Below are 56,213 nucleotides of genomic sequence, written 5' to 3'. Positions count from 1 at the left end.
GCCGACACCTGCGCGCACCTGCAGCAGGCGCCGCTGGTACGCGAGCCCACCGAGCCCGACGAATGCCGGGAATGCATCGCGGAGGGATACACCTGGGTGCATCTGCGCATGTGTCTGACCTGCGGGCATGTCGCCTGCTGTGATTCCTCGGTGGGCAATCACGCGACCAAACACTATGGCAGCACCGGACATCCGGTGATGCGCAGCGTGGAACCGGGCGAGGCGTGGCGGTGGTGCTATGTGGACGAGCTACTGGGCTGAACGGCGGGTGTGGGAGTAGATCAGCCGCGCATACTGGGCCAGCAGCTGGTCCAGGGAAATGTTCTCCCCGCCGTCGGCGATCTGCTGGTATCCGATCAGCATCGACATGCCGAGTGCGGTGACCACCGCGGTGGTCTCCTCATCGCCGACAACGCCTTTGATGGCCTTGTGCACGGTGCGGCGGCGCGATTCGTCGACCCGCTTGAGCGCCAGATTCACCGATTCGTCATTGGCGGCCCAGGCGCGGATCGCGGCCTCGGCGGCGTGGTGCAGGCCGGAGGCGAGATCGGACATGGCGCGGATGTCGTCGTCGGGATTGCCCTGGTTGAAGTTCAACGTGCGCAGAATGATGACCTGGCGGTTCTCCCAGTGCTCGAGCAGCGCGTCCACGAAGCCCTGCCAGCTGCCGAAATGGTGGTAGAACGAACCGCTGGTGACGCCGAGTCGGCGGCACAGCACGCCGATATTGAGGCCCTTGAAGCCGAGTTCGGCCAGCACCTCCAGAGCGGTGTCGAAGTACTGCTCCTTGGTGACCACTCGTGACATTCGCAGGCGCCGTTTCTGTTCGTGCGGGCAAGGCGGAGGACCAGACAGTACCTCATCGTATTGCCGTCGCGCTGAAACCTCGACGAAGTCCGTGCGGCGGCGTCGCGGTCCCGCGAAAGTACCCGTGACCGGGAGAAACATGCAGGGCCGGAACGGGAATGGGCTTGCGGGAGGGTGCCCTTTCATTACAGAGCGGTTGCTCTGTTATAGTCGTGGCATGCCCCGCCCGCGGACCCACGACCCCGACACCGTGCTCGATGCCGCGGAGTCGCTGGCGGTGCGCTCGGGTCCCGCCGCGGTCACCATCCGGGCCGTCGCGACGGCGACCGGGGTGTCCAACGGCGCGATCTACCACACCTTCGGCTCGCGGGCGGAACTGCTCGGACGCAGCTGGTTACGGGCGGCGGGGCGGTTTCTGCGGATGCAGACCGAGTCGGTCGAGGCGCATCTGGCCGCCCCCGACGCCACCCCGCACTCGTCGGAGGCCATCGAGGCGGTGGTGGCCGCGGCCGAGACACCGGTGGAGTTCGCGCGGCGCTACCCGGATTCCTCGAAACTGCTGCTGACCGTCTCGCGCGCGGAACTGCTCGGCGACGAACTGCCCGAACCGGTCGCCACCGAACTCGCCGGAACCGATGACGCGCTGGTGGGACTGATCATCCGCCTGTCGCGCGCCCTGTGGGGCCGCGGTGATGCCGCCGCGGTCGATGTGATCACCACCTGCATCGTCGATCTGCCGACCGGCATCCTGCTGCGTCGCGACCGGATCGCGAAACCCATTGCCCGCCAACATCTGCGTGCCGCCGTGCGCGCGGTACTCGCCGTCGGCCCACCCGATCGACACCCGGAGTAAGGAATATCATGAGCACACTGAGCTACCACGAAAAGATCGCCGTCCTGGACCTCGGCGATGACGAAAACCGTTTCACCCCAGAGTTTCTCGACGCCGTCAACGCCCACCTCGACACCGCGCTCGCCGAAGGCGCACACGGCTTGGTGACCACCGCGAGCGGCAAGTTCTACTCCAACGGCCTCGACCTGGACTGGCTGGTCGCCAACGGTGACCGCACCCAGTGGTACATCGGCCGGGTGCAGGCCCTGTTCGCCCGCGTGCTCACCCTGCCCATCCCCACCGCCGCGGCACTGCCCGGTCACGCCTTCGGCGCCGGCGCCATGCTCGCCCTCGCCCACGACTATCGGGTGATGCGCGCCGACCGCGGCTTCTTCTGCCTGCCCGAGGTCGATATCCGGATACCGTTCACCCCGGGCATGGCCGCGCTGATCCAGTCCAAGCTGACGCCCAAGGCCGCGGTGGCCGCGATGACCACCGGTCGCCGCTTCGGCGGCATCGATGCCTCGGGCCTCGATATCGTCGACGCCACCGCCGGCGAAGGCGCGGTCGCCACCACCGCCCTCGCGATGCTCGCCCCGATCGGCGGCAAGGACCCCGACACACTGGGAGCGATCAAGAACACCATGTTCGGCCCGGTCGTCGCCGAGCTGACCGAATCCGGTTCGTAAACGGTAGGGTTTCGCCGACAATTCGACAGAGGAGCCCGACATGACCGAGGCCGCCACCCTGCAACGCCAGGGCCATATCGCGATCATCACGCTCAACCGGCCCGAGGCGATGAACGCGGTGAACTCCGCGCTCTCGATCGCCGTCGGCGCGGCACTCGAGGAGTTGGCGGCCGACCGGGACCTGCGCGTCGGGGTGATCACCGGGGCGGGTCGCGCCTTCTGCGCGGGCGCGGACCTCAAGGAACTGGCTCGCGGCAACGGAATTCACGATCCGCGGCATCCGGAGTACGGATTCGCCGGGCTGGTCCAGCATTTCATCGACAAACCGCTCGTCGCGGCGGTCAACGGCTTCGCCCTCGGTGGTGGCACCGAGATCGTCTTGGCCTGTGACCTCGCGGTGATGAGCGCCGACGCCGAACTCGGACTGCCCGAGGTCACCCGTGGGCTGTTCGCCGCAGCGGGAGGTGTACTGCGGCTGCCGCGCCAGATCCCGCCCAAGATCGCCCACGAGATGGTGCTGACCGGAGCTCCGATCGATGCCGCGGCGGCCGCGCACTGGGGACTGGTCAACCGGGTCGTCCCGGCCGATCAGGTGCTGCCCACCGCGGTGGAACTCGCCGAAACGATCGCCGCCAACGCGCCGCTGTCGGTACGCGCCTCCAAGCGAATCATGCACCGCGGCAACGAATTCGGCTCCGACTGGGATTCCCCGATCTGGGAGATGAGCTTGCGGGAGGCGGCGCCGATCTTCGCCAGCACGGACGCGCTGGAAGGGCCGCGCGCCTTCGCGGAGAAGCGTGCGCCGCGCTGGCGCGGGGAATGAGCAAGCGCTACTCGTCGGATCCGGTCGTTTCCGTCAGGTGTTTGTCGAAGAACGCGAAGATGCGGTGCCAGGCGTCGCGGGTGGCCTCCGCGTCGTAGCCGAGACCGGCGACCCGCAGGATCGGGTCGATACCGAAGACGTTCGCGAACCCGTGCATGGTGCCCGGATAGGTTTTGATGTCGTGTTCGACGCCGAGGTCGGTCAGCGCGCGATCGAGCTTGCCGCCCGCGCCGACGAGTGAGGCGTCGAGCCGGGCGTAGCTGGCCACCACCGGACAGGCGCCATCGAGTTGGGCGCGGTAGTCGCCGTAGAGGCCCGGATAGAACGGTGCGGACGCGTCGAAACCCATTGGTGCGGTGAGCAATGCGAAGCCGCCGCCCATGCAGAAGCCGATGACCGCGGTCTTGCCGGTGCAGTCGGGATCGGCGACGAGCCGGTCGCGGGCGGCCAGGATCTCGCCGATCGTCGCGCTGGCGCCGGTGAAGACCAGCGACCGCATCACCGCACGGATACAGCGCACCCGGCCCTTGGCGAACAGGTTCGGGGCAATCGTGAGATAGCCGTAGTCGGCGAGCATTTCGACATTGCCGCGCAGATCCGCGCCGAAGCCGACGCCGTCGTGGAGCACCACGACTCCCGGCCACGGGCCGTCCCCGCTCGGCCGGGCCAGAATCGCCTCGACAGCGCCGTCCGGTGCGTCGAGCTCGATGGTGTTCATGCCAGCAATGTAGGCCACTGTCCCAGACGTGTACAGCCATCGGTGGCTATCGCGTGGCGAGCCCCGTGGCGCAATTCGGATTTCGGCGTTGATCGGGAATCGCCGCGCGTCGTGGCCGCCGTTGGTTTAACCTCTGCCGACGCGGTGTCCCCGGTCAGCGCGTGGTTCGAGCGAAAGGCGAGGTGTTCATGTTCCGGCTGCCGTGGCGCGTGCTCGCCGCCGCGACCACCCTGGCGCTCACCGTATTCGCGGCCTCGCCCCTCGTCGCGGCCGACAGCGGTGACTACGCCGAATTCGATCCCGATCCGACCGGCGACGCCTACCTCGATCAACATTTCCCCACCGACGGGCTGCCCAACGGCGCGATCCTGTCGTCGCGATCGGTGCAGATCCTGCCGCCGCTGGCCGCCACCTCCGACTTCGACGCCTGGCAGGTGTGGTTCAAATCCACTGCCGCCGACGGCACGTCGATCGCCGCGATCACCACGATCATGAAACCGAAGACCTGGAACGGGCGCGTCGTCGGCAACAACTACGCGATCGACAGCGTCGGGCTGCGATGCAACCCGTCCTACCAGCTGACCCATGAGGTCTCCATCGAGGCGCCCGATATCACCCGCCAATTGCTCGGGCGCGGTTACGCGGTCGTGATGACCGACTACCAAGGCCCCAAGATGGCCTACGCGCACGGGCCCACCCAGGCCCGCGAAGTGCTCGACGGAATCCGTGCCGCACAACAGTTTCCGGCGGCCGGACTCGCGGGCAGTCCCACCACGATGATCGGCTACAGCGGCGGTGCGATCGCCACCGTATGGGCGGCACAGCTGCAGCCCAGCTACGCCCCCGAGTTACGGATCCTCGGCGCCGCCGCCGGAGGCACACCCGCCGACCTGAGCCTGCTGCGCAAGACGATGGACGGAAAACCGCCCGCCGCGGCGCTGTATCTGATGGCGGCGCTCGGGGTCGCCCGAGCCACACCCGAGGCGTTCGATCTGCTCAACGACCTCGGAGTGCGCACCGCACAGGAGAACAAGAACCTCTGCTCCAACGCCGCCCTCCTCGGTGCCGCCCCGGTGGCGCTACGCACGCTGACCAGAGTCGACCCGTACCCGACCGAGGTCGTCCAGCGGATCTACCGCGAAACCAAGGCCGGCGGACCGACCCCGACGATGCCGATCTACTTGTGGCACGGCATCTTCGACGAATGGATTCCGGCCTCCGGTGCGCAGGCACTACAGCAGCAGTGGCAGAACGCCGGTGTGGACATATCACTCACCCTGCTCCCATGTGACCACCTCACCTGTGCCTTCACCCCCGGTGCGATCGATCGGATCGACACGTGGATGGGCGTTGCCTGAGCGCATCGGCCCTCATCGAAGAAGCGCTCGCGCGCCAGACCTCGAGTAGTATGCGCGGTGGTCGTGGACGCCTGTGCCGAATGCGAACATGTGAGCGCGCCAGGTTCACGCCATACCGACCGGGGCGCGGGCGGTGGGAGTGCCTATTTTCCGGGCCCGGTGCGCCGTGACGGCGGCCCGTATGCGAATCTCTAGGTGTCGACTCAGGGAAGGGGCTGCTCATGACGCTCGGTATGGTCCTCGGCGACTTCGGTGCTAGCGCTTCGACGCGGGACCGCTAGTCCGTCCTTCCAGCCACGGCTGACTCGGCCGTTCGCCCGCTCCTCGTCGAAGTGCTCTCCGTGCCAACGCACGTCCGATCACGAGGAGCACCCCATGTCGACCATTCGGTGGACCGAAGCAGACACCGACCACAGCGCGCGGTGGCATTCCGAAAGCGCGGCGGCCGCGCCCGAGCACATCATCGTTGCCGATGACCGCATGCGCGCCGAAACCGCCTATCGCCTGGCCTGCCAGGGCACGGCGCTGCTGTGGCGCGGAGATTTCCACAACGCGCGTCAGCTGCTGCGGGCATTGAGCCGCCGCATCGACCGCAAACCCGTACCGGCGAGCGCAGGACCGGCCGAATCCTTTCACCTGTATCGACGCGCGCGCGGGCAGCGCGCGCGGGTGTTGGGCCGACTGATCGTGCAGTTGGAGCCGGACCATTCACTGGCATTGCGGCGCGCACCCGATGTGCGGCAGGCGTGTACGCAGGCGTACGGGTCCGCGCGGGAGCCGATGGTGATCGCGTTGACCGAATTACTCGGCGCGATCGGGGCGCACCAGTGGCGCGAAAACGGTGTGCCGGTACCGGCTCTCGGCGCGCGGATCCACCCGCACTACGGGGTGTTCTCCCCGGTGCGCGGCGAATACGTCGATCTGGTCGCCCAGGCGCCATTGCCGGTCGAGCATCGTAGGGCATTCGACCTCGGAACCGGAACCGGTGTGCTCGCGGCCGTGCTGGCCCGGCGCGGCGTCGGCCACATCGTCGCCACCGACATCAATCCGCGTGCACTCGCCTGCGCCCGCGACAATGTCGACCGCCTCGGGCTCACCGATCGCGTCGATGTCCAGGGGCCGGGCCTGTACCCCGACGGCCGCGCACACCTGGTCGTCTGCAACCCGCCCTGGCTGCCGATCCGTCCCACCTCCGCCATCGACCAAGGGGTCTACGATCCGGACGGTGTCATGCTCCGCGCCTTCCTGAACGGCCTGCCCGCTCACCTCGCCCCCGGCGGTGAGGCGTGGCTGGTGCTGTCCGATCTGGCCGAACGCCTCGGCTTGCGCACCCGCACAGAACTTCTCACCGCCATCGACTCGGCAGGGCTGCACATCGTCGACCGAATCGACACCCGGCCCCACCACTGCAGACCCCGCGACCGCACGGACCCGCTGTACGCAGCCCGAGCCGCGGAAGTGACATCGCTGTGGCGCCTGGTCTCAGGGCACCGTCCCAGCACCGGGAACTCGTCAGGGCCACAAGCTGATCCGTGGGGAAATCGGGTGAAAACGACGCGCGCGGGCCATGCGGCAACTTACGGTCTGGAGAACGTGTGGCCGAAGTGATTGTGGTGTGTGATGACCGAACCGAATACCTCCTGTGCCGCCTTTCAACGGGTGGCGGCGATCGATCCCGACGCGATCGCGGTGCGCTCCATCGGTGGCGGGCAGGCGTTGACCTGGCGCGAGTACGCCGAGCAGGTCCGGCAAATCGCGGCGGGACTGCATGCGCTCGGGATCGGGCGCGGGGATACGGTCGCGCTGATGATGGCCAATCGGGTCGAGTTCTATCCGATCGAGGTGGGCGCGCAGCACACCGGCGCGACGTCGTTCTCGGTGTACAACACCCTCGCGCCGGAGCAGTTGAATTATGTGTTCGGCAATGCGGGCAATCGGGTGGTGATCTGCGAGCAGCAGTATGTCGAGCGGGTCCGCAACTGCGGTGCGCGGATCGAGACCATCGTGTGCATGGATGCCGAGCACGCGGGCACGATCAGCCTGGCCGAGCTGAAGGCCAAGGGCCGCAATGGTTTCGACTTCGAAGCGACGTGGCGTTCGGTGCGGCCCGACGATATCGCGACGCTGGTCTACACCTCCGGCACCACCGGAAATCCGAAGGGCGTCGAGATCACCCATGCCAACCTGACCGCCGAAGCGCACGCGTTCAACGCCGTACTGCCCGTGGAGTTCGGCGACCGGCAGATCTCCTACCTGCCGACCGCCCATATGGCCGACCGGTTCACCGCCTTGTATCTGCAGGAGTACTACGGCGCCCAGATCACCGTCGTACCCGACCGCAATCAACTGCCCGCGGCGTTAGTGGATGCGCGCCCGACGATTTGGGGCGCGGTGCCACGGGTGTGGGAGAAGTTCAAGGCCGCGGTCGAATTCTCGGTCGCCAATGAACCCGACGAAACCACAAGGGCCGCACTGCAGTGGGCGCTCGGCGTCGCCGCGCGCAAGGCCGCCGTACTGCTGGACGACGGCACCGCCGATGCGGAGCTGGCCGCCGAGTGGGCCGAGGCCGACAAGCTGGTGCTGTCGAAGCTGCGCGCCGAACTCGGCCTGGACCAGGTGAAGTGGGCGATGTCGGGTGCCGCGCCGATCCCGCCGGAAACCCTCGGTTTCTTCTGCGGCCTCGGCATCCCCATCTCCGAGATCTGGGGCATGTCCGAACTGACCTGTGTGGCCAGCGCCAGCCCACCCGCCGAGGCGCGTCTGGGCACCGTCGGACGCATGCTGCCCGGTTCGGAGGCCAAAATCGCCGACGACGGCGAATTCCTGGTCCGTGGACCGCTCGTCATGAAGCGCTACCGCAAGGAACCGGGCAAAACCGCCGATGCCGTCGACGCCGACGGCTGGCTACACACCGGCGATATCCTCACCCGCGACGCGGACGGCTACCTGCGAGTGGTCGACCGCAAGAAGGAACTCATCATCAACGCGGCCGGCAAGAACATGTCCCCGGCCAGTATCGAGAACACCATCAAGGCCGCCACCCCACTCGTCGGCTCGATCGTCACCATCGGCGATGCCCGCCCCTACAACACCGCACTGATCGTGCTCGATGCCGAATCCGCGACCCCGTACGCGGCCCAACGCGGCCTGCCCGACGCCTCCGCCGCCGCATTGGCCGCCGACCCCGGCGTCATCGCTGACATCGCCGAGGGCATCGCCGTGGGCAACGCGAAACTGTCCCGAGTGGAACAGATCAAACGCTTCACCATCCTGCCCACCTTCTGGGAACCCGGCGGCGACGAAATCACCCTCACCATGAAACTGCGCCGCAAACCCATCGCGACCAAATACGCCACCGAAATCGAGACCCTCTACGCCCCAACGCTGTCCGAGACAGCGCACGCACCCGCCGCCCAGGTCGCCTCCGAGGTCTGACCTGGACCGATCGGGGTAGGCAAGCGTCGAGAGCGCTGCCGCGAAGGCGATCTCACGCCTCCGCGCGCAGGGCTTCGACGGGGCAGGTGTCGACGGCGAGCCCGACATCGTCGAGGTCGGGGATGGGGACGGGGTCGGTCAGGACGCGGACCTTGCCGGCGTCGTCGACCTGGAAGATGTGCGGTAGGAGGGCTTCGCACATGCCGTGTCCCTGACAGCGGGTTCGGTCGGCGGTGATTCTCATGCGGGCCGCCGGGTTTCGACGCGGGCGGCCCGCAACCGGAGCGGGAGCCCGTCGAGCGGGACCGGGCCGGTCGCCCAGCCCATCGGCGGCGCATATCCGGCGGGCACCGACCACCGGTAGCGCAACAGCATTCGATGCATGATCGCCTTGACGGTCATACCGCCGAAGTACAGGCCGATGCATTTGTGCGCGCCGCCACCGAAGGGTGCCCAGACATAGCGGTGGGCTTTGTCCTCCTGGCGTTCGGCGGTGAACCGCTCCGGATCGAAGACATCCGGGTCGTGCCACCAGCGGTCGATACGCATCGCCGAATGCGAGCCGATGACGACCAGCGTGCCCGCCGGTACGAAGTGGCCTTGAATCGCGGTGTCGCGCACCGTCTCCCGGATCTGCTGGCCGACCGGTGAGTACATCCGCAGGATCTCCTTGAACACCAGATCCAGGGCGGGCAGCCGGTCGAGATCGTCGTAATCGAGCGAATCCTTGCCCAACGCTTGGGATTCGGCGCGTAGCCGGTCCTGCCACTGCGGATGCAGACCGAGTTGATAGCCCATCATCGCCAGCGCGATGGTGCTGGTGTCGTGCGCGGCCATCAGCACGAAGATCAGATGGTCGACGATGTCCTGGTCGGTGAAGGTATGCCCCTCATCGCTGGCGGTGTGGCACAGCACGCTGAACAGGTCGTCGCCGGTGCCCGCGCGTCGGGCGGGCATTTCCTGGCGGCAGTAGTCCTCGAGTACCTTGCGGCCGCGTAAGCCCTTCGCCCAGACTCCGCCGGGCAGATTGGTGCGCACCCAGGCTTGTCCGCCGCGCACCGCATCGATGAACGCGCGCTCGAGCTGTGCTGCCTCGGGGCCGAGGCGGGCGCCCATGAACACCTCCGACGCCGTGCGCAGCAGCAGATGTTTGGTGGCCGGGAAAAGCTGAAAGTCATCGGCGGGCAACCAGTCATCCATACCGCGGGCGATCGCCGGTGTGGTGATGTCGAGATAGCCGACCAACCGTGGCCGGGTGAAGGCCTGTTGCAGGATGCGCCGGTGGTAGCGGTGTTCGTCGAAATCGCGCAGCAGGATGCCGCCACGGAAGAACGGTCCGATGAAGAAGTCGTAGCCGCCCTTGGCCGAGTACACCTTGTCCCGGTCCGCGAGCACCTCCTCGATCCCCTCCGGGCTCACCACCGTCACGACCGGTCGCCCGAGTAGTCCCGACCACTGCACGGAACCGTATTTCTCGAAGCGCCGCCGGGCGAAATCGAGGTTGTCCGTCATGGCTGGGAGTGCGTGCCCGATCACGGGTAAGCCGTAATCGCCTAATATCGGCCGCAATTCGCTTCCGGCGGGTGGTTCGGCAAGGACTCGGGTCCGCGACGGATAGCGCTCGGCCAGCGCGGATGCGGCGTACTTTGCCCGTCGGCCCATCGTCGACATCATGGTCGTCCTCTCGCACCCTTGCGAAAATCATGTGATCCACACCATACAGGAATCGATGGTTTCCGTAAACGGTTGTTTCCTGATTTGCCTGCGGCATACTGAGCCTGTGACACGGGCAGCGACCGGGATCTACCGCGGCACCTCCGCCGAGCAGCGGCGCGAGGAACGTCGCCGTCGCCTGATGGATGCGGCCCTGGACATCATCGGCACCCAGGGGTGGGCGACCACCACGGTGCGCGGAGTCTGTGAACAGGCCAAGGTCGGCCCGCGCTTCTTCTACGAGAGCTTCCCGGACCTCGACGCCCTGGCCGCTGCCGTGCACGACGAGATCATCGACACCGCGATCCGCAGCTCGCTCGAGGCCCTCGCCGCGGCCCCCGAGGGCATTCCGGCCAAAATGCGCGCGGCCGTCACCGCCATCGTCACCTCCGTTATCGATGACCCGCGCCGTGCTCGCATCGCCTTCGCCGAGGCCCACGGCAGCGAAACCCTGATGCGCCGCCGTGCCGCCGCCATGCGCACCATCGCCGACGTCGTCGCCGATCAGGAACGCGCCCTGCTCGACCCACCACCGGGCAGCGACACCCTCGTCCGCGCGGTCTCGCTGATGATCACCGGCGGTGCCGCCGAATTGGTTCTCGCCTGGCTCGAGGGCGGCATCGATCTCACCCGCGACGAACTCATCGACCTCTGCGTCGAATTCGTCCTCACCTTCGCCGACAACCTGGCCACCATGGCCGCCCGCCTCCCACCCAGACCAGCTCCCTGAACCGCGTTGCCGTCCGGGTGCCTCGCCGAAGCAGAGGAGTCCGAGCAACCACGATCGCAGTGCAGTGGCGGTAGTCGGGAAGGTGGCATCGGCTGCCGCGACCGCCGATCGAGTGAGCGGTCGTAAGGCGTTGTGGGAGTGGCGGTCAGAGCGGGAAGGTAAGGCGCTGGGGGCTGATGTAGTCGACCGGGTCGTGCAGGGGGCGCAGGTCCGGGCGGTGGTCGGTGGGGATGCGGGCCAGTTCGCCGCGCAGTGGGATGTCGTAGGTGGCGGCGGAGGCGGTCAGGCCGGGGAACCAGTTGTCGTGGTGGGTGGGGACGAAGAGTTTGGGGCGGATGGCCTCGATGTAGCGGCGGGGGTCGCGCAGACCGTTGGTGATCTGGTTGAAGCCCTGGACCGCGCCGATCTGCAGGTCGGTGGCCGGGAGGTCGGCGAAGACGTCGAAGACCTGTGGGGCCTTCTCGGTCAGCGGGCCCGCGGAGTCATGCCAGACCAGCGAGAATCCGGGCACGCGGAACTGGTAGAGCAGAGTGCCGCCCTCCGGATCCCGCAGGCGCGGCACACTCTGCAATACACCGGCCAGTGTGGGTGGATGCCGCATCAACGCGCGCAGCTCCGGTAGCGGGAAGAACGGCGCGGACCCACCGGGCCGCTCAGGAGCGGTGGGTGCCGAGTGCACATGTCGGACCGCGGTGACCTCGACCGGTCCCACAGTGAACTCGTGCCGTTCCCCGGGCGGCGACACCCCGTCCCCGAGCGCGACCGTCCGGAATGTCGGATCCGCCACCTGCGCACGGATATTCACACCGTGATCGGCGGTTCCATAGACGACCGCCCCCGACGCCTGGGCGATCCGACCGGCATCAGCGGCATGATCGAAATGGCCGTGCCCGATGAAAATCGCCTCCGGCGCCAGATCCGCCAGATCCTGTGCCGTCGCGGGCACATAACCGGTGCTCGTCAGTCGCGGCACCCACGCATCCAGCAGAAACACCGATCCGGCCATGGCGAACGCGTAGGTGGTGCACCCGACCCAGGACAACACCACGCGATCCGCACGCACCGCACCGGTGTCCGGATCCACGACGTCGGCACCGAAGAACCGCACCCGCGCGGCCACGGTCCGCGGATCCGCAGGTGCCGCCGAGGCCTGCAACCGCCCTGCCGCCCCAGCGCCGAGCGCAGACCACCGCCCCACCAAGCCCCGGGGATGAATGCCGCACACCCGTGTACAACATCATGGATCCACTCCCCGAACAACCCACACCCCGATCCCGACGTGCCCCGCCGCCACCGTCGGACCCGGTATCGCTCATCACACAAGCGCTTTCGCCGCCACACGCCCGATCACCGATACCCGCGCAGTCGACCAGCTGTCACGCGTGGGATACGGCCGCCTGCACGCCGAACCCGATCAGTACGACCCCGGTCGCTCGATCCATCGTTCGGCGCACAGCAGGCCGTTCGAACAAGGCACGAGCTCTGGCCGGGAGTATCACATAGCCACGAGAGTGAGTATCGCGTGGACGAGCACCAGCAGCGTCATACCGACGCGCACGGCCAGACCCGCCACCGCGCGCTTCGCCGCAACAGCCATAGGACCGAGCACCATGGTCGACACGGCGAGCACACCGAGCATCTGAACAAGCGCCGACCGGGTATCGCACCAGCTCATAGCCCCGCTGCGCAACCGCGGGACTACAGCCGCACGCCCAGCAGACCGTCTACGGCGGTCGCGATCAAGGCCGGGGCCGCCGGGTCCTGGCCCCCGTAGTTCAGGGCCTGGTTGGCCCAGTTGTCCACGGCGGCCAGGGCTTTCGGGGTGTCGAGGTCGTCGGCGAGGTGCTGGCGAAGGCGGGCGACGGTGTCTTCGGCGGCGGGGCCCGACGAGCGGGCGGTGGCACGGCGCCACAGGTCCGAGCGGGCGGTGGCCTCGGCGAGGACGGTGTCGGTCCACATACGATCTTGCCGGTAGTGACCGGCCAGCAGGCCGAGGCGGATGGCGGCGGGATCGACACCCGCGGCGCGCAGCTTGGACACGAGCACCAGATTGCCGCGCGACTTCGACATCTTCTCGCCGTCCAGGCCGATGAGACCGGCGTGCACGTAGTGACGGGCGAAGCGGCGGCCCGCGATCAAGGACTCCGCGTGGGCCGCGGAATATTCGTGGTGCGGATAGATCAGGTCGCTGCCGCCGCCCTGGATATCGAATTCGGGGCCGACGCGGTTGAGCGCGATCGCCGCACACTCGATATGCCAGCCGGGGCGTCCCGCACCGAACGGCGCCGGCCAGGAGGGCTCGTCGGGACGTGCGGCGCGCCACAGCAGCGCGTCGATGGTGTCACGCTTGCCGGGACGGTCCGGATCGCCGCCGCGCTCGGCGAACAGCCGTTCCATGGTTGCGCGGTCGTAGCCGGACTCGTAACCGAACTGTTCGGTGGCATCGGCGCGGAAGTAGATGTCGGGATATTCGGCATCGTCGACCGTGTACGCCGCGCCCGATGCCAACAGCTTCTGCACGAACTCGACGACCTCGTCGACGGACTCCACGGCGCCGATGTAGTCGCGCGGCGGCACGATGCGCAGGGCGGACATATCCTCGCGGAACAGATCGATCTCGCGGCTGCCCAGCTCGCGCCAGTCCACACCGTCGCGGTCGGCGCGCTCGAAGAGCGGGTCGTCGACGTCGGTGACGTTCTGCACGTAGTGCACCTCGTGACCCGCATCGCGCCACAGCCGGTTGACCAGGTCGAAGGTCAGATAGGTGGCGGCATGCCCGAGATGGGTGGCGTCATAGGGGGTGATCCCGCAGACGTACATTGTGGCCGTAGGGCCCGGGGTCACCGGGCGAACCTGCCGGTCGGCGGTGTCGTACAACCGCAACGGTGGCCCTGCTCCGGGAATTGTCGGTAGGGCGGTATCGGACCAGGACTGCATGGTTCGAGGGTAAAGGTGTGGCGGCGGCCATTGCGCCGCACCCTGCTCCCAACGGTAGGTTGGGTGGTAACCGCGCCGGACCTGACCTGCCCCGATGTCGCCGAAGCCGGATGTCAATGTTTGTCGTCTGGTGGATCGAATTGCCGCGAGTGGCGCAGGTCACTGCCGCCGAGTTCGCTGTGCGAGCAGTGGTGCCCGAATTCGGCCGGGGCCGAGTGTGATCGCGCTAGGTTGGTCGGGTGACTGTGCTCGGTGCGGTGTCGATGCCCCAACTTTCCCCCGAACATTTGATCGCGGTGGCGGCCGCGGCCGATGACAGCGGTCTCGAAGAACTGTGGTTGTGGGAGGACTGCTTCTGGGGCGGTGGAATCGCCAGTGCCGCAACGGTATTGGCGCGGACCGAGCGGGTGCGCGTCGGGATCGGGGTCATGCCGGTGCCGCTGCGGAATGTCGCGCTCACCGCCATGGAGGTGGCGGCGCTGTTGCGGCTGCACCCAGGCCGGGTGATTCCGGGTTTCGGACACGGTGTGCAGGAGTGGATGGGACAGATCGGTGCGCGCGTCGAATCGCCGATGACGCTGCTGCGGGAAAACTTGGATGCGCTGCGCGGCCTGCTGAACGGTGAGAAGGTCAGTGCCGCAGGCCGATACGTGCGCCTCGACAATGTCGCCCTGGACTGGCCGCCCACCACACCGCCACCGATCACCGCCGCCGCGACCGGCCCGCAGACGCTGCGCCTGTCCGGCGAACTCGCCGACGCCACCATCCTCACCTCGCGAACCACCCCCGACGGCGTCCGCGCCGCGCGTGCGCGCATCGAGGAAGGCCGCGCGAAAGCCGCACGCACCGAACCACATCGGGTCATCGTCAACCTGCTCACGGCCACCGGCCCGGACGCGGCCGAACGTCTGACCGCCGCCCAGCAACGCAATTCCGGCGAGCACCCGCCCGAGGCGGGCGCCGCGGGTGACGCACACGCCATCGCCGACGCCGTTCGCCGCTACGTCGAGGCGGGCGCCGACACCGTCGTCCTCGAACCCACCGACGACGACCCCGACATGATCGACTTCGTCCGCTTCGCCGGAACCGAGGTGCGTCCGCTGGTGAGCTGAGCGGGGTACGAGGCGGTTCGGCATCGAGCTGCCCGTGCACTTCGGCATTCGATGCAACACGGCATCATCCGCTATCGCGGGCAACGCCCCAGGTCAGAACGCGGGCCACGGAATCGGCCGCGAGGTCCTCGGCATCGGCATCACCGGATTGTCCAGCAACTCCTGCGCGCGGTCGCCGAGCGCCTCGATCTCCGCATCGGTGATATGCGGTGCGAGATCATCGGCGAGCGCGCCGGGCAGCTCCTTGGCGAAGGCGGCGATATCGGCCATCAACCCGTCACAGATGGGATTGCCCGCCCACCCCCACAGCACCGTGCGCAACTTGTGCTCACTGTGCAGGCAGATGCCGTGGTCGACGCCGTAGACCTGCCCGTCGACACCTTCCAATGCGTGCCCGCCCTTGCGGTCGGCATTGTTGAGCAGCACATCGAGCACCGCCATCCGCTGCAGCCGCGGATCGTCGGCATGGATCAGCGACACTTCGTTACCCGCCGGATCCTGGGCACGCAGCACCTCGCAGAACCCGTCCGGCACCGCACCCAGCGGCACCAGATCGACCAGATCGAGCCGGTTGCCCTGATCGGTGTGGTTGTCCACCGACTCCACCCACCGCTGCACCATGCCCGGTCCATAGGGGCCATCACGCAGGATCGTCTCCGGAATCACACCCCAGCCGAGCGCATCCGACACCCGATACGAGGCGACCTCGCGCCCGGCCAGCGTGCCATCCGGGAAATCCCACAGCGGCCGCTCCCCGCGCACCGGTTTGTAGACCACGCGAACGCCGTCGGTATCGCAGACCAGGGTGACATTGCTCGCGGTCGTCACCCGCCCGATCACCGTCAACTCCGCGGTGTGCCACCGAGGCTCGGCCACGGACTACTCCTCGAGCTCGGCCGCGCCGAAGATATCCCCGCGCTTGTATCCGTTGGTTCGCACACACATATGCCCGCGCGCCGAAAGCGGTTCCCCGCACAGCGGGCACGGCGGCCGACCCGCCGCGATCACCCGGGTGGAACGCAACGCGAACTCCCGCGCCTGGATCGGGGTCAGGAACACCCGCACCGCGTCGGGCCCCTCCTCGGTGTCATCGAGCACCACCGATTCGTCGACCTCGGTTTCGGTGATCGCCAGCAGCTCCACCACCACCGCACCCGCGTCGGCGTCCCAGCCCAGGCCCATGGTGCCGACCCGGAACTCGGCGTCGATCGGGGTCACCAGCGGGTCGCTATCGGAGATGTCCTCGGCCTGCGGCGGCACCTCGGCGCCGAAGCGGCGCGCGACCTCGTCGAGCAGCAGACCCATCCGGTCGGCGAGCACCTTGACCTGTTGCTTCTCCAGCAACACGCTCACTACCCGGGGTTCCTGCACGGCCTGCAGGTAGAACGCGCGATCGCCCGGCTCACCGACGGTCCCGGCGACAAAACGATCGGGGGTGCGAAATACGTGGATTGCGCGAGACATCTGCACCTCCTGATACGTGACCCTGATCGACTACCCGCGGCGCTGGACTCCGCAACACGCCACCTACTCGTTTACAAGGAATTTCAAAGCTCCGCATTCCCATTATCCGCACTCGGGGTACCACCGAGCTCCCCACCGGGAACCGGACCGGCCTCGGGCGCTGCCGGAGTCCCGGAATCCGAGGCGGGCCGTTGCGGTTTGCTCGCCAAACCGGACAGATCCGCCCCTGTGTCGTTGAGTCGAACCACATACGGCGCGGTCGGGGTGTAGCGCACGATGCTGATCGAGGCCGGTTCCACCACGATGCGCTGGAAACCGTCGAGGTGCAGGCCGAGCGCGTCGGCGAGCACCGATTTGATCACGTCACCATGCGTGCACGCCACCCACAAGACGTCGTGACCGGCCCTTTCGGCGAACCGTCGATCGTGCTCGCGTACCGCGGCCACCGCACGGATCTGCACCTGTGCCAGCCCTTCGCCGCCGGGGAAGACCGCGCCGGAGGCGTGCCGCTGCACCACCTTCCACAGCGGCTCGTTCAGCAGATCCGCGATCGCCTTGCCGGTCCAGTCGCCATAGTCGACCTCGATCAAACGATCGTCGTATTCCGGTTCCAGACCGAGCTTTTCCGCAAGCGGTGCGATCGTGCGCTGACAGCGCAGCAGCGGCGAATGCACGATGTGCTCGATCGGCAGGGCGGCGAGCCGTTCGGCGACGGCGCGGGCCTGGGTGTTGCCGTGCTCGGTGAGATCGACGCTCGCACTGCGTCCGGCGAGGGTGCGGGCGGTGTTCGAGGTCGAAACACCGTGCCGCAACAGGATCACCGTCATGACACCAGCCTAACGATCATGTCGCCGACACCACTCCACCGGCGAGCAGGCCCATGACCGTCAGCCCGAGCACGATGCGGTAGCCGACGAACCAGTCCAACGAATGTTTGCCGACGAACTTCAACAGCCACGCCACCGAGGCATATCCCACGACGAATGCCAGAATCGTCGCGACCAGCAGTTGCGGACCGCTGGCATTGAGACCCTCACCGGCCGGTTCGAACGCGTCGGGCAGGCTGAACAGACCCGATGCCGTCACCGCGGGAATGGCCAGCAGGAAGGAGAACCGCACGGCCGCTTCACGCTCCAGTCCGAGGAACAGACCCGCCGTCGCGGTCGCACCGGAACGCGACACCCCAGGAACCAAGGCCAGACATTGTGCCAAGCCCATGATCAGACCGTCGCGGGTGGTCAGCTGCTCGATCGGGCGGATCTTGCGTCCGTAGTATTCACCGGCCGCGATGACCAGCGCGAACGCGACCAGCATGAACGACACCAGCCACAGATTACGGGCGCCGGTGCGGATCTGATCCTTGAACAGGAACCCCAGCACACCGATCGGGATCGTCGCGATGATCACATACCAGCCGATGCGGTAGTCGAGTTCGCGTTGGGCCCGCTCGTCCAGGACGCGCTTGTGATCGGCGGTGATGACCGGAAGTCGCATGGTTGGCTGATCGTGCAGCGCCAGCTCCGGCTGGCCACGTTTGGTCAGCTGATCGCGCAGCCCGGCGAACCACGCGACGATGATCCGCCAGATGTCCTTGGCGAAGAACACCAGCACCGCCGCCTCGGTGCCCAGCTGGGTGACCGCGGTGAACGAGGCGCCCGCGTCATCGCCGAAGAACACCGCCGACACGATGCGCAGATGCGCCGAAGAGGAGATCGGCAGAAATTCGGTGAGACCCTGCACCAGACCAAGAACCAAGGCCTGCACCCAGGTCATCGACTCACCGACCACGAACCAGCCTCCACTTCCGCCCGAAATATCCGTTCCTACTGGGCAATTGGTCCGGCGATCGATCACATCGCTGTGACCACCGCCGCAATCACGCAGCGACAGTACAGTGTCGAGTTCGCGGCGGCATGCCCGGCTCGACCGTGCGACCCACGGTGCTGGTGGGCGTCGAGTTGCGTATCCACACTCTAGGCTTGGCGCCGTGACGATTGCGCGGGCACGGTGATGGAACAGCGGACGGTCGGCCGCAGCGGCCTACGGGTGTCCCGGATAGGACTTGCGACCCACACCTGGGGTGCGCATACCGACACCGATGATGCGGCGGTGCAGTTGGTGGCGTTCGCCGAGGCGGGCGGCACCTTGGTCGATACCTCCCCCGCCTACGCCGGCGGTGCGGCACAACGGATTCTGGCCGAACTGCTCGGCGATCTGGTCTCCCGCGACGATCTGGTACTCAGCGGCTGCGCGGGTGTCGCCCCGTGGATCAGGCCCGCACCGATCGGACCGACCGTGCCCGAGCCGGAGCCGGTGCGTCCGTCCGTGGACACCTCGCGTCGCGCGCTGCTGCGCCAGCTCGATCGGACGCTGCTCGAATTGGGCACCGACTATCTCGATATCTGGCATGTCGCGGCGTGGGATCCGGCGACCCCGCTCGACGAGGTCGCCGCCACTCTCGAATTCGCGGTGCGCTCCGGGCGCGTGCGCTACGCGGGTGCGCGTGGGTTCAATGCCTGGCAGGTCGCCAGCCTCGCCGCGGTCGCGCCGATCACCGTCGCGCAGACCCCGTACTCGCTGCTGACCCGGGACACCGAAACCGATTTCATTCCGGCCGCCCGGCATCACGGTGTGGGACTGATCGCCACCGCGCCGCTGGCCGGGGGCATTCTCACCGGCAAATACCGTGACGGGGTGCCCGCCGATTCACGCGGCGCGGATGAGGCGACCGCCGCCGAGATCCGGCACCGGCTCGACGACCACGCGACCCGGGTGGTCGAGGCGCTGGTGACTGCCGCGGACGGACTGGCCACCTCACCATTGGCCGTCGCCCTGGCCTGGATCCGGGACCGTCCCGGCATCGCGAGCATGATCGTGGGTGCGCGCGATATCGGGCAGCTCACCGGAGTGCTGGCCGCCGAGACATTGGAACTGCCGCGTGCCATCGCGGCCGCGCTCGACGATGTCAGCGCACGCGTGGCGGGGTGAGTCGATGAGAGAGGCTAGCCTTACCTGCATGAGGTTTCTCGACCGTGTCCGATCCGGCGGGGTGCGTTCCCTCCTGGCCGTGCTGGCACTGACCCTGCTGCTCGGTTCGGCCTGCGGTACCGACAGCGACGCCACGGGCAGCAGCGGCCGCGGGCCGGTCACCGCGAAACTGGAAAACCTCGATCCGGTGCCGATCGGGCCCGAACCGACGCCGACGCTGCCCGCGACCGTCCGATCCTTCGACGGGGCCGAGGTCACGGTTACCGATGCCAGCCGCATCATCGCCGCAGACCGCTTCGGCACACTCGCACAGACGGTTTGGGCGTTGGGCATGGGGGCCAAACTGGTCGGCCGCAGCACCGCGGCCGGGTTTCCCGCGGTGGCGAATCTCCCCATCGTGACCGGTGGCAGCGGTTCATTGAACGTGGAATCCGTGCTGGCACTGCGTCCTTCGATCTTTCTCACCGACAGCACCAGCGCCGCCCCGCAGGTGCGCGAGCAGCTGCGCGCGGCCGGGGTGACGGTCGTCTACTTCGATCCGCAGCGCACCATGGACGGGGTGGTACCGCAGATCGAGGCGGTCGCCGCCGCGCTCGGCGTACCGGATCGCGGCCAGGCCCTGGCCCAGCGCACCCGCGACGAAATTGCCGCCGCCAGCGCCGCAGTGCCCCAACAGGACAAACCGCTCACCATCGCCTTCCTGTACCTGCGCAGCACCGCCATCACCATGCTCGCCGGACCCGGCTCCGGCGCCGACGCGCTCATCGCCGCGCTCGGCGCGCGCGATGCGGGCACCGCGGCCGGATTGACCGAGCCGTTCGTCGCGATCACCAGTGAGGCCATGATCGCGGCCGCACCCGACGTACTGCTGGTGATGTCGGACGGGCTGAAGTCGGTCGGTGGCGTCGACGGGTTGGAAAAGGTGCCCGGCATCGCGCAGACACCCGCCGGGCGCAACAAGCGCGTGGTCGATATGGCCGACTCGGTGGTGTTGAGCTTCGGCCCGAACACCGGCCGGGTGATCGCCGCTCTCAGCGCGGCCGTGTACGGCACCAAGCCCGCATGAGCGGCGCGGCACATCGCAGCATCGGGCAGGTGCCGGTGTGAACGAAAGGGCCGGTGACACATCAGCGACGGACTCGGTGATGCCGCACAGTCCGCATCCGGTCGTGCCCAAATCGCGGGGGCGGTCGCGGATCACGATCGTGTTCGGGGTCGCGGTGACCGTGCTGGTGGTTTTGGCGTTGGTGTCGTCGGCGATCGGGCAGGTGCCGACGACACCGGCCGAGGTGGCGGGCAGCGTGTTGCATCGGATCGGCTTGGACTGGGGGCCGATGCCCGCGCACCCGGCCGGTGAGGTGACGCTGTGGCAGGTGCGGTTCCCGCGCGTGGTGCTCGCGATCCTGGTCGGCGCGGCATTGGCGACAGCGGGTGCATTGTTGCAGGGCGTGTTCGCGAATCCGCTCGCCGAGCCGGGCGTGATCGGAGTGTCGGCGGGGGCGGCGGTCGGTGCTGGCACCGTGATCGTGATGGGTGGTGCGTTCGTGGCGGCGTGGTCGGTGGCGGCGGCCGCATTCGTGGCAGGGCTGTCGACCACAGTGCTGGTGTATCTGCTGTCGCGCTCGAATGGGCGGACCGAGGTGGTCACGCTGGTGCTGACCGGTGTCGCGATCAATGCGTTCGCGGGTGGTTTGATCGCGTTCCTGCTGTTCATCGCGACACCCGCGGCCCGCGATCAGATCGTGTTCTGGCAGTTGGGCAGTCTCAACGGAGCCACTTGGGATGCGGTGCGCGTCGTCGCTCCGCTGGCCGCTCTCGGCATTCTCGCCGCGGTGCTCATCGCGCCGCGTCTGGATCTGCTCGCCCTCGGCGAATCCGCCGCACGCCATCTGGGTGTCGACGTGGAGCGTTTGCGGCGCAACGTCATCGTGGTGGTCGCCGTCCTCGCCACCGCGGGCGTCGCCTTCACCGGCATCGTGCTGTTCGTCGGCCTGATCGTGCCGCATGTGGTCCGCATGCTCGTCGGACCGGCCCACCGCATCCTGATCCCGTTGAGCGCCATCGTCGGCGCGGTCGTACTCCTCGCCGCCGACGTCGCCGCCCGCTCCCTGGTCCACAATGCCGACCTCCCCCTCGGCATGCTCACCTCCCTCATCGGCGGCCCCTTCTTCTTCTGGCTCCTGCGCCGCACACGCGCTCGCGCGGGAGGTTGGGCATGAGCGCAGGTGTGAGCGGGGTGCTCGAGGGATTGAGTTCGGTGTTCGCGCGGACGCACGAGTTGCCGGTACCGCCGAAGCGAGGTGCGGTGACGCTTCGAGCCAACGGTGTAAGCGTCGACCGGCGTGGGGCTTCGGGGGCACATACCCGGCGGGTGCTCGAGGCGGTGGACTTCGACGTTGTCGCGGGTGAGATCGTGGCGCTGGTGGGGCCGAACGGGGCGGGCAAGTCGACATTGCTCGCGGCGCTCGCCGGTGAGCTGGAACTCAGCGCGGGCACGATCGAACTCGATGGGCGGGCGCTGGGTCACTGGTCGCCTCTGGATATGGCGCGACGCCGGGCGGTACTGCCGCAGAGCCACACGGTCGGATTTCCGTTCACCGCCCGCGAGGTGGTCGCCATGGGGCGTGCGCCGTGGGTGCGGACCGACCAGCGAAACCTCGACGACGAACGGATCGCCGCTGCCATGTCCGCCGCCGACGTGGAACACCTTGCCGTGCGTGCATTTCCGACGCTGTCCGGTGGTGAACGCGCCCGTGTGGCCCTGGCCCGCGTACTCGCCCAGGACACCGCAACCCTGTTACTGGACGAACCCACCGCCGCGCTCGACCTCGGCCACCAGGAAGCGGTGCTGCGCCTGGCCACCGACCGCGCCGCCGCGGGCGCCGCCGTCGTCGTCGTCCTGCACGACCTCGGCATCGCCGCCGCCTACGCCGACCGCGTCGCCGTCCTGGAATCGGGCCGCATCGCCGCCGACGGCCCACCCCGCAAGGTCCTCACCACCGAACTGCTCACCCGCGTCTACCAACACCCCGTCGAGGTCCTCGACCACCCGGTAACCGGTGCCCAACTGGTCCTCCCCGTCCGCCGCTGACCCGTCGACCCGCTGCGCTGCGGAGTCATCACAGGAGCGACAGCCGCACCCGCGAACAACGAGCGCCCAATCGGTCCTCCGGCTGACCCGGCGTTCGGATTCGGCTACCGATAGTCGGTCTCAGGCCTGGTGCCACAGCAGCCGCAGCGCGCCGTTGATCACCCACACCGCGAAGAACACGACTCCGCCGGTGCGGTGTCCGATCAGCACCGCCGAACCACGCGAACTCCAGAAGTCCGCGCCACGGGCCGGTGAGCGGGTACCGCGCGTTCTTGCCGCCGCCTGCGGCGAACAGTGCCCACACCACGATGAATACCGCGGGGGCGCCGATCCCGGCGATGACGCGCACAGCGGGGTTCGCGTCGCGGGTGCAGCCCCAGATGGCCGCTCCGGCAAGCACACCCAGCTCCAGCGGGAACATCAGGGCCGGATTGGCGCCTTTGAGCACAGTCATTCTCGATCCTCTCGCCCGCGCGCCGAGCAGCCGGTTCAGCGCCAGATCAGCTTCAACACCGCGGGCGTCAACAACATGCGGATCACGGACGCGTCCAGGACCAGCGCCGCGATCATGCCGTAGGCGATGTACTTCATCAACACCAGATCGGAGAAGCCGAACGCACCGGTCACCACAATGAGAATCGCTGCGGCGGAGGTGATTACGCCGCCGGTGTGGGCGATACCGTAGCGGATGGCCTCCGGTGGCGACGCGCCGTCCGCGCGCGCCTCGGCCATCCGCGACAGCAGAAATACCTCATAATCGGTGGACAGCCCGAACACGACCGTCACGATGAGCGCCAGCACCGCGAACATCAGCGGTCCGGGCGTGAAGTCGAAGATCCCGGCCCCGTGTCCCTCGACGAACACCCAGGTGAGCACGCCCAAGGTGGAGGCCAGACTCAATGCGCTCATCAAGACGGCCTTGAGCGCCAATACCATCGAACGGAATGCCAGATACAGCATCACCAACGCCGCGGCCGCCAGGAGCCCGACCAGCAGCGGTAGTCGCACGAGCAACCCGTTGATGCTGTCGCGCTCGAGCGCGGGCACCCCGGTGACCATGATGTCCACCCCGTCGGGTTCCGGAATCGCCCGCAGCGCATCGATTACCGCGTCCGCATTGCGCTTGTCGGCGAGACCGGCGTTGAGCACATTGATCCCGCCCTTGGTCGGCGCACCGGGTTCGAAGCGGCCCGTCAGACCAGGAATCCGGCTCGCCTCATAGCGAATATCGCTGAGCTGCTGCGGGTTCGCGCCCACGATCACCAGCTTGATCGGCTCGGTGCGGAAGCTCGGGAACAACGCGTCGAAGCGCTCTTGTGCGACCCGTGCCGGATTGTCCTCGGACAGATACCGTTCGCTGATCCCGCCGAACTCGATATTGTGAATCGGAATGATCAATGCGAGCAGTCCGAGCACGATCGGCACCACCACCGCCCACGGCCGCCGCATCGCCCGCGTCGCCAACCGCGAGAAGAATCCGGCATCGATCTGCGCCTCGGTCTTGGTGTGTGAGAAGCGATGCCAACCCCACAGGTCGATGCGCCGCCCGACAATGCTCAGCACCGCGGGCAGCGCTGTCACCGACAGCACCGCCGCGAGCAGCACCGAACTGATTCCGCCATAGGGCACTGACCGCAGCACACCGTTCGGGAAGATGAATAACGCCGCCAGGCTGATCGCGATGATCGCGGCCGAGAACATCACGGTGCGCCCGGCCGTGGCGACGGTGCGCGCCGTCGCATCCGCCACGCTGTGCCCGGCGGCCAACTCCTCCCGGAACCGGGTCACGGTGAACAGTCCGTAGTCGATCGCCAGCCCCAAACTCACCAGCGTGACCACGGCGCTGGCGAAGACGTTGACCTCGATGTGATCGGTGAGCAGCCGAATGGTGCCCTGGGTACCGAGCACCGTCATCCCGCCGATCAGCACCGGCAGCAGCGCCCCGACCACCCCGCCGAAAACGAAATACAGCAGGATCGCCACGATCGGCAGCGCGATGATCTCGGCCCGGCGAATATCGTCCTGCATGCCCTGATTGATGCCCTCGACAATCGGCTGCAGCCCGGCCAGCTGCACCGTGGTGCCGCCGGGGCCAGCGCCCGCGCGTCCGGCACCGAGCTCACCCTTGATCGCCGTGTAGTTCTCGACCGTCGCGGTGCCCTCCCCGCGCAGTCCGACGCTGGCGAAGGCATGGGTGTGCGAGGCGTCGGTGGCCTGCGCGGCGAAGGGGCTGTCCCAATAGCTGTCGATCTTCTGGATCCGGTCGGGGTGACCGACGAGCAGTTGTTTGAGCGAATTGGTCACTGCTGCACGCACGGTCGGGTCGTCGACGGTCGAGCCCTCGGGCGCCGTGTAGAGCAGGATGATGTCGCTGTCGGTATCGCGGCCGAAGGTGGCATCGGCGATCTTGGCGGCGGCGACCGATTCACTGCTCTCGTCGAACCAGCCCTCCTGGGTCAGCCGGCTCGCCAGATCCCGGCCGTACCAGCCCGAGAGCAACACCGCGACAATGGCTGCGCCCAGCACCAGATAGCGGTGGCGGTGGATGAGGCGTCCCCACCGCAGCGAACCGGATTCGATCATTCAGCCGCAGGCCGGGGTGCGGTAGTCGGCCGAGCGCAGGATGCCGCACAGGTCGGTGCGCGAGATCTTCCACTTGCCGTCGAGCAGCACGAAGTGCACGACGGTGGTGCGGACCGCGGTGCCGGTGCCGTCCTTGTCCAGCCGCATGGTCGCGGTCAGCGTGCCGTCACGGTTGTCGAAGACCGGATCGGTCACCCCGTAGATGGCGCGCGGATTGTCCTGCAGCGCCTTGTACATGTCCGGGATGGCGTCGCGGAACGCCGCACCGTCCTCGATGAGGTCGGTGCGTTCGGAGTCGGGCAGCGTGGGATCCAGGGCGCGTTTGATCTGTGCGTCCAATTCGGCTGCCGTCGGCAGCGGCCGGTGCGCCGCGCTCGAGGAGGCCGCGACCGAGGACGACAACGAGGCATTGGCCGAGGAACGCGCGGCATCGACCGAGGCCTCGTCGGGTCCTGTGCTGCATGCCGCGGCCACCGCGACGAGGGTGGCCGCGGTGAGTGCGCTACGGAGGAATCGTGGGGTTGGCATCACCATCTACATACCATCAATAACGGAACTGATCCGGCCCAGCAGGGCCCGCACGGTTGTCATATCACGTTCCGGGGCCGTGTCCACCGGCTCCGCATCCGGAATCATGTCGCGCACCAGCGCCACGATGCTGCGTTCGTCGTCGAGGTCGATATCGGTGGCGCGCGCCTGCGCGACGGCGACCACATCCTCCGGTCCGGGCACATCACTGTCGAGGTCGGCGCGGTAGATCTCCAGCTCCACGGTGGAACGGACCGTGCGGAAGGCGTAGGGCCTGCCGTCGGCCGTGGTGCCGAATCCGTGAGCAAACGGACCAACGGTTATGTCATCGATGGCAAATCCCGATGGATGGTCGGCTTTCAACCGGATCTCCCTGAATTGGACACTATTTCAGACCAACGGTAACCCCGATCACCGACATTCCCCGCCAGCGACTACCCCGGTAGGCCGGTCACGTGCGCCATCATGGTCAGATGGTGCGGTAGCAGATGATTCGTCCTAGTAAGGAGTTCGGTGCATGCGCCCGTATGGTTCACTGCCCGCAGCACTCGCGGGTGTGGCGGTGCTGGCGCTGATCGCCGGATGTTCCTCCGACTCCGATAGCGACAAACTCGAGACCCGACCGGCAGCTACTGCGGCGGTCGCGCCCGCGCAGAGCGCGCAACCTACCGGGGATGTGTGGGGGCTCGGCAACCCGATCGGCGCACTGTTCGCCGAGGCGGGCACCGGCCAACTCGTCGCACTCGACGCGAGCCGTGACGCCAGCAGGATGATGTTCGTCATCGACCCGGCGACATTCACCCGGCTCGACCGCACCGGCGGGGCGGATCCCGAGATGCGCACCCTCTTGCTGCCCGCCCCCGGCGCCGGTCTGGCGCAGGGCAAGCCGGGCGAACTGCTGATTCCCGCCGACCATCAGATCATGCGTGTCGACATAACCACCGGTGTCGTGACCGAGATGCCTGTCGACGGCGACGCCAAGTCGGTGCGGTATCGCGATGACGGCACGCTGTTCGTCGGCACCGCGGACGGCAAGGTGCGCGAATTCGCACCCGACGGCACGGTGCGGGAAACTATTTCCGGGCTCGCCTCCGCCGACGCCCTCGCCCTCACCGGCGACCGTGTCTCGGTCCTGGACCGCCGCCAGACCTCGCTCACCCAGCTCGACTTCGGCAAAGACCGCCTGGGCCTGGCACTGCGCGCGGGTGACGGCGCAACCAATCTGGTGACCGATCCGTTCGGCCGCATCACCGTCACCGACACCGCGGGTGGCGAACTGCTGGTCTACACCGCCGGACCGCTCGTACTGCGTCAGCGATTCCCGGTAGGATCGTCGCCTTACGCGCTTGCCTACGACCAACGGTCCGACACCGTGTGGGTGACGTGCACGCAGAGCAACGAAGTCGTCGGATTCGACCTGTCGACGGGTATACCGAAAGAGGTGGGCCGTTATCCGACGGTTCGCCAGCCGAACTCGGTGACCATCGACGAGCGCAGCGGTGACCTGTTCGTCGGTTCCGCGACCGGAGACGGTCTGCAACGGATCCGCGCGGACCAGCGGAAGAAAGGGCAGTGATGGCGCCACAATCTCGCGCAGCGCTACCAGCGAGCTGGGAAACCACCAGTGACGACTATGAATATGTGCCGCTGCGGCTCCCACCGGAGGTGACCCGGGTGACGGCGTCGATGCGGCTGGCCATCCAGGCCGAATTCGGCGGCTGGGAGCTGTCGCGGGTGCGGGCCTACACCGACGGCAGTCGGCGGGTGCTGCTGCGGCGTCGAAAAACCGCACTACTACCCCAGCCCGAACCGGGAATGTGAGGCCATGTATTCACTGCTGCTGCGCCTGATGTTCCTGCTGCCGCCGGAACGCATCCACCATCTGGCGTTCACGGCCATGCGGCTGGCCGCCCGGTTCGTGCCGTCGCGTTGGGCGATGGCCAAGGTGCTCACCACCGACGATCCGATCCTGCGCAACCATGCCTTCGGCATCGATTTCCCCGCGCCGCTCGGGCTGGCCGCCGGATTCGACAAGAACGCCGACGGCGTGAACGCCTGGGCGCCACTGGGATTCGGATTCGCCGAAATCGGCACCGTCACCGCACAGGCCCAACCGGGCAATCCCGCGCCGCGTCTGTTCCGGCTGCCCGCCGACCATGGCCTGATCAACCGGATGGGCTTCAACAACCACGGCGCTGCCGCCGCGGCCGAACATCTGCGCAACCGCCGTCGCGGGGTTCCGATCGGCGCGAATATCGGCAAAACGAAAATTGTCGAACCCGTCGACGCCGCCGCCGACTACGCGGTGAGCGCCTCCCTGCTCGGTCCGCTGGCCGATTTCGTCGTCGTCAATGTCAGCTCCCCCAACACCCCCGGCCTGCGGGATCTGCAGGCCGTGGCATCCCTGCGCCCGGTCCTGCAGGCCGTTCTCGACAGTGTCGAGGTCCCGGTGCTGGTGAAAATCGCCCCCGATCTGTCCGACGACGATGTCGATGCCGTCGCCGACCTCGCGGTCGAACTCGGTCTGGCCGGGATTGTCGCCACCAACACCACCATCCGCCGCGACGGCCTGCGCACCGCCGCCGCCGAGGTCACCGCCATGGGCGCTGGCGGCCTGTCCGGACCCCCTGTTGCCGAGCGGTCCCTGGAAGTGCTGCGTCGGCTCTACCGCCGCGTCGGTGATCGGCTGGTGCTGATCTCGGTCGGTGGTATCGAAACCGCCGACCAGGCCTGGGAGCGCATCCTGGCCGGTGCCACCCTGCTGCAGGGCTACACCGGTTTCATCTACGGCGGACCGTTCTGGATGCGCAACATCCATCGTGGGATCGCCCAGCGCCTGCGCGAAGGCGGTTACCACTCGATCGCCGAGGCGGTCGGTGCGGAGCATGTGACGCACACCTGATCCCGACCGGTCGTTTCGTGCGGTCGATGCATTGTTGCGGGACATGCCATTTCGCGTATGCGCGGCCTAAGCTGGTGTGCGGCAAGACATATCGAACGCAGCATTCAGAGGGGGCGGCGCATGGTCCCGCACGACCCGGGAACGGATGCCGAACCGGCTGGTCCACACGCGCCACGGGGCGTGGTCACCGTCGTCGGAGACGCGGTGATCGACCACATCTACCGCACCGAACAGATACCGTCCCCGGGTTCGTGGGTCAGCGGGCATTTCGATGCTCGCGTGGGCGGCAAGGGTCTCAATCGCGCCGTTGCGGCGGCGCGGCTCGGGCTGCAAGTCCGATTCGTCAGCATCGTCGGTGACGATGACGGCGGCCGCCGCATCCTCGAGTACCTCGATCGTGAAGGCGTGGACACCGAATTTGTCAAGGTCGGGCCGGGCGCGACGCCGGTAACCGCGGCATTGGTCGCCGAGAACGGCGACTCGGCCTTCATCGGAGGTCTGGTCGGCGCCGAATTGGATCGGCGCGACCTGCTGAGTGCCATCACATCCTCCGACGTGGTGCTGCTGACCTTCGGGCTGCCCGCCGCCGTGCTCGAGGCGGTGCTGTCGATCCTCCCGACAACCGCCGATCGGCCGCGTGTGCTCGTGCATCCCGCACCGCCGCTCGACCCGCCCGAGGGATCGAGGCGCCTGCGTGCCTACTTCGACAAGATCGACTATCTGATCGGAACCCCTTGGCACCTGGACAGATTGATGCTCGACGACCCGGCCGTCGCCGGGGAGTCCGGCGCGAATATCGCCCAGCGGGCGTGCGCGACCCTCGGTGTGCGGTGCGTCTGTGCGGTCGAACACTTCGCCTGCACCGTCCGATCGGATGACCTGCGACTGGATATCCCGGCAAGTCCGCTGGTCGTCCTCGACGACTCACCCGGTGCCGGTGCGGCATTCGCCGCGGCGTTGGCCTATCGGCTGGTGGCAACAGGGCAGCTCGCGGACCGTCGAGATTTCGAATGGGCGACCGCCGCGATGGCGGCAACGGAGTCCTACAGCGGGTTTCCCGACTCGATGCCGACCGTCGGCGATATCGACCGGATCATCGCCGGAGCTCGATGACGACCGTCGATCTCGATGACATCGGCCGCCTCCCCTCCGTGCGGCCGATGCATCGTGGCGCGGCACGCTACCGGAACACCCGCGGTGGCCGGTCGTGCCGCGACATCCGGTGTGAGGTGAAGCTACGCCCGGTGGCTTCACAGCTCGCCTCGTCGAGACCTTGATCCAGGCGGGCGATTATCCGCTTGGACAGCAGTATCACCGCCTGCTCCCAGATAATGCCGACGGTGCCGGCCAGGACGGCCGCATCGGCATGGGCGTGCCGGTCGTGCACGATGTCCGGATCGCTGAGGATCTCGTCGAGTTCCATACCGGCCATTGCCTGTTCGCGGTTGAGCCGCCGGTCGGGCAGCCAGCTCAACCGCCACACCGCGGCCTCGGAACCGGTCTCGCGGTAGGCGGACTCCGGTGATATGTCACTGATCATGGTCCATTCGGTGGCCTTGACGGTCATGGGTGCCTCCGGTGTAGCAATTCGAGCCCGATGAGCTCGAGGGGTATTCCGATCTGACCGGCGCAATAGAAGGCCCGTGCTTGAACCGTCGAGTCGTGCCGGGAATCCGGGGTGCTGAAGATCTCCGCGAGGTCCATCCCCGCCAGAGCCTGTTCCCGCGTCAGCAGCCGATCCGGCAGCCAGCTCAGCCGCCACGATTTGGCCCACTTGTCCGCCAGCCGGTAGGCCGACTCCGCGGTGAGATCGCTGGTCATCGACCAGTGAGTTACGTAGATGGTCACGAATGCCTCCTGTCGAGCATCCGCTGGTGCAGCGTGTGCAATGCCTGCTGCACGGTGATACCGAGTTGATCGGCCAAGGCCCGCGCGGGCGCGTCGTGGTCCGATGCCGGGGCCGGGTGGCTCAGCATCTCCTGCAATTGCATTCCGGCCCAGGCCTGTTCGCGGGTCAGCTGGTCGGGCAGCCAGCTCAATCGCCATGCGGGTTCCTCGCGGCCCGCCCGCCAAGCCCATTCTTCGGGTGTGACGCTGCTGGTCATCGACCGGCTGCATTCGTAGATCGTCACGGCGCTCTCCAGGGGTGCCAGAGCCGTCGCCGACCACATTTTGGGCGCGCTGAGCCCCGGTCGACCGCTGTCGCACGGTCAGCCGGGGCCCGCTGCTGTCGGATGGAGCAGGCGACGAAGTCGATTTGATCGGGTGGAATATCGTCCCGGCGAACTCGATACGTTCGCCTAGACGGTGGCGTGGTTCGCAACGAGTTCGGTTTCGGTACCGCCGGCCCTTGGCTCCCCGCGCCGCCGTGCGTGCCGTATCAGCAGAATCACTTTCATCACCAGGGCCCTCCCGAGTCATCTGGCGGACGACACTTGGTCGCCGTAACTCAGTGTGGCATTTGCCATTCACTACGGTCAATTGCCGTTGTAAGTTGGTAATTGCCGGTTCACTCAGCGGCTAAACCCCGGACGATTGGGCATATCGTGAGAGTGGCACAGGGAACGATCGCAGCGTCATGGAGGACAGGCCCGCCTATGGTCCAGCAGGACTCACGCACGGTTGCCATTCGCAACATTCTCACCAGGCTCAGCAAACGCTCGGGGCTGAGTGCGGATCGATTGCGCACCACGGAGATCGACGTCGCGCCCCTGCTGGATCTGTCGGTTGTCAAGGAGCGAGCGGACCGTGAGGGGATCTCGCTGGAGGAGGCCGTCCTGCCGGTGATTCGCGATCTCGCCCGGCATTTGGCACCGACGCACCGGCTGATCGCAGACGCCGAGTTGTCATTGGGACTTCTGCGCGAAAAGCAGCCGCATGGAATCGATCTGGTGCGCCTCTACGCGGCCGATCTCGGCGAGCGGCGTGAATATCTCACCACGGAGTGGGAACTGCTGCATCGAACGGTCGGGGCAAACGACATCACCCCACCGCCGAGCGTGCGTTCCCTGCGAGCGACGCCCGAGCGCCGAGCGTTCACCGCGTTGGCGGGACAACTCGTGGCCGCGTCGTCCTATGCGGGGCGATCCGGATATCGGTTCACGCCGGAACCGAAAGTGTTGGTGACACTGCCGGATTCGCAACCGCAGCGTGGGGCCGTGACAGTAATCGGGGACTCGGTGATCGATCACATATATCGCATCGGGCAGATTCCGGTGGCCGGCAAGTCGACGCCGGGTGGATTCGAGATGCACGCGGGGGGCAAGGGGCTCAATCGTGCGGTGGCAGCGGCACGGCTGGGACTTCAGGTGCGATTGGTCTCCGCTGTCGGTGCCGACGATGCGGGCAGATATATCCGCAGCTTTCTGGAATCCGAGAATGTCGACACCCGGCTGGTCAAGGAAGTCGCCGGGGCGCAGACACAAGTGACGGCGGTGATGATCACCAGCACCGGGACATCGAGCTACATCAGCTGCAAAGATGAGCGGATTCGGTTGGGTGCCCATGACCCGCGTGATCCGGAGGTGCGGGCCGCGCTCGCCGCCTCGGACGCGGTGCTGCTGACCTTCGAACAGCCGGTCGATATCGTCGAGCGGATCATGGCCACTATCCGCGGCCTGAACCCGCGTCCGTTACTGCTGGTGAATGCCACACCGGCGATCGAAAGCCCCCAGTATCTGTACGGCTACCTCGACACGGTCGACTATCTGGTCGGCACTACGGCTGAACTCGGCAAGATGCTGCCCGGAGAAGACATCGGTTCGGCCGAGAACATCGCACAAAGGCTACGTATGCTCGGCGTTCGGGCGGTATGTGTGATCGAGGGCTTCCAATGCACTGTTCGATCCGATGCCGTTAATACTCGCATTGCCGACTTCCCTGCCGCGCTCGCCGACTCGCCGGGAGCGGCGGCCGCGTTCTCGGCCGCACTCGCCCGCAAACTCGTCGGCGCAACCGGACCTGTCGATCAACGGGTATTCCGTTGGGCCACTGCGGCAATGGTCGCGACCCAGTCATTCGGCGACGTGCCGGACGCGATGCCCAGGGAGCGCGACATCGATCGAATCATCCATATCGCCGCCGACGAGCCGACCACGGGCTGAGCGCTTACGATGCGTCGAGGCCCCGCCGACACCGGGGCCCTCGAACGATGTGTAAATTAGCTCGCACCTGTCATCGGACGGACGGTCATGGCGACCGGCGAGGCTACATCACCTGCAAGTTCATCCCACCTATCGGAGGACCAGCGTGAATGAAGCGGCGTCTAGCCTCGATGAGACCGGGCACCGCTTGACCCGCCGGGGTCGCGAACTACAGGTCGGCGTCGTGCCGATACTGCATCACGTCGACGGCGGGCACGCACTGGTCTTCGGGCAGGCCACGGATGGATCGCCGGGAATCAGCGATGGCTGTCTGGTTCGGATCCACTCCCGCTGCCTCTATGGCGACGCACTGCGTTCCGATGACTGCGACTGCGGTCCCGAGCTCGATATGGCCATGGACATGATCCAGGACGAGGGTGCGGGGGTGCTGATCTATCTGGAGCAGGAGGGCCGTGGTGCCGGGCTGATCAACAAGGCGCGGGGGCTGCAGACCAGCGAGCGCTTCGATATCGACACCTTCGCCAGCTATGCGCGGCTGGAGCTGAGCGCGGATTCGCGATCCTATGAGTCGGCCGCCCGATGCCTGCGCGATCTCGGGCTCACGTCGGTACGACTGCTCACAAACAATCCCGAGAAGGTGGAACCGCTGGAACGAGCCGGAATCGCCGTGACCAGGGTGCCGCTGCACACCTGGCCGCGCAGCGAGCGGGCCCGGAAGTATCTGCAGGCCAAACGGCGTCATCGCGGGCATCAAATCCCGAGGCTCCCGGCTGTTTCGACGGTTGAGCAGGTCAGGTGGGACCGGCGGGCCCGCACCCATGTGGCGTCTTTGGCGATTCCCGTGATGGCACTGCCCAGTGCTCTGCTCGGATACTTTGGCGCCGCCACGATTTCGGCTGCCACCGGATTGGTGGTGTTGGGGCTGTGTATGTGGCCCGACGCGCGCGGAATTCACCGCCCCGGTCGACGCATGCGCCCGGGGCGGCCGGTGGTCGATGTCGAGCAGCCACGTTTACCCCAACCGGATCAGGTTGATGCGCTCGTCGATTCCTCCGCGTCCGGACAGCACCAGGCAACCCCTCGGCGCACCGGCCGCCGACGCGGTCGCCCGCTAGCGCACGTCGGTGCCGACCAGCAGGACACGTAGCCGCGAAAACGACACGGACACAAGACCGCCGGGCTGATCGATGCACCGCGGAACGCCGTGCGGCAATGGTGTGCATCGGCTCTCACGCCGGCTGTGATGACCTGCGGGATCCCACTCGTCGATCTGCGAGCAATCGGGCGGCATTCATGGTGGAAGTGGTGCACAAAACGGCACGCAGCACTGGTCTTCCGCGTCATGAGCGATGCCTGTTCGGCAAGGCGCGCAGCCACATTCGCAAACTCTTCGCAGCTGTGATTCAGGCCACACAGTCTGGTTGGCGTGCGGCGCAGTACTATTCAGATCAGCCGGTCGATGATCTTCCGCTCCAACTGCTCGGGGTGACCGATATCGAAAGCACCTGCGCGACCGGCCAGCGCTTTCGTCCGTGAGCCAAGGCATCTCGGGTCTCCGGACGGTACGGGCATCGGTGGCGCGAGCAAACCGATGTCGCTCGATCGACTTCGTGCAACCAAGCCGCCGCGGTCAGCCGCCGCGCCCCATGGCGCCGCGATCGGGCAAGGACACCAGGCTACGCATCCGGGTCGCGGAAAACGGAGGTCACAGGTGGAGAACTCGAGCACCCTCGATGACACCGCCCATGGGTTCACCCGCAAGGGGCAGACTCTGATGGTTCGGGTGATGGAGGTGGCCGGCGGCGGCGAAAACGGGCATGTGCTCGTCTACGGAGAGGTCGCCGATGGATGTCTGGTCCGTATCCACTCGCGGTGCCTGTACGGTGACGCGCTCGGCTCGCAGAACTGTGACTGCGGGCCGGAGCTGGACAAGGCGCTGGATCTGATGTGGGCGGACGGCGGCGGCGTGCTCATCTACCTGGAGCAAGAGGGGCGAGGCAGTGGACTGATCGCGAAGGCGCTCGGCCATCGGGAGAGCGAGCTACGCAAGATCGACACGTTCGCGAGCTATGAGCTTCTCGGATTTCCCATGGACAGCCGCACCTACCTCCATGCAGCCAAGAGCTTGCAGGATCTCGGCCTGACCAGGGTGCGGCTGCTCACGAACAATCCCGCGAAGGTCGAGGAATTGCGATCGGCCGGACTGGCGGTGGACAGGGTGCCGTTGCACACCGATCCATTGAGCCGAGAGGCGGCGCTATATCTCGAGGCAAAACGTCGCCGACGCGGACATCTGCTCCCGCGGTGTGATCTGCTGTCCGGACCGCCCATGGAACCCGTATCCGAACGTCATGGCCGCTTCGCGCGCGCCTGGTCGCGACTCGGACCTGATCTACGCCAGCGCCACGCCGTCCGGCGCGTCCGAGTCAAAGTGCGGTCCGGTGCGCTTCGCCGGATCTGGTTGTGTGGCGCGAATCTGCCGTGGGGCCGCGACAAGGGGACCGATCCGTCCGCGTCCAAGTAACGGACACGATTACCCCGGTCTGGCTACCATGAGTGAGCCGCGCCACAGAGTGCGATCCCACCGCGTGACACGATGAGATAGAGTCTCCTGCAATTTATCAACAGCAGCGGGTCTCGAACCGTGTGAAAAACACGCGGTCGCGCCGGGTGCGGTGCACGCCAGAGATATCGGGAAACGGGAAGATGACGACAACAGAAATCGGTTTCGCGCACGAGTCCGGCAAGACGGTGTACACAGTGCCCGAGGCATTCCAGGAGACCGTGAAGCAACGGCCGGATCAGATCGCGCTGCGGACGGTCGGTGGCACCACGGAGATCAGCTGGCGCGAATACGGCGAGCGGGTCCGTACGCTGGCGGCCGGACTCGCCGGACTCGGCGTCGGCCACGGCGACACCGTCGGCATCATGCTCACCAACCGGCCCGAATTCAATCTGATCGATACCGCCGCACTGCATCTGGGCGCGACCCCCTTCTCGATCTACAACACCAGCTCCCCCGAGCAGATCAAGCATCTGTTCACCAATGCGCAGAACAAGGTGGTGATCACCGAACGCGCCTTCCTCGACGTGATCAAGGGCGCGGGCGTCGAGCTCGAGCACATCGTGGTGGTGGACGGTCCGGCCGCCGATACGGTCGCCCTGGCCGACTTGGCGGCGAATCCGGCCGCCGACTTCGATTTCGAGGCGGCCTGGCAGGCGGTCACCCCCGACGATCTCGCCACACTGATCTACACCTCGGGCACCACCGGCCCGTCCAAGGGGGTGGAGATCACCCAGCGCAATGTGCTGGCCCAGATCATCGCGCTGGTCAACGGCCCGCTGCGGGTCGGTTTCGACGACCGGGCCATCTCCTACCTGCCCGCCGCGCACGTCGCCGACCGCATCTCCGGACATGCCATCAGCCTGCTCACCGGCATCCTGATCACCTGTGTGCCGGATCCGCGCGAGATCGCCGCGGCGCTGCCCGACGCGCGTCCCACCATCTTCTTCGGCGTGCCCCGGGTATGGCAGAAGATCAAGGCCGGTATCGACGGCAAGCTGGCCACCGAAGCGAGTCCGGTGAAGAAGGCGCTGGCGAACTGGGCCATCAATACCGGCGTCGCGGCGGCGCGCGCCGATCTGGCGGGTAACGGCCGCAGCCCGGTGCTCGCCGCACAGCACAAGATCGCCGACGCGCTGGTGCTGTCGAAACTGCGCGCCGCGCTCGGGCTGGACAATCTCAAGGTCGCGGCCTCCGGCGCCGCGGCGATCCCCGCCGAAACCCTCGAGTACTTCCTCGGACTCGGGTTCACGGTCTCCGAGGTGTGGGGCATGTCGGAGACCACCGGCGTGGCCACCTACACCGAACTGGCCAAGCCGCGCCCAGGTTCGGTCGGCCGGGCCGTCGAGGGCCTCGAGCTACGGCTCGGTGAGGACGGTGAATTGCTGGTGCGTGGCGCGATCGTCACCCCGGGCTACCGCAAGCAGCCCGACAAGACCAAGGAGGCGCTCGACGCCGATGGCTGGCTGGCAACCGGCGACGTCGCCACCATCGACGCCGACGGCTACGTGCGCATCGTGGACCGCAAGAAGGAACTGATCATCAATGAGTCGGGTAAGAACATCTCCCCGACCAATATCGAGAACGCGGTCAAAGCGGCCTCCTCGCTGGTCGGTCAGGTGGTGGCGATCGGGGAGGCCAAACCGTTCATCTCCGCGCTGATCGTGCTCGATCCGGACACCGCCGCTATCCGGGCCAAGGAAATCGACGCGCCCGCGGACGATCTGGCCGCGCTGGCCATCCGCGAGGAGATCCTCGACGAGGTGCTGGCCGCCGTCGTCGCGGGCAATCGCAAGCTGTCGCGGGTCGAGCAGATCAAGCGGTTCACCGTGGTCGGCAAGCCATGGGAGCCGGGCGGTGACGAGCTGACCCCGACCATGAAGCTCAAGCGCAACCCGATCGCGGCGAAGTACGCCGAGGAGATCGCCGCGCTGTACGTCACGCCGCTGGCCGAATCGGTCGTGAACGTCTCCTGAATCTACCGACACGACTGTGGCCCTGAGCAAATGCTCAGGGCCACAGTCATTTTCGTCCGCTGGTGTGCGCGCACGCATGGTCGTCGGCAGACTTGTGCCGCTCCTACGCGACCTCGTACTCGGCGACGATGGTCGCGCGGGCGAGGGTGTGAGAGAAGAGGTTGAAACCGAGGAAGGCGGGAGTGCCGTTCTCATCGATCTCGAGTCGGTCCACGTCGAGCGCGTGCACGACGATGAAGTAGCGGTGGTACCCGTGTCCGGCCGGCGGTGCCGCTCCGACGTATCCGGGGAACCCGCCATCGTTGCGCAGCGTGACCGCACCGTTGGGCAAGGCCCCGCCCTCGCTGCCCGCGCCGCGCGGCAGCGAGGTGGTGCTCGCCGGAACATTGGCCACCGCCCAATGCCAGAAGCCGGATGCGGTCGGCGCGTCCGGATCGTAGACGGTGACGGCGAAACTCTTTGTCTCCGAAGGGAATCCGGACCAGGACAGCTGTGGCGAGATATCCTTGCCGCCGGCGCCGAACACCCCGCTGACCTGATCGTTGTCGAATGTCTGGCCATCGGAGACATCCTCGGACGTCAGCGTGAAGCTGGGCACCTGCGGGAGCGGGGCGTAGGGGTTGTAGGAGTAGTCGGGCACGATGGTCCTTTCGATCGTCAGCTGTTCAACAGGAAGTGTTCCAGCACTCGGGTGCCGAATTCGAGTGCCTGTACCGGAACGCGCTCGTCGACACCGTGGAACAGCGCCGTGAAGTCCAATTCCGGTGGCAGCTGCAGTGGTGCGAAACCGAAGCAGCGAATACCCAAGCGGGCGAAGGCCTTTGCGTCGGTACCGCCGGAGAGCATATAAGGCACGGTGCGCCCCTGGGGGTCGTGGGCGACAATGGCGTCGTTCATCGCGTCGACCAGATGTCCGTCGAAGGTGGTTTCGTAGGAATCGAGTTTGGTGATCCACTCGCGCTCGACATCCGGGCCGATCAGCTCATCGACCTCACGCTCGAACGCGGCCTGCCGTCCCGGCACCACGCGACAATCGACCACCGCCTCGGCGGTCTGCGGGATCACATTCGCCTTGTAACCCGCCTGCAGCATGGTCGGATTCGCGGTATCGCGCAGTGTCGCGCCGATGATGCGGGAGATGGTGCCCAACTTCGCGAGCTGACCCTCGATATCCGGACTCGACGGATCGAACTCCAGGCCGGTCTCCTCGGCGACCGCGGCCAGGAATTCGGCGACCGAATCCGAAAGCACCAGCGGGAAGGTGTGTTTACCCAGGCGCGCCACGGCCGCGGCCAGAATCGTGACGGCATTGTCCTCGTGCAGGAACGAGCCGTGACCGGCGCGGGCCTTGGCGCGCAACCGCATCCAGCCGAGCCCCTTCTCGGCCGTCTCCACCAGATACAGCCGTCGGTCGGTGCCGTCTGGGCGCGGCACGGTCAGCGAGAAGCCACCGACCTCTCCTACCGCCTCGGTGATTCCCTCGAACAGGTCGGGCCGATTCTGCACCAGCCAGTGTGAACCCCACTTGCCGCCGTTCTCCTCATCGGCGAGGAACGCGAAGACGATATCGCGCGGCGGCACCGTCCCCTCGATCTTGAACTGGCGCGCGACGGCCAGCATCATGCCGACCATATCCTTCATATCGATCGCGCCGCGCCCCCACACGTAGCCGTCACGCACCGCCCCGGAGAACGGATGCACACTCCAGTCCGCGGCCTCGGCGGGCACCACATCCAGATGCCCGTGGATCAGCAGCGCACCGCGGCTCGAATCGGCGCCCTTCAGCCGCGCGAACACATTCCCGCGCCCCGGTGCCCCCGACTCCACGTACTCGGTCGTGTACCCCGCCTGTTGCAGCTGATCGGCCACCCATTGGGCACATTCGCGCTCGCCCTTGGTGGTGGCCAGATCCCCGGTGTTGGAAGTGTCGAACCGGATCAGCGTACTGACCAATTCGACCACCTCGGATACGGCGAGAGATGTGGTGTTCGGACCGGATGCTTCGCCAGTTGCAGACACGTACCCTTTCCTACCACCTGACCCCGCCCGCCCGGCGCAATGGCTGTCACGCCCGGCACCCGTCGCCGTCGCGAGGTGCGCAATCGTGCGTGGGTCCAGGTCGATTCACGCTGATCGCAACCACGGACGTCCCGTGCCGAGCCTTCACGCGGGCGGGTGGACTCGCCTGGCACCGATCCGGTCGATACGATCGCGGCCCCATGTGCCCAGCGGCTCCAGCGCCGCATTGAGGGCCCTGCCCGATTCGGTCAGCCGGTACTCGACCTTCGGCGGCACCTCGCGGTAGATCTCGCGATCCACGATGCCGTCCTCCTCCAGCTCCCGCAGTTGCTGGATCAGCATCTTCTCCGATACGCCCGGGAGGCCGCGGCGCAGTTCGCCGAAGCGGCGCACGCCGTGATTCGCCAACTCCCACAGGATGAGCGCCTTCCATTTGCCGCCCACCACATCCATTGCCGCATCGATGCCGCAGAAGTACGGTCCGGACCGCTTGCCGACCATTGCCACCCTGTTTCCGCAGACATGTTGGTAAGTACTGGCTCGAATAGTAGGTACTCGCCCACAGCTCGGGAAAGGCGACCGGACGATACCGAGAATCACCAGCTAAACCCGCGATTTGGTCAACGCGGCGACATCCGATAACCTTGCTGAGCACACCGGTCCGGGTGGCGGAATGGCAGACGCGCTAGCTTGAGGTGCTAGTGCCCTTTATCGGGCGTGGGGGTTCAAGTCCCCCTCCGGACACCAGTGCTAACCCCACGGAGGGTGGCACCAACGATTGCGAGTTGTTGTTGGTGCTGGTAGCGGACTTCTAGGTCCAGTGCCCGATACAGTCGGACCTTGTCGGCGGGGTCGCCTGCGGTCAGCACGGCGCGGATGTCGCCGAGCGCGTCGATCAACTTGCGGATTTCGGTGTCGGTGAGCCGCTGGATTTGGGGCAGGCTCTTCAACTCGGCTTCGGCTGCGGCTTTGTCTGCTTGTGCTGTGTTCATGGCCGCGACGAGGGCTTGTGGATCGACTCCGGCCTCGATCGCGGCAAGGTGGCGCGCGAGTCTGGCTTCGGCGTCAGCGACGCGTTGCCGAAGTATCCGTCGATGGGTGTCGATGTCATCGGAATCTTGCGCGGACACGAGGGACGCGATGGTGTTTTCGCGGTGTCGGCGGTCGAACAGGCCCGCCAGCCAGCCGTCGATCGGCCCGACAACGACATCCTCGCGCAGGTTCACCGTTCGAGGATGGTCGCGTAAGACATCGCTGCCGGCAGCGATGGTTTTGGCGCGGCATCGGTAGTACACGGCGTCACGAACCAACTCCGCCTGCATCTTTCGGCCACACCCCTCGCAGCGCACAAGTCCGCTCAACAGGTACGGGCGCAGACCGCTGGCTGGTCTGTCGCGTTCGAGTTTCGCGCGAGTGCGGTTGCTGACGCCGGCGCGCTTTCGCCGCAGCAGTTGAGCCTGGGTGAAGGTTTCGACCGAGATGATGGCCGGATGCGCGGGTTTCTTCGACCGAACGATGCGGTGGGTGGGCGAGCGCCGGAACCGGATGATGTTACCGGCGGCAGCGTCGTCGGGATCGAGGAGTTCTCGTGTTTGGTCCAGCGACCGAACACGGCATAGCCGGTATAGCGGGGATTTTGCAGAATCGCGGCGATCGTGGGGGCCTGCCAACCGTCTTGGGCGCGATGCCGATTCTGCTCGGGTCGGTGCGCTGATGGACATGGCACGCCGTCTCGGTTGAGCGCTATGGCGATGGCTCTATCGCCGCGGCCAGCGATGTAGTCACGAAAGATCCGCTGCACCACCGGCGCAGTGCTGACATCAAGTGAGAGGATCCGCAGTTTCAACCCATCGGAGGCTCGGTTGGGGTTCGGGTGCGCCGGACCGTCGACCACCACATACCCATAGGGCGCTCGACCGCCTTGGTGTCGGCCTTCGTTGAGGACTTGAGCATCCATGCTGGCGCGGGTGCGCTGCTGGACATGCTGGCGTTCGGACTCACTGAGCCCGCCGAGCATGCTCATCATCATCGAATGCGTGACATTGCGTGAGTCGAAACGCCCCCCAAGCTCTGGTACCCACACCTGCACCCCATGGGCTTGCAGACGCGGCGCGACCAAACTGAACTGGTTACCGAACCAGCACCGCGTTCCCTCGCCGACAACGATCGCGGTCCACCCTCGCGCAGGATTCTTCAGATCCGCCAACAGCCGCGCGGCTTCCCGGCGGCGATGCCAAGGCACCGACCTCGATTGGCCGATATCGAAGTAGTCAGCGACGATCGACGCCTCGGACACGAACTTCTCCGCGTTGCCCCGCTGCCACCGGAATTGGATGGTATCCGCTGGTCGGTGACGACCCTCTGGCCTCCAGACCGGCTCGAAGAGATCGAACTGGACTCCGTTCCGGTCGGCGATGGCGTCTACGAAGTAAGGAAAGGCACCCGCCATCCCACCTCGGTGTAGCAACGGCAACTCCATGTCGGTCGCCCGAAATCCGGCTGAAGATGGCCCGTGCACTGTATACGGATTGTATTGTCCGGCAACATGTCTGAGGTAGCGGTACCCGGTCCGGCCGGTTGGATGCGATACGCAGTGTTTGTCGATGTTCCGAGCACCGTGCGACGAAGGCGGTGACGCGTCCTTGAGCTTCGAGGTGCCACGGCGACCAGACTTCACCCTCCCTTCCAATGGCGGCTTAGTGATGTTCGACGGCATCACCACCATCGCCAAACTAGGCAAGCAACGCCAGCACCACGACCGACAGATGCATTGCACCAAGCCCGTGTTCCACCGAGCATGAACAGCAAACACCCAGACACCCCGAGAACAGACGAGCTCTCCGATACCGAATCCCTCTGGCCGGTAGTAAGCCGTCGGGATCCAACTCGAACGCCGGAGTGCCGCCGTCGCAGCGGCGAATGTAGCGGTCGACCTGAACCAGGAACTTTGCCATCCGCCACCATGTTTCATTCGCCAACCGCCTCGTCCAAGCTGCGTGATCGTCGGGGCCGGTATCGCGGCAACCCGCACGTGAGTGCGGTAACCGCGTCGCCGGCCTGGGAACCCTGACCAGATCCCCGCCGACCCCCTACAGGTGTTGCCGCGCAGTCCCTTTCAGCGGTAGACCCGTACACCGACACGGTCGTGCACGACCGCGGATCCCCGGCGGGGATGCCGGCGTTGATCGGAGAGGTACTCGCCCCCAACGGCATTCACCAACCGTCACTTCCGATTACAGTGACGAAGTCGATATTGGCCGATACCAACACCTTCCGCGCGCGGGCGGTGTGTCAATTTCCACTGATCAACTCAGGTCTGACCGATGCAGCCAGTCAGGAGCGCGCACGTGCCGTATGAGATCGATTCCGCTGTCTTCCCGCATCTGGATGCGGACCTGGACCGCGTCCGTGCGGTCGTCGGACCTGTGCGGTTCGAAGGCAGGCCGGAACTGGCGGGGCTCACCGGCGAAGGGCCGGACACCACGGGCCGTCTTGTCCGTCCCACGTTGACCTTGCTGTCGTACTACCTGCTCACCGATCCCGCGGCCCCGGCCGATGACCGGGCAGTGCGTGCGGCTGCCGCCGTGGAGTTGATGCACCTGGGCTCGCTCCACCACGACGACGTCATCGATCACGCCTACCAGCGTCGCGGTCGTCCCAGCGCCAATGCGGTGTGGGGTTCGCACCTGGCCGTGGTGGGTGGGGATTCCGTGACATTCTCGGGGGTGCGCATGCTGGCCGAACTCGGCGGGCGTGAAGTTCTCGCGGGGGCGATCGCGGGTGAGCAGATGTGTGTGGGCATGGTGATCGAGGCCGCCGATGGCTATGTGGCCTCCCGCAGTGAGCAGGCCTACCTGGACTCGATCGCCGGCAAGACCGCGGCGGTGCTCTCGGTGGCGTGCCGGGTGGGCGCGATGCAGGCCGGGCGCGAGGAGCGGGAAGAAGAGGCCCTGGCCCTGTTCGGCCGACACTTCGGGATGGCCTATCAACTGTGGGATGACATCCTCGACCTGACCGCTACGGCCGAGGAAATCGGCAAGCCCGTCAATTCGGACCTGCCCGAGGGCATCTACACACTTCCGGTGATCCGCGCGGCTGCCCGCGACGGAGGTCTCGCCCGCTTGCTGCGCAGAGCGATGACGAGCGAGGAAGCCGAGCGTGCCCGTGAACTCGTCATCGCCTCGGGCGCCGTTAAGGAAGCCCAGGCGCTGGCTGATGAGTTCATGGACCAGGCTGAAGGTCAGCTTGCCGCTCTGCCCGTCGACCCGCGCGCTCGTGCCGCGATGGCTGCCTACACGAGGTCGATACTCGATCGGCGAACTTCCCGCCCCTCGGTCCCCCGGCAGCCGGCCGAGCCACCCCAGGCCCGCGGTGAGGTGCTCTCGCCGCAGGCCGTGACATGGCTGAAGAGCTGGCTGGTGGATACCGGCCTCGCTCTCTCCGCGGCCGAGGCCGACTACCACCGGTGGTCCGGAATGTTCCGGTTCCAGGCAAAGGTCTCGGCCCCGGCGAGCGTGGCCCGCGAACAGGCCGCCATCGGCTTGGCGGTGCTGGCCTTCGTGTGGGATGACCTGTTCGAGGATCCGCAGTTGAGAGACCCCGAAGCCGTCACCGCGCTGCGGCGTGGCCTGATGGCGACACTGCGCCAGGACCCGCAGGCCCCGTGGCGGCCCGGCGCGATCCCGACGGCCTGGGCGAGTTTGTGGCCGCGCCTGCGCGAGGGGCGGACCACCCGCTGGCAGGAGCGTTTCCTCAGCAATCTCGAGGAGTGGGTCGTAGCCGCCGAGCGCGAAGCGCACCATCGCATCAGCGGCTACATCCCCTCCGTCGCCGACTACCAGTCACTGCGGATGTCGACCGGCGGGATCGACGTCGGCATCGCCGGCATAGAGGTGCACCAGGACCGGGAACTGCCGTCGAAGCTGCGGAACCACCCCGTGATCCGCCGTCTCAAGGAGCTGATCTTCTGGGTGAGTTTCGCGGAGAACGACCTGGTGGGACTCGATCAGGACGAGGCCGACCACGTCCCCTACAACCTGGTCAGGGCGATCCGTCACGAGACCGGGTGCACCCGTGGCGAAGCCATCGAGCAGGTGCAGCGCCAAGTCGCCGAGCAACGCGCCCAGATCAACGCGGTGATCCGCTACCTCCCCGCGCTCTTGCGCATGATTCCCGGCCTGTCCGGCCAGGCAAAGGAATACGTCTCGATCTACGAGAGCATCACGAACGTGGCGCTCCGGGGGAATCGGAGCGATCGGCACACGCAGACCGGCACTTCCGTGGCGCCCGACTTGGAACGTTTGCGCCGTGAAATCTACCTTCCGGCAACCGAATCGATTCCTACCGTGCCGTAATCCACTGCAGCCAAACGGCTTTCGAGAGATCGTCGAATATCGTGGATGCTGGCATCCACGGACATGCCATCGTCGTAGGTGGGGAAATTGGCCGAAAATAACAGGTGCGCAGGGATAGTCGGCGGCGGAATCGGCGGGCTCACCGCGGCGATCGCGTTGCGGGCGGCTGGCTGGGAGGTGACGGTTTACGAGCAAGCCGCCGAGTTCACCGAGGTCGACGCCGGGGTCATGCTGACCGCGAACGTGCTGGCCGGCCTCGATCTGATCGGGGTGGGCGAACCCATCCGGGCCGAGGCCATGGCGGACCACATCGGCGGGCTCCGTAACCGGCGCGGCCGCGAACTGGTGCTCGGCCGGGTGCGGGACGTCCTCGGCGGCGACGATCTCGTGGTGGTCCATCGCGCCGATCTCATCGCTGTCCTGGTCGGCGCGCTCCCGTCCGAGTGCCTGCGTCCCGGCTCCAGGGTTATCCGCGTCGACGCGTCCGGAGACATCGAAACTGCCGAGGGCACTGTTCAATTCGACCTCGTGGTCGCGGCCGACGGAATCCACAGTCTCACCCGCCGCCACGTCTGGCCCGAGTTGCGCGGGGTTCGGCATACGGGGATCACCGGTTGGCGATGGATCGTCGATGCTCCGCCGCCGGACTGGGTGGGCCTGGTGTTCGGGCATCGGGCCGAGTTCGGCATCCTGCCGATGACGGGCAACCGGATCTACGCCTTCGCGGGCACCCACACCGGTATCGACGGCCTCGACCATTTCAAGAACTGGCCCCACCCCGTCCCGGACATGGTGGCGGCAGCGGACCCGCAGCGGGTTCTCGAGAACGAGCTACTCGACATCCGCGTCCCCAAGTCGCTGGCACGTGGCCGGGTGGCGCTCATCGGCGACGCCGCGCACGGGATGCATCCCACGCTCGGGCAGGGTGCCGGGATGACGATCGAGGACGCCGTCACCCTCGCCGCCTACGCACCCGATCTCGCCGCCTATTCCCGGGCCCGGCGGCGCCGGGTCGCCCTCATCAGCTGGCTGTCGGGGCACGCGACCCTGGTCAGCGAACCAAAGTCCAGGTTCGTGGACGCCGTCAGGGACGCCATAGCCTGCCTGGTGCCGAACCGGCTGGCCATCCCGGCCGGCAAACTGGGCACGAAGCTGCTGATCACCGGCTGGCGGCCACCACCGATTCCGACCGAACCTCCATGGCCGGTGAACGCACACGATCAAGGATCTCAGCGATAACAGGTCGTGCTGCCGCGCGGATGGTCTGTCGCCTACGCGTACCTCGACACCGGAAGCGATCGGGTGCGGGCCGCGTTCGGCCCCGCTCGTACGATTCTGGCGATCTCGATACCGATTTGGTTGGTCATCGGGATTCTGTTGCTGGTCGGCGGGATTCAACTGTCCGAACAGCGTCAACGTCGACGGACATCCGGTCTGCAACTGATTGCGGCACCGTTCGAGACTGTTCGACGTCTTACCGATCTTGAACAGGTCGTCGTTGCTGAGCCGGAACGCATAGATGTGTGCCAGGAGAGGATGATCCCTCCCTGGAACCCGCGCTGAACACAGCAGGCGGCCATCCCACACCGCCACGAACGATCGCAAGTGTGACACACAGTACCGACACGAAATCAGCTGTCACACAATGGAAAACAGACCGCACGCTATATTCCTCGGCCACTGCCGATAAATGCTGTTGCACCGCGCCCGTGTTCCACCGACCATGAACGGCAAACACCCTCGAGGGCGCGCGTTTGTGCCCCGAGCCCTTTCGACGGCGAGATAGAATCTGATCGCACGGGTCTGGTGGGGATTTGGGGGTGACGGTGGGCTTGTATTTCCGGAAGTCGGTGAATGCCGGTCCGTTTCGGGTCAACTTCTCGAAGTCCGGCGTCGGCGGCAGTGTCGGGGTTCGCGGGTTGCGGGTCGGTTCTGGGCCGCGCGGCACGTATGTTCATGTCGGTGCGCACGGCGTCTACTACCGCCGGGTGCTGGACTCCCCATCTCGCGCCCGCGCCGTCGCGAATCGGCCTGCGGCCAGCTTGAGGTTCGACGCCGCGGATATGGCCGATATGACCGGGGTCGAAGCCTCGCAGCTGCTGCCGACCGGACCGGGCGAACTGATCGAGCAGCTACGTGCCGCAAGCCGGTATCAGGTGCTATTGCCGTGGACGGCAATAGCATTGATGACGACGATCGGTGTCGCCGCAACGTCGAAAGTGCTGTGGATGCCGATCACTGCCGTAGTTCTGGGCCTGCCCGCGTTGGTGTGGTTGTGGTGGTGGGAACGCGGGAAACAGACTGCGACGGCTGTGTACGAGATGAGTGGGCCGGTCGCGGACTGGTTCACCGAGTTCTGCGAGGGTTATCGCGCGATGGTCGGCATAACCGGGGCTTGGAGGGTCGAGGCATCCGCGACGATCGTCGGCACCTACGGATACAAGGTCAGCGGCGGAGCCGATGCCGCGGTCAAACGCAAGCCTGTAGCGCGCAGCATGAAAGCACCCCGGGTGCTCACCACCAACATCGCCGTACCGACGATCTCTCACGACCGGCAAGCATTGCTGTTCCTGCCCGATCGAATCCTGGTGCGCTCCTTCGATGATTGGAGCGATGTCGACTACCAACACGTGCGCGTGACGTGTACTCGACAGCGAGTCATCGAGTACGAGCAGCCGCCCCGCGACGGCACCCAGGTCGATACGACATGGCAGTTCGTCAACGTACGCGGCGGACCCGACCGTCGATACCGCCACAACCCCCAGCTACCAATCATGGAATACGGACACCTTACGCTGACCACCTTCAACGGCCTGAGCTGGGTGATCGACTGTTCCCGCCCTGAGGTCGCAGAGAGATTCGCAACCGCGCTGTCGAACCGCCCCCAGTAGCACTGAGAGGGCGATGCCACACAACGGGATTCCGCAATCGAAACACTATTCGGTGCGCACCTCTCGCGCCAGCAATGGCTGAGGCATTTTTCACGGCGAGCGCATCGAATGCGGTGAGGATCTCCAATATCCAGCACCGATTCAGGATCGGTATCGCTGCGATCCCCATGGATGTGACCGGATCCCGATGACGGGACCTGGTCTCATTCATTGGGAACAGGCCAGATGGTCGCGCGCGACCCACGTGGCTTATCGGCCTCCGGAATACAGGGTGCTGGCAGGCTGGCCGTCGAGGCGCCCGCGCAGCCGACGCAAGTGGTGCCAGACGGCATATCCGCGCAGAACACGTTGATGCTCAACGGATTTGCGCTCGTTGATGGCTTGGTCGATCCAGCGTTCGAGGGCGGTCAGACGCTGGTCTCGGGGCGTCAGGGCCCCGGCTGCCACCAAGATTGATCGCAGGTGTTCGACAGTGCCGCTCGGCGGCATCGCTTCGAGGGCCTCGTGGGAGATGGTGTGGTGAGCGGCGACGGCTCGGAGGGTGTCGCGGACGCCGGTCTTGTTCAACCAGTCCAGTGCGTGGTCGGGGCGGTCGACCTGAACGAGAGTTTCGCGGAGTTGTTCCAGTTGCTGCGCAACGGCATCGCCATCAGCGGTGAGGATCTGACGGAGCTTGCGGTCCAAGCAGCAGCGTGCGCACTCGGTCATGGTGAGTTGCCAGGTGATCCCGCAGGTGCCGCAACGGTTCCAGAACGCCGGATCAGGGTTGACGCATCGGGCGCATAACGGTTTCTGCCGCGTGCCACCTTGCAGTGGGGCGCTGGTGCCGCAGCCCGAACACACGATCCATGGTTCGCGGCAGCGGACGCATATCGGCTGACCAGTCGCGCGCGAGACGCTGCCTCGCCCGGTGCGCCCGCAGATGCCGCAGACGATATCGGCGCGCGGGCGGCAGCGCGTGCAGACCGGCCCGGCATCGGTGAGCGCGGCGACGCGACGGTGGTCACCGCAGTTCACGCACTGCTGCCAGCTCCGCGGGTCGCGCCACCAGCAGGCTTGGCAGACGGCGGGGCCGTTGTCGTTGCGGCGGGCCGGAGGTTTGACCTGGCCGCAGCGGCCGCAGGGCATGGCCACCGCCTTCTTGGTGCAGCCGGCGCATAGCCGCAGGCCGTTGAACGGACGGCCGAGCTTGCGCTGCCTGCCGCAGCGAGGGCAGGCTGGCTCGATCACCGTGGTAGCGCCAGCTTGGACCAGAGCGTGGATGAATCGCAGGACACCCGGCGATGCTGCCGAAGCTCCTTGGCCGGTGAGCAGTTCGGGTCGCTCTGCCAATTCCTGCGCGATCCGGAGCTGGCCCGCGGGATGTGCCGCGGCCTCGCGCAGAGCCGCGACCATCGTGTCCGGAACCAGCGTGGGCTCCATCCCGGCGAGCAGCATCAGCAGCGGGCTGACCTGCTCGGCGAGTCGTGACCGGTCGATCCTCTTGGTCACCGAGTGATCCTGGCGCGCTTCGGGCGCAGATCCCCCAAACCGTCTGCCGCGGCACCGCCCGCTGCCGCGGCACCGCCCGCCGCCTTCTTCGGCCGACTCGCCGCGCTTTGTGTAGTGACAGGCTCGATCAGGTCGTCCATCGAACAATCGAGAATATCCGTCAACGCCATGAGGATCTTCAGACTCAGTCGCTCGGGACGCTCGGTGACCAGCCGATAGACCTGGCTGGACGACAAGGTGATCTCTCGCTCGGCCAGCGGACCGATCAAGTCCGTGGTCTGGAACATGCCGCGGTCGGCCATGATCCGACGCAGGTGCCAGCGGTAGTCCAGCTTCCGGGACATCAGGTGTCCTTCCCGTTCGGTGCGGCCGGCTCCAAGGCCGGTGCGAGCGCCTTGCGCAGCGCGGTGTTCATGAAGTCGTCGGACACGTGCGTGTAGATCGCTGTCGAACTGTCGCACTCGTGCCCAACCTGGACCTGGATGAATCTCCGGTCCACACCATCCTCTGTGTTGTGCGTGACCCAAGAATGTCGAAGACTATGGGGCACAAGGGTTTTCGGTAGTCCCAGAGCATTGCGGTAGGAAACGAACCGTGCGTTGATCTCCGGGGGTCGGACGCGGCCGCCGCGCTCGGTCACCCATAACGCCGGATGCTCGGGGCAGCCGAACTTCGGCCGGACATTCTCCACGTAGTCGGCCACCGCCTCCACTGCCCAGCCGAAGATCGACAGCACGTTCCGGCGGCGAGGCGGCTGACCGCGTTTGGCCTTGCCGTAACGGACATGCAGCGTCCCGTACCGACCGAACTGCGACGCCTCCGGATTACGTCCCCAGTCCACGACATCCAGCCGCGAGGTCTCGGTCCTACGCAGCCCCCAGCCATACATCACTTTGAACAAGGTCGCGTCTCGATACGCCGCCAACGCACCCTTGCGCTTCGCGCGCACAGCGCGGTCGACCTGGTCATCGGCATAATCCAGGAACCGCTGCAACTCCTCACGGGTGAACGGCCGCGCCTCCGGGTCACCCTCGTAGGACTGCAGATGAGCGATCGAATTCCACTCATGCACGATCATCACCGGATGCTCGCCGGGCCCGAACTCGGCCTCACACGCCAACACCCAGCCATACCGGCCATCACAGAGATACTCGTTGAACAGGCGCAAAATCCCCTGATAGGCACGGATAGTGGACGGAGCCAGATGCCGTTCACCGGTCAACGACAGCGACCACTCATCCACATGCGATGGCATCCACCGCCACGGGTACTCGTTGGTGAATTCCACGAACCGGCGCACCAGCCGCTCCCGCTCGGCGATCGTCTCCAGCCGCAATCCGCGAGCTGTCTGCTGCGCGCGCCAGCCCCGCATCATCGCCTCGACCATCGCGTCCTCCGGGCGCAACTGCACCACGCCCGACACCAGCTCCAGGTGCGCCGCACCTGCCAGATCGACCTGCCGCAACCCACCTCCAAGACTCGCCCGGATAGCGGGATGATCATGCATCAAACGGGAGACACGCAACAATCGGCAGGTCAAAGGCGCATATGCCGATGACGGCGCGTTAGCATCAAACCTTGGAATCCATCAGGAAATTGGGACGTCCTCGCCCGTCTGATGCAATTCCTGAGGGTTGGCATAGGCGCTGGCCCGATCTCGAGTAATCACCTCGACTTCCGGATGCGCGGCCAGCCAGGCGGCCAGCGGGTCGGCGTCGCGGCCGTCGAGGACATCGATCGGCCGGTGGGTAGCCATGTCCAGCAGGATCGTTGCGTACCTGCGGCCGCGTTTCACGGCGAAATCGTCGACGCCCAAGACCTTTACGGCACCGACCGGCGGATCTGGCAACCCACGGACCAGCCGCAACAAGGTGTCCCGGCTGGCCGGGAGCCCCAACCGACTCGCCAGCCGCGCACCAGCCCGCCCCGCCAGGGCCAATCCGATCGTGGTCAGCATCGAGGTCAACTGGTTCGTCCGCCGCGACCACCTCACCGTGAGTCCATCGACCTGCTCGGCGAAAGTCCTGGCCGCACAACTGGTGTTCAAACAGAAGAACCGTCGCATGACCAATCGCAGGATCATCATGCGGCCAGCGATCGAGGCATCGGCCAACCGGCGCCGATACCGGGAATGCACACGCACCGAAACCGTTTCACATCCCGGACAGCGGGCCGCCGAGGTGGCAACGGCCGCCTCCACGACCACAGCATCGCCCTCCGAACAGACATCGCCGATCACCAAATTACCCAAGTGTGGCAACAACTTTCGAACCAGATCAAAGCACGCCCGCCACCATCACCCATGCAGAACCAGATCCGACGCCAACACGCCGAACAGCGCAATCACACTGTTTGCGCCAGAACCCATCACCCTGGCAGGCGACAACAGAACCGATGAAGACAAACGCAGTCCAAAAGTCCTGGGTCAGTGAGGACGATACGGAGATGTGGCGGTACCTCAACGAGCTTGCTCAGGTTGAGCACGGCGGCTTCGTCGACGCGCCAGGTCTGCTCTGTCACGATTTCGAAAGGGTCGGTGTCCAGCAGAATCAGCCGTCGCCGTTGTCCCGGTCGATGAAAAATCTGTCCAGTCCCCTCACTGAGCCTTTCCAAGTGAGGATCTGCGCGGTCCGGCCGATTCTGCGCCGGGCTTGAGCCGGGGCGAGGTGAGAACGCTGTGACACGCCGAATAGTGTTGGGGTACAACGAAAGAGCGCGGAGTCGCTGTATGCAGTCTTGCGACCAAGCTAAGACTGGACCTCCGACGTACGGCCTGGTCGCGAACACGACACCTCCGCACTGCGCAAGCACATCGAGATCACACCCGCGCTGACCGCCTGGACCACTGACGCCGAGCGGCCGGTGCTCGGCTACGGGGCTCAAGCCCGGCTCATCACCGTCGCGGCCAAGAAACCCGCTGGCGCGGAACTCACCGACGAGCAGAAGACCGCCAACAAGGCCCACAACGCTAAACGCGTCATCGGTGAACGCGGAAACGCCCAGCTCAAGACCACCTACAAGGCATTGCGCCGAATCAGGCTGTGCCCCTGGCGCATCGGCGACATCATCGCAGCAGCACTTGTGCTGCTGCACGTTACCGGCAACCGCACCACCTGACCGTAAACCGACCGCAGGGAACCGATTCCGTACTCAGAAAGACTCAGTCGGTGTGGCAATCAAGGTCGAACCCGGCAACAGCATTGAACCGCCCAGCGAGTACATCAAAGTCGCCAGGGCGGTTCAAAAGGCACTGCTCGCAGTGCTATTGCCGTTCGGTCAGCGTCGCGATGACCGGAAACTTGGTGTTGAGGGTTAGTGCGGAAGTCGGGGTGAGGTCCGGGTTCTCGATGGCCAACTCGAACCGTCGCATAATGGTCGAGAGTGCGAGCTGCATCTCCATCATCGCGAACGCGTTGCCGATGCACAGGTGCCCGCCCGCGCCGAAGGGCAGGTACACGTTCCGGTCACGGGCAGCTACCGCGTCGGCGGTGAAGCGGTCCGGGTCGAAGGTGTCCGGCTGGTCCCAACACTCCGGGTTCCGGTGTGCGTGATAGTAACTGAACATCACCGAAGTGCCTGCCGGGATGCGGTAGCCTCCGATCTCATCGTCCTCATCGGCGCGGCGTTGTCCCATCCACGCCGGCGGTTTGAGCCGCAACACCTCCTCCATCACCTGTTTGCTGTACGACAGCGCGGGCAGGTCGGTCATGGTGGCGTGCCCGCCGGGCAATGCGGTGTCGACGGCATCGCGCAGCTGCTGACGCACCTCCGGATGCAATTGCAGCAGCAGAATGGCGGACGTCAGGGCCGAGGAGCTGGTCTCGTGACCGGCGAAGAGCATGGTGACGACCTCGTCGCGCAGCTCCCTGTCGGTGAGGTTCTCGTTGGTATCAGCGTCCGTGGCGGCCATGAGCATAGCCAGCAAGCCGCTGCTGTCAGTGTCGCGCAACTTGTTGATCACCGCGTAGACGATGGCATCCATATCGGCGATCGCCCGCCAGAATCGGCGGTGGCTCGGCGTCGGAAACTTCAAGGGGACCAACGGCATCCGCACGAACTTCCCCAATTCGGCATTTACCCGCTGCGTCGCGCCGGAAAAGCCGGTGACCTCCGGGCCATGGGGATCCAATCCGAACAGCGCCCGCACCACGATCCGCAAGGTGAGATGGCTCATCTGCTCGCCGACGTTGATCGTCCGGCCGGCTCGCGCATGTTCGGCCCATTCGTCACACATGGAGTCGATCTCGGCCACCATGATCTCGCTGAGCGCATTGATCTTCTTGTGGTGAAAGGCGGGCTGGACGAGGCGCCGGTTCCGTCGCCACCGGTTGTGGTCAGCGATGGTCGCCAGCCCGCGCCCCACGAACGGTTCGATGATGTCGTACATCTGGGTCTCGCGGGTGAAGTTCGCCATGCGTTCCTGCAAGATGTACTTGATGTGGTGCGGATGGGTGATCCCGACCATGTTCCCGTTGATCAGCTGGAACTGAAATACGTTGCCGTGCTGAGTCATAGAGTCGGAAAGGAACGTAATCGGGTCAGTGACGAAGCGCTTGGTATTGCGGACGCGGCCTGTTACCACCGGGGGCAGCCCGGTGACAGTGGCGGAATTGGACGACATAACAGCAAGTAAAACCGACAGCGTCGATACCTGTCGCAGTTTGGAAAATGTGACCGAAGGCGGACTCCCCCAGCACTTTACACCCGGCGGAGGTGCGTAACCCGCGCCGAACTACGTGGATCCGACTTTCAGGGCTCTGCGCAAAATCAGCCTGTGCCTGCGGTGAATGCGATGTCGGGCGGGGTGTCGTGGCTGGCCAGGAATTCCAGCTCGGCGCGGTAGCGTTCGCGCAGGGTGGCCCTGCGCACCTCACGCCAGGGGTTGTCGGTCATTTCTCGGTTACTCCTATTTCCTTGTGTGACTTCGGTTCTCGGCGGGCCACTGGAAATCCAGCACGTTCCGATAAGCGGTTGCGAAATCCCGGTCCTCGGCGTCGGCGGTCTGTTCACCGTTGAGGTAGATGCCGATGTACCAGGAATTGCGGTCTTCGCTCTCAGTGGCCAGGGATCCTTCCCAGCGGTTCGTCGCCATCGAATGGCCCGAGGCCAATCGAGCCGCGATGGCCATGCAGCCGCCGCCGATGCCGGTCACCTCGGCGTCGAGGCCATCAGCACGCAGGATGTCGATCTGAGGCTGATACAACGTGGCGAGTGTGGTGGCGAAGGGGGACTTGAACCCCTGACACCACTCAGGAGTTCGTGATGTCTCGTGATTCCCGCTAGGTCCCACTCCTGGGCAGAACGATCCCTCATCCCAAGTGCGCGAACGTTTCTTGGATTATCAGCGTTCCCCAGGAAACCGCCGGTCAGAACCGGTCCCACCCTTATGGTGCCCCGCCGGGCACAAACCTGCGGCAACCGGACCAGAACCGTCACGCCACCGCTATGTGCCGATGACCAGCAGTTTTCGGTGTCGCAGGAGGTTGGCGTACTGGTCGATACCCCCTCCGGACACTTACCATAACCCCAACTGTGCGGGTCGAGAGATGTCTCGACTCGCACGAGTCGTTGTGCGGGGTGGTAGGTCATCTGTAGGTTGAGGTGCCGGTAGACCTCGGCTTTGTCGAGCGGATCCGCTCCGGACAGCACGTGTCGGATATCTCCGAGTTCGTTGATGAGATCGCGGATCTCCTCGCTGGTCATTCGCCGTTGCCGTGTGATCGGCTGGGAACGGGCGAGGGCTTCGGCGCGGCGGGCTTGGACCTCGGCTATCCATTGCGCCACCAGATGCGGGTCGGCACCGGCTTCCAATGCTGCCCGGTGTCGCGCCAGGATCCGGTCACAGTCCTCGATCGCCTGTGCGACGGCCGCCGCCGACGGGTCGAGGTCATGGTCGGGTTGGGACCGGTAGAGGGCGTCGATGGTCTCGGCGACTCGGTGCGGGGCGAAGCATGTGCCCAGCCAATCGTCGAGCGGGCCGAGTAGATCCCGTTCGGCCAGATACACATTGCGGGGATGGACGACTTTGTTCGCCAGGGCGTACTCGTTGGGATACCGGCATCGGTAGAGCAGCATGTCCCGGCTTCGCTGGCCTTGCATCCGCCGCTGGCACAGCCCGCACCGCAGCCGACCGCGAAACATGTAGGTGTGATGGGTGCGGTGCCGTTCCCGCGTCCCGCGGCCTGCTCCCTTCGCGGCCAGGACCTGCTGGACGCGTTCGAAGGTGTCGGTGTCGATGATCGGGTCGTGCACCAGGTGATCGGAGAAGACCCACTGGTCACGGTCGTTCCATCGCATCCGGGTCTCATGTCCCAAAGCGATGTCCTCGACATCGATGAGGATTTCGTCTTTACGTTGTTTGTTCCACACCTGCCGCCCGGTGTAGCGAGGGTTGGACAGGATCGCCCGAATCGCGCCCTTGGACCAGGCCACCCCGGGGCGGTGCCGGTTTCGTGCGGGGTCGTAGGCCGACGGCGAGGGGACATCGTCGCGGGTCAGCGCCTCCGCGATCGCGAAAATCCCTCGGCCACCGAGGTATTCGGCAAAGATCCGTTGCACGATCGGTGCGGTGACAGGATCGGTTTCCAACCGATGCAACCGCTTCCCGTCGGCTGCCTTGGCCGGATTCGGATGCGGCCCCGCGTCGGCCAGCTGGTATCCGAACGGAGGCCGCCCGCCCAGGAAGCGGCCCTCGACACTGGCTTGGGCGGCCATCGCCGCACGAACCCGTATCTTGATCCGGTTGCGTTCGCCCTTGCTCATACCCCCGAACACCGACATCACCAAGTCGTGTGCCTCGGAGTCCGGATCGACGGCACCGCCGACCTCGGGTACCCATAACTGCAGTCCATAGTGGGTGAGGACCGGGAAAGTCAGGCCGTACTGGTTGCCGTAGAACGCTCGCTGCGGCTCGCCGATCACCACCGCGTCGAAACCACGATCCGGGTCACGCATCGCCTCCAGCAGCCGCATCGCTTGCGGTTCCTACCCGGCGAACAGACACCCACACAGCGGTGGCCAGGATCGCGGCGGGGTCGTCGTCGACGGAATCGCCGCGCCAGGCGACATGACCATCCGGGCGGACCAAGACCAGCGCGCGTTCGTAG

At 66.3% G+C, this 56,213-nt stretch carries 58 protein-coding genes, 1 tRNA gene and 1 pseudogene (1 of these 60 running past the window's edge); 28 read left to right on the top strand and 32 right to left on the bottom strand.

Features of this window, described 5'->3' with window-relative positions:
- Positions 1 to 261 carry the 3' portion of a Na+/H+ antiporter gene (locus AB0L58_RS37110; RefSeq protein WP_364394808.1) on the top strand. The gene continues 1,599 nt to the left of window position 1, outside the view, so only the last 261 of its 1,860 coding nucleotides appear in the window; its start codon lies off the left edge, out of view; its stop codon occupies positions 259 to 261.
- Here AB0L58_RS37110 and AB0L58_RS37105 read toward each other — a convergent pair.
- On the bottom strand, positions 250 to 807 hold the full coding sequence (locus AB0L58_RS37105) for a TetR/AcrR family transcriptional regulator (RefSeq protein WP_364394806.1): 558 nt from the start codon (positions 805 to 807) through the stop codon (positions 250 to 252). The two genes, AB0L58_RS37110 and AB0L58_RS37105, sit on opposite strands and share 12 nt — an antisense overlap.
- A 217-nt stretch (positions 808 to 1,024) precedes the next feature.
- On the opposite strand from AB0L58_RS37105, the gene AB0L58_RS37100 reads away from it, so the two are divergent.
- Genes AB0L58_RS37100 through AB0L58_RS37090 form a run of 3 tightly spaced genes read left to right on the top strand, consistent with a single transcriptional unit; the run spans position 1,025 to position 3,151 of the window.
- Positions 1,025 to 1,660 carry a helix-turn-helix domain-containing protein gene (locus tag AB0L58_RS37100; RefSeq protein ID WP_364394804.1) on the top strand — a complete coding sequence of 212 codons (636 nt, stop codon included), beginning with the start codon at positions 1,025 to 1,027 and terminating at the stop codon, positions 1,658 to 1,660.
- A 5-nt stretch (positions 1,661 to 1,665) separates the two neighbouring features.
- Positions 1,666 to 2,328, top strand: a complete 663-nt coding sequence (locus AB0L58_RS37095) for an enoyl-CoA hydratase-related protein (RefSeq protein WP_364394888.1) — start codon at positions 1,666 to 1,668, stop codon at positions 2,326 to 2,328.
- A gap of 40 nt (positions 2,329 to 2,368) precedes the next feature.
- A complete protein-coding gene (locus AB0L58_RS37090; protein WP_364394802.1) occupies positions 2,369 to 3,151 on the top strand; it encodes a crotonase/enoyl-CoA hydratase family protein in 783 nt (260 codons plus the stop codon).
- Positions 3,152 to 3,158: 7 nt separating this feature from the next.
- On the opposite strand, the gene AB0L58_RS37085 is transcribed toward AB0L58_RS37090, so the two are convergent.
- Complete coding sequence (locus AB0L58_RS37085) at positions 3,159 to 3,869, bottom strand: dienelactone hydrolase family protein (protein ID WP_364394800.1); 711 nt, start codon at positions 3,867 to 3,869, stop codon at positions 3,159 to 3,161.
- A gap of 161 nt (positions 3,870 to 4,030) precedes the next feature.
- On the opposite strand from AB0L58_RS37085, the gene AB0L58_RS37080 reads away from it, so the two are divergent.
- From AB0L58_RS37080 to fadD11, 3 genes are all read left to right on the top strand, one after another.
- Positions 4,031 to 5,227 carry a lipase family protein gene (locus AB0L58_RS37080; protein WP_364394798.1) on the top strand — a complete coding sequence of 399 codons (1,197 nt, stop codon included), beginning with the start codon at positions 4,031 to 4,033 and terminating at the stop codon, positions 5,225 to 5,227.
- Between the two features lie 375 nt (positions 5,228 to 5,602).
- Positions 5,603 to 6,835, top strand: a complete 1,233-nt coding sequence (locus AB0L58_RS37075) for a class I SAM-dependent methyltransferase (protein WP_364394796.1) — start codon at positions 5,603 to 5,605, stop codon at positions 6,833 to 6,835.
- A gap of 12 nt (positions 6,836 to 6,847) precedes the next feature.
- A complete protein-coding gene (gene fadD11, locus AB0L58_RS37070; protein ID WP_364394794.1) occupies positions 6,848 to 8,662 on the top strand; it encodes a fatty acid--CoA ligase FadD11 in 1,815 nt (604 codons plus the stop codon).
- A 52-nt stretch (positions 8,663 to 8,714) separates the two neighbouring features.
- Here the strand turns inward: fadD11 and AB0L58_RS37065 are convergent, their stop codons facing one another.
- A complete protein-coding gene (locus AB0L58_RS37065) occupies positions 8,715 to 8,906 on the bottom strand; it encodes a ferredoxin (protein ID WP_364394792.1) in 192 nt (63 codons plus the stop codon).
- Positions 8,903 to 10,324 (bottom strand): cytochrome P450, encoded by a 1,422-nt coding sequence (locus AB0L58_RS37060; protein WP_364394790.1) that lies wholly within the window; start codon positions 10,322 to 10,324, stop codon positions 8,903 to 8,905. Before AB0L58_RS37060 ends, AB0L58_RS37065 begins: the two co-directional genes overlap by 4 nt.
- Before the next feature lie 118 nt (positions 10,325 to 10,442).
- On the opposite strand from AB0L58_RS37060, the gene AB0L58_RS37055 reads away from it, so the two are divergent.
- On the top strand, positions 10,443 to 11,105 hold the full coding sequence (locus tag AB0L58_RS37055) for a TetR/AcrR family transcriptional regulator (RefSeq protein ID WP_364394788.1): 663 nt from the start codon (positions 10,443 to 10,445) through the stop codon (positions 11,103 to 11,105).
- Positions 11,106 to 11,250: 145 nt separating this feature from the next.
- Here AB0L58_RS37055 and AB0L58_RS37050 read toward each other — a convergent pair whose 3' ends face one another.
- From AB0L58_RS37050 to mshC, 3 genes are all read right to left on the bottom strand, one after another.
- A complete protein-coding gene (locus tag AB0L58_RS37050) occupies positions 11,251 to 12,225 on the bottom strand; it encodes an MBL fold metallo-hydrolase (protein WP_364394786.1) in 975 nt (324 codons plus the stop codon).
- A gap of 375 nt (positions 12,226 to 12,600) precedes the next feature.
- The gene (locus AB0L58_RS37045; protein ID WP_364394784.1) at positions 12,601 to 12,780 is read right to left on the bottom strand and encodes a hypothetical protein; all 180 of its coding nucleotides are present in this window, start codon (positions 12,778 to 12,780) and stop codon (positions 12,601 to 12,603) included.
- A 23-nt stretch (positions 12,781 to 12,803) separates the two neighbouring features.
- A complete protein-coding gene (gene mshC, locus AB0L58_RS37040) occupies positions 12,804 to 14,042 on the bottom strand; it encodes a cysteine--1-D-myo-inosityl 2-amino-2-deoxy-alpha-D-glucopyranoside ligase (RefSeq protein ID WP_364394782.1) in 1,239 nt (412 codons plus the stop codon).
- 239 nt (positions 14,043 to 14,281) lie between these two features.
- Between mshC and AB0L58_RS37035 the strand changes: the two genes are divergently transcribed.
- A complete protein-coding gene (locus tag AB0L58_RS37035) occupies positions 14,282 to 15,154 on the top strand; it encodes an LLM class flavin-dependent oxidoreductase (protein WP_364394780.1) in 873 nt (290 codons plus the stop codon).
- Between the two features lie 93 nt (positions 15,155 to 15,247).
- Here AB0L58_RS37035 and AB0L58_RS37030 read toward each other — a convergent pair whose 3' ends face one another.
- The 4 genes from AB0L58_RS37030 to AB0L58_RS37015 all read right to left on the bottom strand — a co-directional run bounded on the left by AB0L58_RS37030 (position 15,248) and on the right by AB0L58_RS37015 (position 18,391).
- Entirely contained in the window at positions 15,248 to 16,030 is a 783-nt protein-coding gene (locus tag AB0L58_RS37030; RefSeq protein WP_364394778.1) for an SCO1664 family protein, read from the bottom strand.
- 3 nt (positions 16,031 to 16,033) lie between these two features.
- Positions 16,034 to 16,618, bottom strand: coding sequence for a DUF3090 domain-containing protein (locus AB0L58_RS37025; RefSeq protein WP_062993133.1), 585 nt, complete (start codon positions 16,616 to 16,618; stop codon positions 16,034 to 16,036).
- Positions 16,619 to 16,701: 83 nt separating this feature from the next.
- Positions 16,702 to 17,445, bottom strand: a complete 744-nt coding sequence (locus AB0L58_RS37020; RefSeq protein ID WP_364394775.1) for a histidine phosphatase family protein — start codon at positions 17,443 to 17,445, stop codon at positions 16,702 to 16,704.
- Positions 17,446 to 17,461: 16 nt separating this feature from the next.
- Positions 17,462 to 18,391, bottom strand: coding sequence for an undecaprenyl-diphosphate phosphatase (locus tag AB0L58_RS37015; RefSeq protein WP_364394773.1), 930 nt, complete (start codon positions 18,389 to 18,391; stop codon positions 17,462 to 17,464).
- 237 nt (positions 18,392 to 18,628) lie between these two features.
- On the opposite strand from AB0L58_RS37015, the gene AB0L58_RS37010 reads away from it, so the two are divergent.
- The 4 genes from AB0L58_RS37010 (at position 18,629) to AB0L58_RS36995 (ending at position 22,697) form a co-directional block, all read left to right on the top strand.
- Positions 18,629 to 19,606, top strand: coding sequence for an aldo/keto reductase (locus AB0L58_RS37010; RefSeq protein ID WP_364394771.1), 978 nt, complete (start codon positions 18,629 to 18,631; stop codon positions 19,604 to 19,606).
- Positions 19,607 to 19,634: 28 nt separating this feature from the next.
- Entirely contained in the window at positions 19,635 to 20,672 is a 1,038-nt protein-coding gene (locus tag AB0L58_RS37005; RefSeq protein WP_364394769.1) for an ABC transporter substrate-binding protein, read from the top strand.
- A 79-nt stretch (positions 20,673 to 20,751) separates the two neighbouring features.
- Positions 20,752 to 21,825, top strand: coding sequence for an iron ABC transporter permease (locus tag AB0L58_RS37000; protein WP_364394886.1), 1,074 nt, complete (start codon positions 20,752 to 20,754; stop codon positions 21,823 to 21,825).
- Entirely contained in the window at positions 21,822 to 22,697 is an 876-nt protein-coding gene (locus tag AB0L58_RS36995; RefSeq protein ID WP_364394767.1) for a heme ABC transporter ATP-binding protein, read from the top strand. The genes AB0L58_RS37000 and AB0L58_RS36995 overlap by 4 nt, the downstream gene beginning before the upstream one ends.
- Before the next feature lie 28 nt (positions 22,698 to 22,725).
- On the opposite strand, the gene AB0L58_RS36990 is transcribed toward AB0L58_RS36995, so the two are convergent.
- The 4 genes from AB0L58_RS36990 to AB0L58_RS36975 are packed head-to-tail and all read right to left on the bottom strand — an operon-like array spanning position 22,726 to position 26,171.
- Complete coding sequence (locus AB0L58_RS36990) at positions 22,726 to 23,151, bottom strand: YrdB family protein (RefSeq protein WP_364394765.1); 426 nt, start codon at positions 23,149 to 23,151, stop codon at positions 22,726 to 22,728.
- A 35-nt stretch (positions 23,152 to 23,186) separates the two neighbouring features.
- Positions 23,187 to 25,280 (bottom strand): MMPL family transporter, encoded by a 2,094-nt coding sequence (locus tag AB0L58_RS36985; protein ID WP_364394763.1) that lies wholly within the window; start codon positions 25,278 to 25,280, stop codon positions 23,187 to 23,189.
- Entirely contained in the window at positions 25,281 to 25,814 is a 534-nt protein-coding gene (locus AB0L58_RS36980) for a hypothetical protein (RefSeq protein ID WP_364394761.1), read from the bottom strand.
- Positions 25,815 to 26,171, bottom strand: coding sequence for a hypothetical protein (locus tag AB0L58_RS36975; RefSeq protein ID WP_364394759.1), 357 nt, complete (start codon positions 26,169 to 26,171; stop codon positions 25,815 to 25,817). It lies immediately after the preceding gene.
- Between the two features lie 154 nt (positions 26,172 to 26,325).
- On the opposite strand from AB0L58_RS36975, the gene AB0L58_RS36970 reads away from it, so the two are divergent.
- The 4 genes from AB0L58_RS36970 to AB0L58_RS36955 all read left to right on the top strand — a co-directional run bounded on the left by AB0L58_RS36970 (position 26,326) and on the right by AB0L58_RS36955 (position 29,823).
- Positions 26,326 to 27,384 carry a hypothetical protein gene (locus tag AB0L58_RS36970; protein WP_364394757.1) on the top strand — a complete coding sequence of 353 codons (1,059 nt, stop codon included), beginning with the start codon at positions 26,326 to 26,328 and terminating at the stop codon, positions 27,382 to 27,384.
- A complete protein-coding gene (locus tag AB0L58_RS36965) occupies positions 27,384 to 27,629 on the top strand; it encodes a DUF5703 family protein (protein ID WP_040691094.1) in 246 nt (81 codons plus the stop codon). The genes AB0L58_RS36970 and AB0L58_RS36965 overlap by 1 nt, the downstream gene beginning before the upstream one ends.
- 4 nt (positions 27,630 to 27,633) lie before the next feature.
- Entirely contained in the window at positions 27,634 to 28,710 is a 1,077-nt protein-coding gene (locus AB0L58_RS36960; protein ID WP_364394755.1) for a quinone-dependent dihydroorotate dehydrogenase, read from the top strand.
- Between the two features lie 120 nt (positions 28,711 to 28,830).
- Positions 28,831 to 29,823, top strand: coding sequence for a PfkB family carbohydrate kinase (locus AB0L58_RS36955; RefSeq protein WP_364394753.1), 993 nt, complete (start codon positions 28,831 to 28,833; stop codon positions 29,821 to 29,823).
- A 67-nt stretch (positions 29,824 to 29,890) separates the two neighbouring features.
- On the opposite strand, the gene AB0L58_RS36950 is transcribed toward AB0L58_RS36955, so the two are convergent.
- Genes AB0L58_RS36950 through AB0L58_RS36940 form a run of 3 tightly spaced genes read right to left on the bottom strand, consistent with a single transcriptional unit; the run spans position 29,891 to position 30,842 of the window.
- Positions 29,891 to 30,277 (bottom strand): hypothetical protein, encoded by a 387-nt coding sequence (locus tag AB0L58_RS36950; protein ID WP_364394751.1) that lies wholly within the window; start codon positions 30,275 to 30,277, stop codon positions 29,891 to 29,893.
- Positions 30,274 to 30,558: a hypothetical protein gene (locus AB0L58_RS36945; RefSeq protein WP_364394749.1), complete on the bottom strand. Its 285-nt coding sequence runs from the start codon at positions 30,556 to 30,558 to the stop codon at positions 30,274 to 30,276. The genes AB0L58_RS36950 and AB0L58_RS36945 overlap by 4 nt, the downstream gene beginning before the upstream one ends.
- Positions 30,555 to 30,842, bottom strand: coding sequence for a hypothetical protein (locus AB0L58_RS36940; RefSeq protein WP_364394747.1), 288 nt, complete (start codon positions 30,840 to 30,842; stop codon positions 30,555 to 30,557). The genes AB0L58_RS36945 and AB0L58_RS36940 overlap by 4 nt, the downstream gene beginning before the upstream one ends.
- 465 nt (positions 30,843 to 31,307) lie before the next feature.
- On the opposite strand from AB0L58_RS36940, the gene AB0L58_RS36935 reads away from it, so the two are divergent.
- The 5 genes from AB0L58_RS36935 (at position 31,308) to AB0L58_RS36915 (ending at position 37,352) form a co-directional block, all read left to right on the top strand.
- Positions 31,308 to 32,813 (top strand): PfkB family carbohydrate kinase, encoded by a 1,506-nt coding sequence (locus AB0L58_RS36935; RefSeq protein ID WP_364394745.1) that lies wholly within the window; start codon positions 31,308 to 31,310, stop codon positions 32,811 to 32,813.
- A 145-nt stretch (positions 32,814 to 32,958) separates the two neighbouring features.
- Positions 32,959 to 33,960: a GTP cyclohydrolase II gene (locus AB0L58_RS36930; protein WP_364394743.1), complete on the top strand. Its 1,002-nt coding sequence runs from the start codon at positions 32,959 to 32,961 to the stop codon at positions 33,958 to 33,960.
- Between the two features lie 146 nt (positions 33,961 to 34,106).
- A complete protein-coding gene (locus AB0L58_RS36925) occupies positions 34,107 to 34,349 on the top strand; it encodes a hypothetical protein (protein WP_364394741.1) in 243 nt (80 codons plus the stop codon).
- Positions 34,350 to 34,524: 175 nt separating this feature from the next.
- Positions 34,525 to 35,337 (top strand): GTP cyclohydrolase II, encoded by an 813-nt coding sequence (locus AB0L58_RS36920; protein WP_364394739.1) that lies wholly within the window; start codon positions 34,525 to 34,527, stop codon positions 35,335 to 35,337.
- A gap of 182 nt (positions 35,338 to 35,519) precedes the next feature.
- Complete coding sequence (locus tag AB0L58_RS36915) at positions 35,520 to 37,352, top strand: long-chain fatty acid--CoA ligase (RefSeq protein WP_364394737.1); 1,833 nt, start codon at positions 35,520 to 35,522, stop codon at positions 37,350 to 37,352.
- Between the two features lie 103 nt (positions 37,353 to 37,455).
- Here the strand turns inward: AB0L58_RS36915 and AB0L58_RS36910 are convergent, their stop codons facing one another.
- The 3 genes from AB0L58_RS36910 to AB0L58_RS36900 all read right to left on the bottom strand — a co-directional run bounded on the left by AB0L58_RS36910 (position 37,456) and on the right by AB0L58_RS36900 (position 39,872).
- Positions 37,456 to 37,992: a YbhB/YbcL family Raf kinase inhibitor-like protein gene (locus AB0L58_RS36910; RefSeq protein WP_364394735.1), complete on the bottom strand. Its 537-nt coding sequence runs from the start codon at positions 37,990 to 37,992 to the stop codon at positions 37,456 to 37,458.
- Between the two features lie 17 nt (positions 37,993 to 38,009).
- On the bottom strand, positions 38,010 to 39,371 hold the full coding sequence (locus AB0L58_RS36905; protein ID WP_364394733.1) for a M20/M25/M40 family metallo-hydrolase: 1,362 nt from the start codon (positions 39,369 to 39,371) through the stop codon (positions 38,010 to 38,012).
- Positions 39,372 to 39,515: 144 nt separating this feature from the next.
- Entirely contained in the window at positions 39,516 to 39,872 is a 357-nt protein-coding gene (locus AB0L58_RS36900; protein WP_364394884.1) for a helix-turn-helix domain-containing protein, read from the bottom strand.
- A gap of 158 nt (positions 39,873 to 40,030) precedes the next feature.
- Here AB0L58_RS36900 and AB0L58_RS36895 point away from each other — a divergent pair.
- Positions 40,031 to 40,118: transfer RNA gene (locus AB0L58_RS36895), tRNA-Leu, on the top strand.
- Here the strand turns inward: AB0L58_RS36895 and AB0L58_RS36890 are convergent.
- Together AB0L58_RS36890 and AB0L58_RS36885 are read right to left on the bottom strand one after the other, a co-directional pair.
- A complete protein-coding gene (locus AB0L58_RS36890; RefSeq protein ID WP_364394896.1) occupies positions 40,097 to 40,597 on the bottom strand; it encodes a hypothetical protein in 501 nt (166 codons plus the stop codon). The genes AB0L58_RS36895 and AB0L58_RS36890 overlap by 22 nt on opposite strands.
- 131 nt (positions 40,598 to 40,728) lie before the next feature.
- Positions 40,729 to 42,096, bottom strand: coding sequence for a recombinase family protein (locus tag AB0L58_RS36885; protein WP_364394882.1), 1,368 nt, complete (start codon positions 42,094 to 42,096; stop codon positions 40,729 to 40,731).
- Positions 42,097 to 42,796: 700 nt separating this feature from the next.
- On the opposite strand from AB0L58_RS36885, the gene AB0L58_RS36880 reads away from it, so the two are divergent.
- From AB0L58_RS36880 to AB0L58_RS36865, 4 genes are all read left to right on the top strand, one after another.
- Entirely contained in the window at positions 42,797 to 44,725 is a 1,929-nt protein-coding gene (locus AB0L58_RS36880) for a polyprenyl synthetase family protein (RefSeq protein ID WP_364394731.1), read from the top strand.
- A gap of 87 nt (positions 44,726 to 44,812) precedes the next feature.
- On the top strand, positions 44,813 to 45,964 hold the full coding sequence (locus tag AB0L58_RS36875; RefSeq protein ID WP_364394729.1) for an FAD-dependent monooxygenase: 1,152 nt from the start codon (positions 44,813 to 44,815) through the stop codon (positions 45,962 to 45,964).
- A 6-nt stretch (positions 45,965 to 45,970) separates the two neighbouring features.
- On the top strand, positions 45,971 to 46,288 hold the full coding sequence (locus AB0L58_RS36870) for a hypothetical protein (protein WP_364394727.1): 318 nt from the start codon (positions 45,971 to 45,973) through the stop codon (positions 46,286 to 46,288).
- Between the two features lie 257 nt (positions 46,289 to 46,545).
- The gene (locus AB0L58_RS36865) at positions 46,546 to 47,616 is read left to right on the top strand and encodes a DUF4236 domain-containing protein (protein ID WP_364394725.1); all 1,071 of its coding nucleotides are present in this window, start codon (positions 46,546 to 46,548) and stop codon (positions 47,614 to 47,616) included.
- Between the two features lie 249 nt (positions 47,617 to 47,865).
- On the opposite strand, the gene AB0L58_RS36860 is transcribed toward AB0L58_RS36865, so the two are convergent.
- From AB0L58_RS36860 to AB0L58_RS36845, 4 genes are all read right to left on the bottom strand, one after another.
- The gene (locus AB0L58_RS36860) at positions 47,866 to 49,107 is read right to left on the bottom strand and encodes a hypothetical protein (protein WP_364394723.1); all 1,242 of its coding nucleotides are present in this window, start codon (positions 49,105 to 49,107) and stop codon (positions 47,866 to 47,868) included.
- On the bottom strand, positions 49,104 to 49,451 hold the full coding sequence (locus AB0L58_RS36855; protein ID WP_364394721.1) for a helix-turn-helix transcriptional regulator: 348 nt from the start codon (positions 49,449 to 49,451) through the stop codon (positions 49,104 to 49,106). The genes AB0L58_RS36860 and AB0L58_RS36855 overlap by 4 nt, the downstream gene beginning before the upstream one ends.
- A complete protein-coding gene (locus AB0L58_RS36850) occupies positions 49,451 to 50,494 on the bottom strand; it encodes a tyrosine-type recombinase/integrase (RefSeq protein ID WP_364394880.1) in 1,044 nt (347 codons plus the stop codon). The genes AB0L58_RS36855 and AB0L58_RS36850 overlap by 1 nt, the downstream gene beginning before the upstream one ends.
- 201 nt (positions 50,495 to 50,695) lie before the next feature.
- A complete protein-coding gene (locus tag AB0L58_RS36845) occupies positions 50,696 to 51,250 on the bottom strand; it encodes a transposase (RefSeq protein WP_364394878.1) in 555 nt (184 codons plus the stop codon).
- Positions 51,251 to 51,876: 626 nt separating this feature from the next.
- Here AB0L58_RS36845 and AB0L58_RS36840 point away from each other — a divergent pair.
- A pseudogene (locus AB0L58_RS36840) lies at positions 51,877 to 52,224 on the top strand (transposase family protein); the annotation flags it as partial.
- Positions 52,225 to 52,369: 145 nt separating this feature from the next.
- Here AB0L58_RS36840 and AB0L58_RS36835 read toward each other — a convergent pair.
- The 5 genes from AB0L58_RS36835 to AB0L58_RS36815 all read right to left on the bottom strand — a co-directional run bounded on the left by AB0L58_RS36835 (position 52,370) and on the right by AB0L58_RS36815 (position 56,194).
- Complete coding sequence (locus AB0L58_RS36835; RefSeq protein WP_364394719.1) at positions 52,370 to 53,620, bottom strand: cytochrome P450; 1,251 nt, start codon at positions 53,618 to 53,620, stop codon at positions 52,370 to 52,372.
- Positions 53,621 to 53,874: 254 nt separating this feature from the next.
- Positions 53,875 to 54,000 carry a hypothetical protein gene (locus AB0L58_RS36830; protein WP_364394717.1) on the bottom strand — a complete coding sequence of 42 codons (126 nt, stop codon included), beginning with the start codon at positions 53,998 to 54,000 and terminating at the stop codon, positions 53,875 to 53,877.
- A gap of 13 nt (positions 54,001 to 54,013) precedes the next feature.
- The gene (locus AB0L58_RS36825; RefSeq protein ID WP_364394715.1) at positions 54,014 to 54,259 is read right to left on the bottom strand and encodes a hypothetical protein; all 246 of its coding nucleotides are present in this window, start codon (positions 54,257 to 54,259) and stop codon (positions 54,014 to 54,016) included.
- Positions 54,256 to 56,079 carry a recombinase family protein gene (locus AB0L58_RS36820; RefSeq protein ID WP_364394713.1) on the bottom strand — a complete coding sequence of 608 codons (1,824 nt, stop codon included), beginning with the start codon at positions 56,077 to 56,079 and terminating at the stop codon, positions 54,256 to 54,258. Before AB0L58_RS36820 ends, AB0L58_RS36825 begins: the two co-directional genes overlap by 4 nt.
- The gene (locus tag AB0L58_RS36815) at positions 56,054 to 56,194 is read right to left on the bottom strand and encodes a hypothetical protein (protein ID WP_364394876.1); all 141 of its coding nucleotides are present in this window, start codon (positions 56,192 to 56,194) and stop codon (positions 56,054 to 56,056) included. The genes AB0L58_RS36820 and AB0L58_RS36815 overlap by 26 nt, the downstream gene beginning before the upstream one ends.
- Positions 56,195 to 56,213 lie beyond the last annotated feature (19 nt).

Source organism: Nocardia sp. NPDC052112, from assembly GCF_040680135.1.
In the GTDB taxonomy this organism is placed as follows: Bacteria; Actinomycetota; Actinomycetes; order Mycobacteriales; family Mycobacteriaceae; genus Nocardia.
This window is presented reverse-complemented; position numbering and strand designations above follow the sequence as displayed.

Bases quoted from the DNA above. Each gene is read 5' to 3' on its own strand.
- AB0L58_RS37105 (WP_364394806.1), bottom strand. From the start codon at position 807: ATGTCACGAGTGGTCACCAAGGAGCAGTACTTCGACACCGCTCTGGAG.
- AB0L58_RS37100 (WP_364394804.1), top strand. From the start codon at position 1,025: ATGCCCCGCCCGCGGACCCACGACCCCGACACCGTGCTCGATGCCGCG.
- AB0L58_RS37090 (WP_364394802.1), top strand. From the start codon at position 2,369: ATGACCGAGGCCGCCACCCTGCAACGCCAGGGCCATATCGCGATCATC.
- AB0L58_RS37085 (WP_364394800.1), bottom strand. From the start codon at position 3,869: ATGAACACCATCGAGCTCGACGCACCGGACGGCGCTGTCGAGGCGATT.
- AB0L58_RS37075 (WP_364394796.1), top strand. From the start codon at position 5,603: ATGTCGACCATTCGGTGGACCGAAGCAGACACCGACCACAGCGCGCGG.
- fadD11 (WP_364394794.1), top strand. From the start codon at position 6,848: ATGACCGAACCGAATACCTCCTGTGCCGCCTTTCAACGGGTGGCGGCG.
- AB0L58_RS37065 (WP_364394792.1), bottom strand. From the start codon at position 8,906: ATGAGAATCACCGCCGACCGAACCCGCTGTCAGGGACACGGCATGTGC.
- AB0L58_RS37060 (WP_364394790.1), bottom strand. From the start codon at position 10,324: ATGGGCCGACGGGCAAAGTACGCCGCATCCGCGCTGGCCGAGCGCTAT.
- AB0L58_RS37045 (WP_364394784.1), bottom strand. From the start codon at position 12,780: ATGAGCTGGTGCGATACCCGGTCGGCGCTTGTTCAGATGCTCGGTGTG.
- mshC (WP_364394782.1), bottom strand. From the start codon at position 14,042: ATGCAGTCCTGGTCCGATACCGCCCTACCGACAATTCCCGGAGCAGGG.
- AB0L58_RS37025 (WP_062993133.1), bottom strand. From the start codon at position 16,618: ATGTCTCGCGCAATCCACGTATTTCGCACCCCCGATCGTTTTGTCGCC.
- AB0L58_RS37020 (WP_364394775.1), bottom strand. From the start codon at position 17,445: ATGACGGTGATCCTGTTGCGGCACGGTGTTTCGACCTCGAACACCGCC.
- AB0L58_RS37015 (WP_364394773.1), bottom strand. From the start codon at position 18,391: ATGACCTGGGTGCAGGCCTTGGTTCTTGGTCTGGTGCAGGGTCTCACC.
- AB0L58_RS37010 (WP_364394771.1), top strand. From the start codon at position 18,629: ATGGAACAGCGGACGGTCGGCCGCAGCGGCCTACGGGTGTCCCGGATA.
- AB0L58_RS37005 (WP_364394769.1), top strand. From the start codon at position 19,635: ATGAGGTTTCTCGACCGTGTCCGATCCGGCGGGGTGCGTTCCCTCCTG.
- AB0L58_RS37000 (WP_364394886.1), top strand. From the start codon at position 20,752: ATGCCGCACAGTCCGCATCCGGTCGTGCCCAAATCGCGGGGGCGGTCG.
- AB0L58_RS36995 (WP_364394767.1), top strand. From the start codon at position 21,822: ATGAGCGCAGGTGTGAGCGGGGTGCTCGAGGGATTGAGTTCGGTGTTC.
- AB0L58_RS36990 (WP_364394765.1), bottom strand. From the start codon at position 23,151: ATGACTGTGCTCAAAGGCGCCAATCCGGCCCTGATGTTCCCGCTGGAG.
- AB0L58_RS36985 (WP_364394763.1), bottom strand. From the start codon at position 25,280: ATGATCGAATCCGGTTCGCTGCGGTGGGGACGCCTCATCCACCGCCAC.
- AB0L58_RS36980 (WP_364394761.1), bottom strand. From the start codon at position 25,814: ATGGTGATGCCAACCCCACGATTCCTCCGTAGCGCACTCACCGCGGCC.
- AB0L58_RS36970 (WP_364394757.1), top strand. From the start codon at position 26,326: ATGCGCCCGTATGGTTCACTGCCCGCAGCACTCGCGGGTGTGGCGGTG.
- AB0L58_RS36965 (WP_040691094.1), top strand. From the start codon at position 27,384: ATGGCGCCACAATCTCGCGCAGCGCTACCAGCGAGCTGGGAAACCACC.
- AB0L58_RS36960 (WP_364394755.1), top strand. From the start codon at position 27,634: ATGTATTCACTGCTGCTGCGCCTGATGTTCCTGCTGCCGCCGGAACGC.
- AB0L58_RS36955 (WP_364394753.1), top strand. From the start codon at position 28,831: ATGGTCCCGCACGACCCGGGAACGGATGCCGAACCGGCTGGTCCACAC.
- AB0L58_RS36950 (WP_364394751.1), bottom strand. From the start codon at position 30,277: ATGACCGTCAAGGCCACCGAATGGACCATGATCAGTGACATATCACCG.
- AB0L58_RS36935 (WP_364394745.1), top strand. From the start codon at position 31,308: ATGGTCCAGCAGGACTCACGCACGGTTGCCATTCGCAACATTCTCACC.
- AB0L58_RS36925 (WP_364394741.1), top strand. From the start codon at position 34,107: ATGGTGGAAGTGGTGCACAAAACGGCACGCAGCACTGGTCTTCCGCGT.
- AB0L58_RS36915 (WP_364394737.1), top strand. From the start codon at position 35,520: ATGACGACAACAGAAATCGGTTTCGCGCACGAGTCCGGCAAGACGGTG.
- AB0L58_RS36900 (WP_364394884.1), bottom strand. From the start codon at position 39,872: ATGGTCGGCAAGCGGTCCGGACCGTACTTCTGCGGCATCGATGCGGCA.
- AB0L58_RS36885 (WP_364394882.1), bottom strand. From the start codon at position 42,096: ATGGTGGTGATGCCGTCGAACATCACTAAGCCGCCATTGGAAGGGAGG.
- AB0L58_RS36855 (WP_364394721.1), bottom strand. From the start codon at position 49,451: ATGTCCCGGAAGCTGGACTACCGCTGGCACCTGCGTCGGATCATGGCC.
- AB0L58_RS36850 (WP_364394880.1), bottom strand. From the start codon at position 50,494: ATGGTCGAGGCGATGATGCGGGGCTGGCGCGCGCAGCAGACAGCTCGC.
- AB0L58_RS36835 (WP_364394719.1), bottom strand. From the start codon at position 53,620: ATGACTCAGCACGGCAACGTATTTCAGTTCCAGCTGATCAACGGGAAC.
- AB0L58_RS36830 (WP_364394717.1), bottom strand. From the start codon at position 54,000: ATGACCGACAACCCCTGGCGTGAGGTGCGCAGGGCCACCCTGCGCGAA.
- AB0L58_RS36820 (WP_364394713.1), bottom strand. From the start codon at position 56,079: ATGCGGCTGCTGGAGGCGATGCGTGACCCGGATCGTGGTTTCGACGCG.